General features: G+C 61.9%; 53 protein-coding genes (1 of these 53 running past the window's edge). 36 read left to right on the forward strand and 17 right to left on the reverse strand.

The window, feature by feature from the left end:
* The 5 genes from pepA to WCL58_RS10455 all read left to right on the forward strand — a co-directional run.
* Positions 1-1210: the 3' portion of a leucyl aminopeptidase gene (gene pepA / locus WCL58_RS10435; protein WP_033636874.1), read on the forward strand. The gene continues 302 nt to the left of window position 1, outside the view; only the last 1210 of its 1512 coding nucleotides appear in the window; the start codon falls outside the window, past its left edge; the stop codon is at positions 1208-1210.
* A 232-nt stretch (positions 1211-1442) separates the two neighbouring features.
* A complete protein-coding gene (locus tag WCL58_RS10440; protein ID WP_336851095.1) occupies positions 1443-1892 on the forward strand; it encodes a DNA polymerase III subunit chi in 450 nt (149 codons plus the stop codon).
* 12 nt (positions 1893-1904) lie between these two features.
* Positions 1905-4781 (forward strand): valine--tRNA ligase, encoded by a 2877-nt coding sequence (locus WCL58_RS10445; protein WP_336851097.1) that lies wholly within the window; start codon positions 1905-1907, stop codon positions 4779-4781.
* 200 nt (positions 4782-4981) lie between these two features.
* Positions 4982-5485: a GNAT family N-acetyltransferase gene (locus WCL58_RS10450; protein ID WP_336851099.1), complete on the forward strand. Its 504-nt coding sequence runs from the start codon at positions 4982-4984 to the stop codon at positions 5483-5485.
* Between the two features lie 227 nt (positions 5486-5712).
* On the forward strand, positions 5713-7320 hold the full coding sequence (locus WCL58_RS10455; RefSeq protein ID WP_336851100.1) for a GMC family oxidoreductase: 1608 nt from the start codon (positions 5713-5715) through the stop codon (positions 7318-7320).
* Positions 7321-7335: 15 nt separating this feature from the next.
* Here the strand turns inward: WCL58_RS10455 and miaE are convergent, their stop codons facing one another.
* Both miaE and rraB read right to left on the reverse strand, forming a co-directional pair.
* Positions 7336-8100 carry a tRNA isopentenyl-2-thiomethyl-A-37 hydroxylase MiaE gene (gene miaE, locus WCL58_RS10460; RefSeq protein WP_015376459.1) on the reverse strand — a complete coding sequence of 255 codons (765 nt, stop codon included), beginning with the start codon at positions 8098-8100 and terminating at the stop codon, positions 7336-7338.
* A gap of 52 nt (positions 8101-8152) precedes the next feature.
* The gene (gene rraB / locus WCL58_RS10465) at positions 8153-8578 is read right to left on the reverse strand and encodes a ribonuclease E inhibitor RraB (RefSeq protein ID WP_025305115.1); all 426 of its coding nucleotides are present in this window, start codon (positions 8576-8578) and stop codon (positions 8153-8155) included.
* Between the two features lie 162 nt (positions 8579-8740).
* Between rraB and argF the strand changes: the two genes are divergently transcribed.
* The 5 genes from argF (at position 8741) to ridA (ending at position 13781) form a co-directional block, all read left to right on the forward strand.
* Complete coding sequence (gene argF / locus WCL58_RS10470; RefSeq protein ID WP_048321256.1) at positions 8741-9760, forward strand: ornithine carbamoyltransferase; 1020 nt, start codon at positions 8741-8743, stop codon at positions 9758-9760.
* Between the two features lie 195 nt (positions 9761-9955).
* Positions 9956-11524 carry an ABC transporter substrate-binding protein gene (locus WCL58_RS10475; RefSeq protein ID WP_336851101.1) on the forward strand — a complete coding sequence of 523 codons (1569 nt, stop codon included), beginning with the start codon at positions 9956-9958 and terminating at the stop codon, positions 11522-11524.
* 298 nt (positions 11525-11822) lie between these two features.
* Positions 11823-12758, forward strand: a complete 936-nt coding sequence (gene pyrB, locus WCL58_RS10480; RefSeq protein WP_102985531.1) for an aspartate carbamoyltransferase — start codon at positions 11823-11825, stop codon at positions 12756-12758.
* A gap of 12 nt (positions 12759-12770) precedes the next feature.
* Complete coding sequence (gene pyrI, locus WCL58_RS10485) at positions 12771-13235, forward strand: aspartate carbamoyltransferase regulatory subunit (RefSeq protein WP_038879023.1); 465 nt, start codon at positions 12771-12773, stop codon at positions 13233-13235.
* Between the two features lie 159 nt (positions 13236-13394).
* The gene (gene ridA / locus WCL58_RS10490; RefSeq protein WP_004933379.1) at positions 13395-13781 is read left to right on the forward strand and encodes a 2-iminobutanoate/2-iminopropanoate deaminase; all 387 of its coding nucleotides are present in this window, start codon (positions 13395-13397) and stop codon (positions 13779-13781) included.
* A 47-nt stretch (positions 13782-13828) separates the two neighbouring features.
* Here the strand turns inward: ridA and WCL58_RS10495 are convergent, their stop codons facing one another.
* From WCL58_RS10495 to mgtA, 4 genes are all read right to left on the reverse strand, one after another.
* Entirely contained in the window at positions 13829-14095 is a 267-nt protein-coding gene (locus WCL58_RS10495; protein ID WP_084826923.1) for a hypothetical protein, read from the reverse strand.
* 62 nt (positions 14096-14157) lie between these two features.
* The gene (locus WCL58_RS10500) at positions 14158-14736 is read right to left on the reverse strand and encodes a hypothetical protein (protein WP_336851104.1); all 579 of its coding nucleotides are present in this window, start codon (positions 14734-14736) and stop codon (positions 14158-14160) included.
* Positions 14737-14876: 140 nt separating this feature from the next.
* Positions 14877-17270 (reverse strand): beta-N-acetylhexosaminidase, encoded by a 2394-nt coding sequence (locus tag WCL58_RS10505; protein WP_336851106.1) that lies wholly within the window; start codon positions 17268-17270, stop codon positions 14877-14879.
* A 211-nt stretch (positions 17271-17481) separates the two neighbouring features.
* Entirely contained in the window at positions 17482-20190 is a 2709-nt protein-coding gene (mgtA, locus tag WCL58_RS10510; protein WP_336851108.1) for a magnesium-translocating P-type ATPase, read from the reverse strand.
* A gap of 422 nt (positions 20191-20612) precedes the next feature.
* Here mgtA and treR point away from each other — a divergent pair, with 422 nt between their 5' ends.
* From treR to treC, 3 genes are all read left to right on the forward strand, one after another.
* Positions 20613-21560 (forward strand): trehalose operon repressor TreR, encoded by a 948-nt coding sequence (gene treR / locus WCL58_RS10515; RefSeq protein WP_038879034.1) that lies wholly within the window; start codon positions 20613-20615, stop codon positions 21558-21560.
* Positions 21561-21697: 137 nt separating this feature from the next.
* The gene (gene treB / locus WCL58_RS10520; RefSeq protein WP_336851109.1) at positions 21698-23113 is read left to right on the forward strand and encodes a PTS trehalose transporter subunit IIBC; all 1416 of its coding nucleotides are present in this window, start codon (positions 21698-21700) and stop codon (positions 23111-23113) included.
* A 67-nt stretch (positions 23114-23180) separates the two neighbouring features.
* A complete protein-coding gene (gene treC / locus WCL58_RS10525) occupies positions 23181-24845 on the forward strand; it encodes an alpha,alpha-phosphotrehalase (RefSeq protein ID WP_336851111.1) in 1665 nt (554 codons plus the stop codon).
* A gap of 28 nt (positions 24846-24873) precedes the next feature.
* Here treC and WCL58_RS10530 read toward each other — a convergent pair whose 3' ends face one another.
* The gene (locus tag WCL58_RS10530; RefSeq protein ID WP_033652976.1) at positions 24874-25398 is read right to left on the reverse strand and encodes an NAD(P)H-dependent oxidoreductase; all 525 of its coding nucleotides are present in this window, start codon (positions 25396-25398) and stop codon (positions 24874-24876) included.
* A 106-nt stretch (positions 25399-25504) separates the two neighbouring features.
* Between WCL58_RS10530 and WCL58_RS10535 the strand changes: the two genes are divergently transcribed.
* From WCL58_RS10535 to nrdG, 3 genes are all read left to right on the forward strand, one after another.
* Positions 25505-26419 carry a LysR family transcriptional regulator gene (locus tag WCL58_RS10535; protein ID WP_336851113.1) on the forward strand — a complete coding sequence of 305 codons (915 nt, stop codon included), beginning with the start codon at positions 25505-25507 and terminating at the stop codon, positions 26417-26419.
* A gap of 244 nt (positions 26420-26663) precedes the next feature.
* The gene (nrdD, locus tag WCL58_RS10540) at positions 26664-28802 is read left to right on the forward strand and encodes an anaerobic ribonucleoside-triphosphate reductase (protein WP_004933403.1); all 2139 of its coding nucleotides are present in this window, start codon (positions 26664-26666) and stop codon (positions 28800-28802) included.
* 168 nt (positions 28803-28970) lie between these two features.
* Complete coding sequence (gene nrdG, locus WCL58_RS10545; protein WP_308353239.1) at positions 28971-29435, forward strand: anaerobic ribonucleoside-triphosphate reductase-activating protein; 465 nt, start codon at positions 28971-28973, stop codon at positions 29433-29435.
* A 180-nt stretch (positions 29436-29615) separates the two neighbouring features.
* Here the strand turns inward: nrdG and WCL58_RS10550 are convergent, their stop codons facing one another.
* From WCL58_RS10550 to WCL58_RS10560, 3 genes are all read right to left on the reverse strand, one after another.
* The gene (locus WCL58_RS10550; protein ID WP_336851117.1) at positions 29616-30617 is read right to left on the reverse strand and encodes a hypothetical protein; all 1002 of its coding nucleotides are present in this window, start codon (positions 30615-30617) and stop codon (positions 29616-29618) included.
* A 184-nt stretch (positions 30618-30801) separates the two neighbouring features.
* A complete protein-coding gene (locus WCL58_RS10555; protein ID WP_336851118.1) occupies positions 30802-30999 on the reverse strand; it encodes a hypothetical protein in 198 nt (65 codons plus the stop codon).
* A gap of 45 nt (positions 31000-31044) precedes the next feature.
* Positions 31045-32100 (reverse strand): permease, encoded by a 1056-nt coding sequence (locus WCL58_RS10560; RefSeq protein ID WP_336851119.1) that lies wholly within the window; start codon positions 32098-32100, stop codon positions 31045-31047.
* 227 nt (positions 32101-32327) lie between these two features.
* Between WCL58_RS10560 and phnF the strand changes: the two genes are divergently transcribed.
* From phnF to phnP, 11 genes are read left to right on the forward strand one after another with little or no spacing between them, the layout of a single operon-like run.
* Complete coding sequence (gene phnF / locus WCL58_RS10565; protein WP_336851120.1) at positions 32328-33056, forward strand: phosphonate metabolism transcriptional regulator PhnF; 729 nt, start codon at positions 32328-32330, stop codon at positions 33054-33056.
* A complete protein-coding gene (gene phnG, locus WCL58_RS10570; protein WP_016929298.1) occupies positions 33057-33500 on the forward strand; it encodes a phosphonate C-P lyase system protein PhnG in 444 nt (147 codons plus the stop codon). It begins immediately after the preceding gene.
* A 3-nt stretch (positions 33501-33503) separates the two neighbouring features.
* Positions 33504-34085 carry a phosphonate C-P lyase system protein PhnH gene (phnH, locus tag WCL58_RS10575; protein WP_336851122.1) on the forward strand — a complete coding sequence of 194 codons (582 nt, stop codon included), beginning with the start codon at positions 33504-33506 and terminating at the stop codon, positions 34083-34085.
* Positions 34085-35170, forward strand: a complete 1086-nt coding sequence (locus WCL58_RS10580; RefSeq protein ID WP_336851124.1) for a carbon-phosphorus lyase complex subunit PhnI — start codon at positions 34085-34087, stop codon at positions 35168-35170. The genes phnH and WCL58_RS10580 overlap by 1 nt, the downstream gene beginning before the upstream one ends.
* A complete protein-coding gene (locus tag WCL58_RS10585; protein WP_016929301.1) occupies positions 35163-36023 on the forward strand; it encodes an alpha-D-ribose 1-methylphosphonate 5-phosphate C-P-lyase PhnJ in 861 nt (286 codons plus the stop codon). The genes WCL58_RS10580 and WCL58_RS10585 overlap by 8 nt, the downstream gene beginning before the upstream one ends.
* Positions 36023-36811, forward strand: coding sequence for a phosphonate C-P lyase system protein PhnK (gene phnK, locus WCL58_RS10590; RefSeq protein WP_033636845.1), 789 nt, complete (start codon positions 36023-36025; stop codon positions 36809-36811). Before WCL58_RS10585 ends, phnK begins: the two co-directional genes overlap by 1 nt.
* Before the next feature lie 16 nt (positions 36812-36827).
* Entirely contained in the window at positions 36828-37532 is a 705-nt protein-coding gene (gene phnL / locus WCL58_RS10595) for a phosphonate C-P lyase system protein PhnL (protein WP_063991586.1), read from the forward strand.
* Entirely contained in the window at positions 37532-38668 is a 1137-nt protein-coding gene (phnM, locus tag WCL58_RS10600) for an alpha-D-ribose 1-methylphosphonate 5-triphosphate diphosphatase (protein WP_089186778.1), read from the forward strand. The genes phnL and phnM overlap by 1 nt, the downstream gene beginning before the upstream one ends.
* Positions 38668-39237 carry a ribose 1,5-bisphosphokinase gene (gene phnN, locus WCL58_RS10605; RefSeq protein ID WP_070913679.1) on the forward strand — a complete coding sequence of 190 codons (570 nt, stop codon included), beginning with the start codon at positions 38668-38670 and terminating at the stop codon, positions 39235-39237. Before phnM ends, phnN begins: the two co-directional genes overlap by 1 nt.
* Positions 39234-39836 carry a DapH/DapD/GlmU-related protein gene (locus tag WCL58_RS10610; RefSeq protein ID WP_147823170.1) on the forward strand — a complete coding sequence of 201 codons (603 nt, stop codon included), beginning with the start codon at positions 39234-39236 and terminating at the stop codon, positions 39834-39836. The genes phnN and WCL58_RS10610 overlap by 4 nt, the downstream gene beginning before the upstream one ends.
* A gap of 12 nt (positions 39837-39848) precedes the next feature.
* The gene (gene phnP, locus WCL58_RS10615) at positions 39849-40631 is read left to right on the forward strand and encodes a phosphonate metabolism protein PhnP (protein WP_336851127.1); all 783 of its coding nucleotides are present in this window, start codon (positions 39849-39851) and stop codon (positions 40629-40631) included.
* Here phnP and WCL58_RS10620 read toward each other — a convergent pair.
* Together WCL58_RS10620 and WCL58_RS10625 are read right to left on the reverse strand one after the other, a co-directional pair.
* The gene (locus WCL58_RS10620) at positions 40588-41220 is read right to left on the reverse strand and encodes an NAD(P)H-binding protein (protein ID WP_049198715.1); all 633 of its coding nucleotides are present in this window, start codon (positions 41218-41220) and stop codon (positions 40588-40590) included. The genes phnP and WCL58_RS10620 overlap by 44 nt on opposite strands.
* Positions 41221-41250: 30 nt before the next feature.
* The gene (locus WCL58_RS10625; RefSeq protein WP_048321242.1) at positions 41251-41691 is read right to left on the reverse strand and encodes a YhbP family protein; all 441 of its coding nucleotides are present in this window, start codon (positions 41689-41691) and stop codon (positions 41251-41253) included.
* 433 nt (positions 41692-42124) lie between these two features.
* Here WCL58_RS10625 and speFL point away from each other — a divergent pair, with 433 nt between their 5' ends.
* The 4 genes from speFL to WCL58_RS10645 all read left to right on the forward strand — a co-directional run bounded on the left by speFL (position 42125) and on the right by WCL58_RS10645 (position 46436).
* Positions 42125-42229, forward strand: coding sequence for a leader peptide SpeFL (gene speFL, locus WCL58_RS10630; protein ID WP_004933443.1), 105 nt, complete (start codon positions 42125-42127; stop codon positions 42227-42229).
* Between the two features lie 273 nt (positions 42230-42502).
* Positions 42503-44665: an ornithine decarboxylase SpeF gene (gene speF, locus WCL58_RS10635; protein ID WP_336851129.1), complete on the forward strand. Its 2163-nt coding sequence runs from the start codon at positions 42503-42505 to the stop codon at positions 44663-44665.
* Between the two features lie 62 nt (positions 44666-44727).
* Positions 44728-46044, forward strand: coding sequence for a putrescine-ornithine antiporter (gene potE / locus WCL58_RS10640; protein WP_028127578.1), 1317 nt, complete (start codon positions 44728-44730; stop codon positions 46042-46044).
* 86 nt (positions 46045-46130) lie between these two features.
* Positions 46131-46436 (forward strand): GIY-YIG nuclease family protein, encoded by a 306-nt coding sequence (locus WCL58_RS10645; protein WP_180548047.1) that lies wholly within the window; start codon positions 46131-46133, stop codon positions 46434-46436.
* On the opposite strand, the gene WCL58_RS10650 is transcribed toward WCL58_RS10645, so the two are convergent.
* A complete protein-coding gene (locus tag WCL58_RS10650) occupies positions 46423-46926 on the reverse strand; it encodes a GNAT family N-acetyltransferase (protein WP_049201571.1) in 504 nt (167 codons plus the stop codon). The genes WCL58_RS10645 and WCL58_RS10650 overlap by 14 nt on opposite strands.
* The gene (ubiT, locus tag WCL58_RS10655) at positions 46920-47441 is read right to left on the reverse strand and encodes a ubiquinone anaerobic biosynthesis accessory factor UbiT (RefSeq protein ID WP_039567957.1); all 522 of its coding nucleotides are present in this window, start codon (positions 47439-47441) and stop codon (positions 46920-46922) included. Before ubiT ends, WCL58_RS10650 begins: the two co-directional genes overlap by 7 nt.
* Before the next feature lie 258 nt (positions 47442-47699).
* On the opposite strand from ubiT, the gene ubiU reads away from it, so the two are divergent.
* From ubiU to WCL58_RS10675, 4 genes are all read left to right on the forward strand, one after another.
* Positions 47700-48695, forward strand: a complete 996-nt coding sequence (gene ubiU, locus WCL58_RS10660; RefSeq protein ID WP_048321239.1) for a ubiquinone anaerobic biosynthesis protein UbiU — start codon at positions 47700-47702, stop codon at positions 48693-48695.
* A gap of 11 nt (positions 48696-48706) precedes the next feature.
* Complete coding sequence (locus WCL58_RS10665) at positions 48707-49585, forward strand: U32 family peptidase (protein WP_336851131.1); 879 nt, start codon at positions 48707-48709, stop codon at positions 49583-49585.
* Positions 49586-49795: 210 nt separating this feature from the next.
* Positions 49796-51061, forward strand: a complete 1266-nt coding sequence (locus tag WCL58_RS10670) for a M24 family metallopeptidase (protein WP_336851133.1) — start codon at positions 49796-49798, stop codon at positions 51059-51061.
* Between the two features lie 18 nt (positions 51062-51079).
* Positions 51080-51715, forward strand: coding sequence for a CerR family C-terminal domain-containing protein (locus WCL58_RS10675; protein ID WP_038879112.1), 636 nt, complete (start codon positions 51080-51082; stop codon positions 51713-51715).
* A 15-nt stretch (positions 51716-51730) separates the two neighbouring features.
* Here WCL58_RS10675 and WCL58_RS10680 read toward each other — a convergent pair whose 3' ends face one another.
* The 3 genes from WCL58_RS10680 to WCL58_RS10690 are packed head-to-tail and all read right to left on the reverse strand — an operon-like array spanning position 51731 to position 54974.
* Positions 51731-52870 (reverse strand): ABC transporter permease, encoded by a 1140-nt coding sequence (locus WCL58_RS10680; RefSeq protein WP_336851134.1) that lies wholly within the window; start codon positions 52868-52870, stop codon positions 51731-51733.
* Positions 52867-54021, reverse strand: a complete 1155-nt coding sequence (locus WCL58_RS10685) for an ABC transporter permease (protein WP_336851135.1) — start codon at positions 54019-54021, stop codon at positions 52867-52869. Before WCL58_RS10685 ends, WCL58_RS10680 begins: the two co-directional genes overlap by 4 nt.
* Positions 54003-54974: an HlyD family secretion protein gene (locus WCL58_RS10690; protein WP_060440881.1), complete on the reverse strand. Its 972-nt coding sequence runs from the start codon at positions 54972-54974 to the stop codon at positions 54003-54005. The genes WCL58_RS10685 and WCL58_RS10690 overlap by 19 nt, the downstream gene beginning before the upstream one ends.
* A gap of 230 nt (positions 54975-55204) precedes the next feature.
* Between WCL58_RS10690 and WCL58_RS10695 the strand changes: the two genes are divergently transcribed.
* Positions 55205-56218, forward strand: coding sequence for a luciferase-like monooxygenase (locus WCL58_RS10695; RefSeq protein ID WP_193158591.1), 1014 nt, complete (start codon positions 55205-55207; stop codon positions 56216-56218).
* The last annotated feature ends 14 nt before the right edge of the window (positions 56219-56232 follow it).

Genomic DNA, 56232 nt, shown 5'->3' on the forward strand with positions numbered 1-56232 from the left:
CGACACCGGCTCGATGGAAGCGGTCTGCTTCCTGACCGAACTGCACGTGAAAGGCCGCAATACCTACTGGAAAGTGCGTCAGGCGGTAGAAACCGCCAAAGAGACGCTCTACACCTTCGATCAGCTGAAAAGCAACAAGGTGGAGCCGCGTCGTCCGCTGCGCAAAATGGTGTTCAACGTACCGACCCGCCGTGAGCTCACCAGCGGCGAGCGCGCTATCCAGCACGGCCTGGCGGTGGCTTCCGGCATCAAGGCGGCCAAAGATCTCGGCAACATGCCGCCGAACATCTGTAACGCCGGCTACCTGGCCTCGCAGGCCCGCCAGCTGGCGGACGCCTTCAGCACCCACATCACCACCCGCGTCATCGGCGAACAGCAGATGAAAGAGCTGGGCATGAACGCCTATCTGGCGGTCGGCGCCGGTTCGCAGAACGAATCATTGATGTCGGTGATGGAATATAAGGGCAACCCAAATCCGGACGCTAAGCCGATCGTGCTGGTAGGCAAAGGGCTGACCTTCGACTCCGGCGGCATCTCGATCAAACCGGCCGACGGCATGGACGAGATGAAATACGACATGTGTGGCGCGGCGACCGTGTACGGCGTGATGCGCGTAGTGGCGGAGCTGAACCTGCCGCTGAACGTGATCGGCGTGCTGGCCGGCTGTGAAAACATGCCGGGCGGCCGTGCTTACCGTCCGGGCGACGTGCTGACCACCATGTCCGGCCAGACCGTCGAGGTACTCAACACCGACGCCGAAGGCCGTCTGGTGCTGTGCGATACCCTGACCTACGTCGAGCGCTTCGAGCCGGAGCTGGTGATCGACATCGCCACCCTGACCGGCGCCTGCGTGATCGCCTTGGGCCACCACATCACCGGCCTGATGTCGAACCACAATCCGCTGGCGCACGAGCTGCTGGGCGCTTCCGAGCAGGCCGGCGACCGCGCCTGGCGCCTGCCGATGGCCGACGAGTACTACGAGCAGCTGGACTCCAACTTCGCCGACATGGCGAACATCGGTGGCCGCCCTGGCGGCGCCATCACCGCCGCCTGCTTCCTGTCGCGCTTCACCCGCAAGTACACCTGGGCGCACCTGGATATCGCCGGCACCGCCTGGCGTTCCGGTAAAGCCAAGGGCGCGACCGGCCGCCCGGTGGCGCTGCTGTCTCAGTTCCTGCTCAACCGTGCAGGCCTGAACGGCGACGATTAAATACCCTTCATCTTTCAAGCTGCAGCGTTGTTGGCCGCATTCGTTCACCCCAGTCACTGACTTGATGTCAGCTCCTGGGGATGAACGAACTTGCCGCCTAGCTGCAACTTGAAATCTATTGGGTATATAATCCTCTCAGCAGCGAAGGGGTAGAGTTATCTGCTCCGTTCCCTAAAAGGGCGCAACCTACATGTTGTGCCCTGTTTTTTTTATCGGCAGCGGTGGATCCTTAATGAAACAGGCGACGTTTTATTTGCTCGACAACGCGGAACCGTCTGGTGCGCTCAGCGCCCATGAGGCCGTGGCCTGCGCCGTTGCCGCCAGCAGCTTCCGCGCCGGCAAGCGGGTGCTGATCGCCTGCGAGAGCCAGGAGCAGGCCCAGCGGCTGGACGAAGCGCTGTGGCAGCGCGAGCCGCATGAATTCGTGCCGCACAACCTGGCCGGCGAAGGGCCGCACTACGGCGCGCCGGTGGAACTGTGCTGGCCCGGCAAGCGCGGCAACGCCCCGCGCGATCTGCTGATTGCCCTGCTGCCGCAGTTTGCCGATTTTGCTACCGCTTTCCATGAAGTGGTAGACTTCGTTCCTTACGAAGACACTCTGAAACAGTTGGCGCGCGACCGTTACAAGGCCTATCGCAGCGTCGGCTTCCATTTGAACACGGCTACGCCGCCAACTCACTGAATACGATAAAGAATGGAAAAGACAAACAGTCAGCTCGACACCGCATACGACCCAAAACAGATCGAACAGAAGCTGTACGATCATTGGGAGAATCAGGGTTACTTCAAGCCGAACGGCGACACCAGCCAGGAAAGCTTCTGCATCATGATCCCGCCGCCGAACGTCACCGGCAGCCTGCACATGGGCCACGCGTTCCAGCAGACCATCATGGACACCATGATTCGCTATCAGCGCATGCAGGGTAAAAACACCCTGTGGCAGGCGGGCACCGACCACGCCGGCATCGCCACCCAGATGGTGGTGGAGCGCAAGATCGCCGCGGAAGAAGGCAAAACCCGCCACGACTACGGCCGTGACGCGTTCATCGACAAAATCTGGCAGTGGAAGGCGGAGTCCGGCGGCACCATCACCCGCCAGATGCGCCGTCTGGGCAACTCCGTGGACTGGGAGCGCGAGCGCTTCACCATGGACGAAGGCCTGTCGAACGCGGTGCGCGAAGTGTTTGTCCGTCTGCACAAAGAAGACCTGATCTACCGCGGCAAGCGCCTGGTGAACTGGGATCCGAAGCTGCGCACCGCCATCTCCGATCTGGAAGTGGAAAACCGCGAATCCAAAGGCTCCATGTGGCACCTGCGCTACCCGCTGGCCGACGGCGCGAAAACTGCCGAGGGCAAAGACTATCTGGTGGTCGCCACCACCCGTCCGGAAACCGTGCTGGGCGATACCGGCGTGGCGGTCAACCCGGAAGACCCACGCTATAAAGACCTGATCGGCAAAGAGATCATTCTGCCGCTGGTCGACCGCCGCATCCGCATCGTCGGCGACGAACACGCCGATATGGAAAAAGGCACCGGCTGCGTGAAGATCACCCCGGCGCACGATTTCAACGACTACGAAGTCGGCAAACGCCACGGCCTGCCGATGATCAACATTCTGACCTTCGACGGCGACATCCGCCAGGAAGCGGAAGTGTTCAACACCCTGGGCGAAGTCTGCACCGAATACTGCAACGAGATCCCGGCCGAGTTCCGCGGCCTGGAGCGCTTCGCGGCGCGTAAAGCGGTGGTTGCCGCCTTCGATCAGTTGGGCCTGCTGGACGAGATCAAACCGCACGACCTGACGGTGCCTTACGGCGACCGCGGCGGCGTGGTGATCGAGCCGATGCTGACCGACCAATGGTACGTGCGCACCGCGCCGCTGGCCAAAGTGGCGGTGGAAGCGGTCGAACAGGGCCAAATCGAGTTCGTACCGAAGCAGTACGAAAACATGTACTTCAGCTGGATGCGCGACATTCAGGACTGGTGCATCTCGCGTCAGCTGTGGTGGGGCCACCGCATCCCGGCCTGGTATGACGTGAACGGCAAAGTCTACGTGGGCCGCAGCGAAGAAGAAGTGCGCAGCGAGAACAACCTGGGCGCCGACGTGGTGCTGACCCAGGACGAAGACGTGCTGGACACCTGGTTCTCGTCCGGCCTGTGGACCTTCTCTACCCTGGGCTGGCCGGAGCAGACCGACGCGCTGAAAACCTTCCACCCGACCAGCGTGATGGTCAGCGGCTTCGACATCATCTTCTTCTGGATCGCGCGCATGATCATGCTGACCATGCACTTCATCAAGGATGAAAACGGCAAGCCGCAGGTGCCGTTCAAGACCGTCTACATGACCGGTCTGATCCGCGACGACGAAGGCCAGAAGATGTCCAAGTCGAAAGGCAACGTGATCGATCCGCTGGACATGGTCGACGGCATCTCGCTGGAAGATCTGCTGGAAAAACGCACCGGCAACATGATGCAGCCGCAGCTGGCGGAGAAAATCCGCAAGCGCACCGAGAAGCAGTTCCCGAACGGCATCGAGCCGCACGGCACCGACGCCCTGCGCTTCACCCTGGCGGCGCTGGCCTCGACCGGCCGCGACATCAACTGGGACATGAAGCGCCTGGAAGGCTACCGCAACTTCTGTAACAAGCTGTGGAACGCCAGCCGCTTCGTGCTGATGAACACCGAAGCGCACGACTGCGGCTTCAACGGCGGCGAGAAGGTGCTGTCGCTGGCGGATCGCTGGATCCTGGCCGAATTCAACCGCACGGTGAAAGCCTACCGCGAAGCGCTGGACACCTACCGCTTCGATCTGGCGGCCAACATCCTGTACGAATTCACCTGGAACCAGTTCTGCGACTGGTATCTGGAGCTGACCAAGCCGGTGGTGAGCAACGGCAGCGAAGCGGAACAGCGCGGCACCCGCCACACGCTGATCACCGTGCTGGAAGCGCTGCTGCGCCTGGCGCACCCGATCATTCCGTTCATCACCGAAACCATCTGGCAGCGCGTGAAGCCGCTGACCGGCACGACCGCAGACACCATCATGCTGCAGCCGTTCCCGGCCTACGACGCCGCGCTGGAAGACGAGCAGGCGCTGAACGATCTGGAGTGGATCAAGCAAACCATCATCGCCGTGCGCAACATCCGCGCCGAGATGAACATCGCGCCAAGCAAAGCGCTCGACGTGCTGCTGCGCAACTGCAGCGCCGACGCCCAGCGCCGCGTGCAGGAGAACCAAAGCTTTATCGCCCGTCTGGCGCGTCTGGAATCCATCGCGCTGCTGCCGGCCGGTGATAAAGGCCCGGTCTCCGTCACCAAGCTGGTGGACGGCGCCGAGCTGCTGATCCCGATGGCCGGTTTCATCGACAAGGACGCCGAGATCGCGCGCCTGGCGAAAGAGATGGGCAAGTTGGATGCGGAAATCGCTTCGATCGAAGGCAAGCTGGCGAACGAAGGCTTCGTGGCGCGCGCGCCGGAAGCGGTAGTCGCCAAAGAGCGCGATCGTCTGGCGGCCTGCAAAGAAGGCAAAGTGAAGCTGCAGGAACAGCAGGCGACCATCGCCGCGCTGTAATCCACCGGCTCACGCCAACGCCTGAAAAACAGCGGGGTCTTCCCCGCTGTTTTTTTATCGCCGTTGCATCCGGGCCGGGTTAGATGTTATTACAAGATATTACTGCTGCAGGGACGCCGCCGGGAAATAACCCCCGGCGCGTTTCGTGCTGCGATAAAAACGAAAAACGAACGTGGTCTCTTTCAATGGCGAGTGTAAACATGACAACAGCAACCCCGGCGCGCCTGCTGGTGCGCCCCATCACGGCGGAAGACAATCCCACCATTGCTCACGTCATTCGCGAAGTCTCCGCCGAGCACGGCCTGACGGCGGATAAAGGCTATACCGTCTCCGATCCCAATCTGGACGCCCTGTATCAGCTCTACAGCCTGCCGCGCAGCGCTTACTGGGTGATCGAGGTGGACGGCCAGGTCGCCGGCGGCGGCGGCATCGCGCCGCTGCAGGGCGGCGCAGACGATATTTGCGAATTGCAGAAGATGTATTTCCTGCCGGTGTTGCGCGGCAAGGGATTGGCGAAACGCCTGGCGCTGCAGGCGCTGGATTTCGCCCGCCAGCACGGCTTCCGCTGTTGTTACCTCGAGACCACCGCCAGCCTGACGCAGGCCGTCGCGCTGTACGAACACCTGGGCTTCGAACACATCGACCATGCGATGGGCGCCACCGGCCACGTCGATTGCGAAGTTACCATGCTGAAAACGCTGTAATCGCCCCCCGCCCTCTCTATCATGGCGCAGCTTGCTGCGCCATTTTATTAATATCGCAATCAATCAGTAAAACTCGCTATAACGCCGTTTTTCAAGCAGATAAACTGACGTTAAAAACCACGATGTAAATTTAATGTGAAGTTCGTTAATAAATTAACGATCTCAAATTGACCGTTTTTCCCCCCGCGTTACTCTGCCAGTATCCCAATCGCGCACGGAGAGCTGTCATGTCGGAAAACACCTTTGATTACATCATCGTCGGCGCCGGTTCCGCCGGCTGCGTGCTGGCGGCGCAGCTGATCCGCCGCACCCAGGCGCGGGTGCTGCTGCTGGAAGCCGGCGGCGACGACAATAACCTGTTCATCAAGATGCCGGCCGGGGTGGCCAAGATCATCGCCAAAAAGAGCTGGCCCTACGAGACAGAGCCGGAACCGCACGCCAACAACCGCCGCATGCAGATCGCACAGGGCAAGGTGCTGGGCGGCAGCAGCTCGGTCAACGGCATGATCTACCTGCGCGGCCAGCCGCAGGACTACGACGACTGGGCCAACCGTTACGGCTGCACCGGCTGGAGCTACCGTGAGGTGCTGCCCTACTTCAAACGCGCCGAGGCCAACGAAAGCCTGTCGGACGACTACCACGGCACCGACGGGCTGCTGCCGGTCAGCGAAAACCGCTACCGCCACCCGCTCAGCATGGCGTTTATCCGCGCCGGCCAGGAGCTGAACCTGCCCTATCGCAACGACTTCAACGGCGACAGCCAGCACGGCGTCGGTTTCTACCAAACCACCACCCACAACGGCGAACGCGCCAGCACCGCCCGCACCTACCTGAAGGCGGTGCGTGACGAACGACGGCTGGTGGTGAAACTGAACGCCCTGGCGCACCGGCTGACCTTCGAGGGCAACGTCGCCACCGGCGTGGTCTACAGCCAGAACGGCGGCGCGGAAGTCACCGCGCGCGCCACCAAAGAGGTGATCGTCAGCGCCGGCGCGGTCGGTTCGCCGAAGCTGCTGATGCTCTCCGGCATCGGCCCGCGCGACCACCTGCAACAGCTGGGCATCGAGGTGCGGGCGGATCTGCCGGTGGGTAAAAACTTCCACGACCACCTGCACATGTCGATCAACGTCAGCACCCGCGAGCCGATCAGCCTGTTCGGCGCCGATCGCGGCCTGCAGGCGCTGAGCCACGGCGCGCAATGGCTGGCGTTTCGCAGCGGCGTGCTCTCGTCCAACGTGCTGGAAGGCGCCGCCTTCACCGACAGCCAGGGCGACGGCCGACCGGACGTGCAAATCCACTTCCTGCCGCTGCTGGACAGCTGGGACGACGTGCCCGGCGAGCCGCTGCCGAACATTCACGGCTTCACGCTCAAGGTCGGCTACCTGCAGCCGAAGGCGCGCGGCGAAGTGCAGCTGCGCAGCAGCAACCCGCGCGATCCGGTCAAGCTGCACGCCAACTACCTCGGCCACCCGGACGATCTGGCCGGCAGCGTGCGCGCGGTGAAGTTCGGCCTGGATTTCCTGCAAACCGCGGCGCTGAAGCCGCTGATCAAAGATCTGCTGATGCCGCAGCCGGAATGGACGCGCGACGAAGCGCAGCTGGAAGAGTTCGTACGCAACTTCTGCAAGACGGTGTATCACCCGGTGGGCAGCTGCCGCATGGGGCCGTCGCCGCAGGACGCGGTGACCGATCCGCAGCTGCGGGTGCACGGTTTTGAACGGCTGCGGGTGATCGACTGCTCGGTGATGCCGCAGCTCACCAGCGGCAACACCAATGCGCCGACCATCATGCTGGCGGAAAAGGCGGTGGATCTGTTGCTGGGCGCGCCGCAGTAGGGGCGCGCCTCAACCTCAGGCGGCGGCGGGCACGCCGCTGTGGAAGCGCAGTTCGCTGTCCGGCGACAGGATCAGCTCAGCTTCGAGACGGCCGAAATGCGCCACCCGTTCGCTGATGTCGCCGCCGGCGATCTGTTCCGCCAGCGTCAGGTAGTCCTGATAGTGACGCGCTTCGGATCGCAGCAGCGAGACGTAAAAGCGGTTCAGCTCGTCGTCCAGGTGCGGCGCCAGTTTGGCGAAGCGTTCGCAGGATCGCGCTTCGATGTAGGCGCCGCAGATCAGTTTGTCGATCAGCGTCGCCGGATCGTGGGTGCGGATCTCGCGGATCATGCCCTTGGCGTAGCGGCTGGCGGTGATCTTGCGATACGGGATCCCGCGCGCCTGCATGATCTCCAGCACCTGCGAGAAGTGATGCAGCTCTTCCTTGATTAACAGCACCATGCGATCCGCCAGATCCTGGCCGTAGGCCGAGCCGTTTTTCGGCAAGATCTTGCGGGTGAACTGGCCCTGGCGGAACAGCGTGTCCGGCGCGCCCTGCGCCTCGTGCAGAAACGCCTCGTAAGGGCGCAGCAGCGCCAACAGCGCGTCGCCGCTCTCTTTGTCCGCCACGTAGCGGCGGATCAGCCACATGCCGGTCTGCGCGGCTTTCAGCTCGCACACCAGGTGGTCGGTCAGCAACAGCTGCAGGTTTTCCGGACGGCGCGCGGCGTCGATCCAGGCGTCGGGCGTTTCACAGTGCAGGAAGCTTAAAATCGGGGCTAACAGGGATTGGTATGTCATGGCGTTTATCAGGGGCCGGCGAGAACCGGCCCATGTGAATAAGCGGGGTTAATCAGTGGCGTTTGCCGTCGTCGTCTTCGTCGATGTAGTCGCCGTCTTCGTCATCCTCACCGTCTTCACCGTTCGGATCTTCGAAGTAGGTACCCCAGCCGTCGTAATTGACGCCGCAGCGTTCCGCCAGCGCCACCAGTTGCTCGACCTGAGCGTCGATCAGCTCGGCGTTCAGGCCGACTTCGCTGATCACGTCGCAGCACATCACCATCGAGCCGTCTTCCACTTCCAGCTCTTCGGCGTCGGTCACTTCGTAGCCCAGTTTGAAGGCTTCAACGGCGGCCTGCTCCAGAACCTCAAATTTCTCGGCGGACAGATGGTGCTCGATGGTGTAGAGCGCGTCCGGATCGCTGCCGTCTTCCAGCAGTTCTTCGATGATCAGGCGGGTCTCTTCACGTTGTTCTTCCAGCAATTCGCGGTTTGCCATGCCTATATCCTCAAGTCAAATGGCCTTCATTCCTTCTATTTTCACACACCGCCGACATTGCTTCCACGATAAACGTGAAAGATTTCCTCGCCGGGGTTGAAATTGAATATTCATACATATAAAGTGAATTTTAATTCAATTACACAATCAGGGAATCGGACTATGAGCACCGGCAATGCGTTCTACCAACGTCACTTTCTGAGGTTAATGGATTTCACCCCCGCCGAGCTGCAGGCGCTGCTGCGGCTTTCGGCCGATCTGAAGCAGGCCAAGAAGCAGGGGCAGGAACAGCGCCGGCTGCAGGGCAAAAACATTGCGCTCATCTTCGAAAAAGACTCGACCCGCACGCGATGCTCTTTCGAAGTTGCCGCATTCGATCAAGGCGCCCAGGTCACTTACCTCGGCCCGAGCGGCAGCCAGATCGGCCATAAAGAGTCGATGAAAGACACCGCCCGGGTGCTGGGCCGCCTGTACGACGGTATTCAGTATCGCGGCTACGGCCAGGCGCTGGTGGAAACCCTGGCAGAATACGCCGGCGTGCCGGTGTGGAACGGCCTGACCGACGAGTTCCACCCCACCCAACTGCTGGCGGATCTGCTCACCGTGCAGGAACACCTGCCGGGCAAGGCGCTGAGCGAAGTGAAACTGGCGTACATCGGCGACGCGCGCAACAACATGGGCAACACGCTGCTGGAAGCCGCCGCGCTGGCGGGCATGGATCTGCGGCTGGTGGCGCCGAAGGCCTGCTGGCCGCAGCCGGAGCTGGTGGCCGAATGCCAGGCGCTGGCGCAGCAAACCGGCGCGAAACTCACCCTGACCGAAGATATCGCCGAAGGGGTGCAAGACGCCGACTTCCTCTACACCGACGTGTGGGTGTCGATGGGCGAACCAAAAGAGACCTGGCAGGAGCGTATCGCGCTGCTGCGGCCGTATCAGGTCAACATGGCGATGCTGAAGCTGACCGGCAACCCGAACGTGAAGTTCCTGCACTGCCTGCCGGCGTTCCACGACGATCAAACCACGCTCGGCAAGCAGATGGCGCAGCAGTACGATCTGCACGGCGGCATGGAAGTGACCGACGAAGTGTTCGAATCGGCGCACAGCGTGGTGTTCGATCAGGCGGAAAACCGGCTGCACACCATCAAAGCGGTGCTGGTCGCCACGCTGAGCGAAACCCTCTGACAGTCCTCCCCTCCGCCCTGGCGCCCCCGGCCAGGGCGGCTAATATATTCCAGGAATATCAAATAGCGGATTGACCTTTGCCCGCCGCGGGCAAAGGTTCTACCGTGACAGGCCGACGGCACCCGCGCCGTAAAAACCAACGATAACAAACCGTTCTCAGCGCCGCCTGGCGGCGCCTTCAGGGGATACACACCGATGAAAGCCAAACTCTTGCCGCTGTTCCTGCTCGCCGCCCTGCCCGCCGCCGCGTTAGCCGCCACGCCGCCGAATACGCTGGTGGTGGTGCAATCGCTGGATGACATCGTCAGCCTCGATCCGGCGGAAGCCAACGAACTCTCCAGCATCCAGACGGTGCCCAGCCTGTATCAACGATTGGTGCAGGCGGATCGCGACGATCCGGCCAAGGTGGCACCGGTGCTGGCGGAAAGCTGGCAGAGCGATGCGGCGGCCAAAACGCTGACGGTGAAACTGCGGCCGCAGGCGGCGTTCGCCTCCGGCAACCCGCTGACCGCCGACGACGTGATCTTCTCCTACAGCCGCGCGGTCAAGATGAACAAATCGCCGGCGTTCATCCTCAACGTGCTTGGCTGGCAGCCGGACAACATCGACGCGCAGTTGAAAAAGATCGACGAACATACCGTGCAGCTGCGCTGGACGGCGGACGTCAGCCCGGCGGTGGTGCTGAATATCCTCTCGACGCCGATCGCCTCGATCGTCGACAGCAAGGCGGCGCTGGCCAACGTTAAAGACGGCGACTTCGGCAACGCCTGGCTGAAAATGCACTCCGCCGGCAGCGGCCCGTTCAAGATGCGCGTCTATCAGCCGCATCAGGCGATCGTGCTGGATGCCAACCCCACCACGCCGGGCGACAAGCCGCAGCTGAAAAATATCATCATTAAAAACGTGCCGGATCCGGCCACCCGCCGCCTGCTGATCCAGCAGGGCGACGCCGATATCGCCCGCGAACTGGGCGCCGATCAGACCGACACGCTGAAAAACCAGCCGGGCGTCAAGGTGCTGGAGATCCCGTCCGCCGAGCAAAACTACCTGGTGTTCAACACCGGCAACGGCGCCAATCCGCTGCTGAACAACCCGGCCTTCTGGGAAGCGGCGCGCTACCTGGTGGATTATCAGGGCATCACGAAGGATCTGCTGAAGGGCCAATACTTCGTGCACCAGAACTTCCTGCCGGTCGGGCTGCCGGGCGCGCTGGAGACCAACCCGTTCCGCTACGATCCGGCCAAGGCGAAAGCCATCCTGGCCAAAGCGGGCATCACCCACGCCGCCTTTACGCTGGACGTAGAGAACAAGCCGCCGTTCATCACCATCGCGCAGGCGCTGCAGGGCAGCTTCGCCGCCGCCGGCGTGAAGGTAGAGCTGCTGCCGGCGGCGGGCAGCCAGGTTTACTCCCGCGTGCGCGCCAGGCAGCATCAGGCGGCGATCCGCCTGTGGATCCCGGATTACTTCGACGCCCACTCCAACGCCAGCGCCTTCGCCTATAACGACGGCAAAAGCAGCACGGTAGCCGGACTGAACGGCTGGCAGATCCCGCAGTTGAACCAGCAGACGCTGGCGGCGCTGGCCGAAGCCGATCCGGCCAAGCGCCGCGCGCTGTACACCGCCATGCAGCAGGAGCTGCAGCGCAGTTCGCCTTACGTGTTTATCGATCAGGCCAAAACCGAAGTGGTGCTGCGCGACAACGTCAAAGGCTACCAGCAGGGGCTGAACGCCGACATGGTCTACTACGATCGCGTCAGCAAATAGCCGGCGGGCGGCCATCGCCGGCCAATCGATTGCGGGGCGGCAAAAAACGGCGTTTTAGCGCTTGCAGTGGCGAAAAGCACGAGTATAATGCGCCACAATTTGCCAGGAGAAAGCATGAAAAACGACGTTTGTTTTGTTAGCCACAATCGACAAAACCGACTGCCTATCGGCGGCCAGCTGCCGTTGTTTCTCCTGTTGCTAAACCGATCGTTTCAAGCCCCTCATTGAGGGGCTTTTTTTTGCCTTGAGAATATCCCAAAGTCCCGCGCCACGGGCACGCGTCGAGGAGGAGTGAAAAATGGCCAACCCGCTGTATCACAAACACATCATCTCTATTAACGATCTCAGCCGCGAGGATCTGGAGCTGGTGCTGCGCACCGCCGCCGGTCTGAAAGCCAACCCGCAGCCGGAACTGTTGAAACACAAGGTGATCGCCAGCTGCTTCTTCGAAGCCTCGACCCGTACCCGCCTGTCGTTCGAAACCTCGATGCACCGCCTCGGCGCCTCGGTGGTGGGCTTCGCCGACGGCAGCAACACCTCGCTCGGCAAGAAAGGCGAAACCCTGGCCGACACCATCTCGGTGATCAGCACCTACGTGGACGCTATCGTGATGCGTCATCCGCAGGAAGGCGCGGCGCGCATGGCCGCTGAATTCTCCGGCAACGTACCGGTGCTCAACGCCGGCGACGGCGCCAACCAGCACCCGACCCAGACCCTGCTGGATCTGTTCACCATCCAGGAAACCCAGGGGCGCCTGAGCAACCTCAGCATCGCCATGGTCGGCGACCTGAAGTACGGCCGCACCGTGCACTCGCTCACCCAGGCGCTGGCCAAGTTCGAAGGCAACCGCTTCTACTTCATCGCCCCGGACGCGCTGGCGATGCCGGCCTACATCCTGAAAATGCTGGAAGAGAAAGGCATCGAGTACAGCCTGCACAGCAGCATTGAAGAAGTGGTGCCGGAGCTGGATATTCTCTACATGACCCGGGTACAGAAAGAGCGCCTCGATCCGTCCGAGTACGCCAACGTGAAGGCGCAGTTCGTGCTGCGCGCCGCGGATCTGGCCGACGCGCGCGCCAACCTCAAGGTGCTGCACCCGCTGCCGCGCATCGACGAGATCGCCACCGACGTGGATAAAACGCCGTACGCTTACTACTTCCAGCAGGCGGGCAACGGCATCTTCGCCCGCCAGGCGCTGCTGGCGCTGGTGCTTAACGCAGATTTGGCTCTTTAAGGGGGAACCGCCATGACTCACGACAATAAACTGCAGGTCGAAGCGATCAAATGCGGCACGGTGATCGACCACATTCCGGCGCAGATCGGGTTCAAACTGCTGACGCTGTTCAAGCTGACCGCCACCGACCAGCGCATCACCATCGGCCTGAACCTGCCCTCCAACGAGCTGGGCCGCAAAGATCTGATCAAGATCGAGAACACCTTCCTGACCGAGCAGCAGGCCAACCAGCTGGCGATGTACGCGCCGAAGGCCACGGTAAACCGCATCGATAACTATGAAGTGGTGCGCAAACTGACCCTCAGCCTGCCGGATCACATCGACGGCGTGCTGACCTGCCCGAACAGCAACTGCATCAGCCGCAGCGAGCCGGTGGCGTCGAGCTTCAGCGTGAAGCCGCGCGACGGCGAAGTGCACCTGAAGTGCCGCTACTGCGAGAAAGAGTTCGAGCATCAGGTGGTGCTGCAGGCCGACTAATCCCGGCATCGGCGCCGGGAGATGGCGCTGTTATTCTCCCGGTGACGCCCTATAATGGGTCCTCTGAAAATAACTCTACCCACGTTGCTACCCACCGAATTTTACGCTGCGGCCGACCGCGCGGCGGCGTAAAAGACAACGGGTCTATCAGGAGAAAACATGTCACGTAACATCAGCACTGAACTCGCCCCGGCAGCCATTGGTCCTTACGTGCAGGGCGTTGATCTGGGCAGCATGATCATCACTTCCGGCCAGATCCCGGTCGATCCGAAAACCGGCGCCGTTGCCGACGACGTGGCCGCTCAGGCGCGCCAGTCGCTGGAAAACGTCAAAGCGATCGTCGAAGCCGCCGGCCTGATCGTTGCCGACATCGTGAAAACCACCGTGTTCGTGAAAGACCTGAACGACTTCGCCACCGTCAACGCTGCGTACGAAGCCTTCTTCACCGAGCACAGCGCGCCGTTCCCGGCCCGCTCTTGCGTGGAAGTGGCGCGTCTGCCAAAAGACGTGAAGATCGAAATCGAAGCCATCGCCGTGCGTCGTTAATCGACGCTCACGCGAATCACGGCCAGTGCAGACTGGCCGTTTTTACATTACTTGAATGCTGGGCGCCGACGGACACAACCCAAAGTTTCAGCAGCCGGAGAGGATGAAGCGTTAACCTGTTTAACCGCCTGTTTTAAAACGGCGATAACCTCTTCTCGCGAAGCCGTAATCGGTTTGCCGCGAGGCGTTATGCGGTCAATCTGTTCAGATGTATAGGTGTTCACTGCATCTACACCTTCCATGCCGAATTTATACACCTTCAGCTCATAAGAGGCAGGTTTTGTTACCTGACGTTTTGTTGACTTTATCACCATGCGAACCTCCTGTGACCCTACCGGCATTTCGCCATTATTGCGCAAATTTCACCCACCTTCAATTATGAGGCCGGCGGCGAAAAACCTTCCTGGAACCTCAGGAAAAGCGCCTCAGCGTCTCGATAAAGTATCTGTTTGAGCCCCCCGGTGAGGTCGACAAAATGATGATGATTTATATAATAATCAGCCAACTCCGTATTAATCGGCGATATTAAGCGCAAACCTGCGCATGCCGTATCCACCATAAAGAGCACGGCGACATAGAGCGCAAAACGTAGCGTATTGCCATCAAGGCTCGAGTCTCTAATACGAAAATTCTGCAGCATCTCAATATTTAACATCGCCAGATGCTCGCCTGCAGCCGGACAAAACCGGCAGAGACAGGCGCCGGCCGGCCGGTCATCGATGCCCTGTATCTTAAAGCTAAACATAAAGCCGTCAGGATCGCCCAACGCGGCGCCATTCAACTCCCAGGGAATACGGCGCTCTTCGGGTTGTTGGCGAGCTAACGCAACGCACCACTCAAAATCTTCAGCATTCATCATTTGCACCCGGACACCATACCCGGCCTCAGCAAAGAGGTCATTGGTTGCAGCCAGTGCGCCTTCTCCAATCAATCGGACATTAAAAACATGCGGCATTATCAATCCCTTGAATGCGTAAACCGTATTGAATGAACAAATCGGGCTGGATTTTACAACCAGCCCGTCGTTTCTGCTCTTTCAACCACATCGCAATGTCGAGATATGGAATACGCCCCGCAGTTTCTTCGCCCCCCTCCTTACGGCGCCGTTTGCATCCCACGCAGCAGCGCCTCCAGCGGGTACACCGCCGCAATCACCACTTCGTCACGCGTCTGCGCCGCCGCATCCAGTTGGCGCTGCGCTTGCTCGGCCTCGGCCCGGCTCAGCGGTTTGCCCTGCTGATGGCGATCCAGCAGCGTTAAGCCCAGCGTGGCCAAGGCGCCAACGTCCTGCGCCATCGGCGCCAGATCGCGCAGCGTGCGGTTGCCCGCGATCGCCGTCTGCAATGCAGCGCCGTTCGCCTGCCAGCGCTGCAGCCGTTCGCGCAGCGCCTGCGCCGCCGCCTTATCGCGCTTATCCTTCAACAAGGCCGCAACCTGGGCATGCATGTCGCGCACTGCGCCGCTCTCCGGCGGTAGCGCATCGGCAAAGCGGTTCAGCGGCTCGAACTGGTGATAGTTGCCGGCCTGGAACTTCAGGTGCTGGCGGGTGTAATACTGCGCCGGCTCCACCGCCTCGGCCAGGATCTGCAGCGGCAGGATCTGCACGCTGTTGCTCAGCCGGGTGAATTCGCGCGCCGTTTCCGCGTGCTGCTGCAGGCCGACCGACACCACCGACCAGGCGTCGATCGCCGCCAGCCGCCGGTACATGTTGCTTTCGTCGGTGACGTCCTGCGCCGACCACAGCCGCTCCGCCACCGCGAAGGCCCGCGGCCACAGCTTAAGATCGAGAAGCGGCGCACGCACGTTTTCCGCCCACAGCGCCGCTTCGCCGCCGAGAATGTTGGCCTGCCCCTTCTCGTCCGGCACCACCGGCATCTTGCCCGCCGGCACCGCCGCCAGCTTGTCGCCGCGGGTGGGGTAACGCACGTTGCCGACCAGCGTATAGCCGCTGAGCTTGTCCTGCTGCAGCGTGAACACCGGCCACGTGTCGCCCATCCAGGTATCGACGCGGAACGTCACCTGCTGCGGCGTACGCCAGACGATGTCGTGCACCGCGCGGCGCGACTTGCCATTGAAATCGATAAAGCCGCGCCAGCCCTGCTTGCCCTCAATCAGCGTGAAGCTGCCCTCCACCGCGCTACCCTTCAGGCGCGGCATGCTGAAGCGCCAGCTTTGCGCCTGCTCGCCGGGCTGCACCGCCGTCTCGACCCCCAGCGGCTGCGGCAGAATTTCATTGCGGTAGTGATAGGCGGTGCTTTGCGGCTGATCGAGATAGAAACCGGTGGAGAGAATGCCCTGATAGCCGTCCTGGGCGCTGGCACCCAGCGAGTCTTGCCCCTGCCAGGATTGAATGACGATCGAACGCGGCAGCGACGGGTGGTAGATCTCGTCCCAGCCGACCATCTGCCGCTGGTGCTTCCCGAGGATCTTTTCCAGCTTCTGGTTGAAGTAGGCCTGCAGCGCATGGGTATCCGCCAGCCCGTTCTTCTGCATAAACGCCTGAATCGACGGCGACGCCCGCCACTGGCTGGCGTCCACCTCATCGCCGCCGATGTGCAGATAAGGATCGGAGAAGATCGCCGCCAGCTCGCCGACGATCGTGTCGACAAACTGATACACCTCGTCGCGGGTCGGATCGAGCGTCGGCTTATGCACGCCCCACTCGCGCTCCATGCGATACGGCCCCGGCGCGCTCATCAGCTCGGGATAGGCCACCGCAATGCTGGAGGCGTGCCCCGGCATGTCGATCTCCGGCACCACGCGAATGCCGCGCGCCGTGGCATAAGCCACCACCTGCCGCATCTGCTCGCGGGTGTAGAACTGGCCGTCGCTGGCCTGCTGTTGCAGTTTGGGATAATGCTCGGAGGCAAAGCGCCAGCCCTGATCGTCGGTCAGGTGCCAGTGGAACACGTTAAGCTTGGCCGCCGCCATGCCGTCGAGCTGGCGGAGAATGTCCGGCAGCGGCAGGAAATGGCGCGCCGAATCCAACAAGACGCCGCGCCACGGGAAGCGCGGCACATCGCGGATATCCACCAGCGGCAGGAAGGTGTTTTGCCCGTCGGTCTGCAGCAGCTGCAGCAGGGTTTCCATGCCGCGCAGCGCGCCGAAGCGGGTGTTGGCGGTCAGCGTGGCGCCCTGCGGCGTGACCGCCAGCCGGTAACTTTCGTCGCTGCCCGGCAGCGGCTGCGCCGCCACCCGGTCCTTGATCACCACCTTGATCGCCGCGCCGTTCGCTTCTTCCATCGGCGCCAGCGTCCAGCCGGTCTGCAGTTCGATGCGCTGGCGCCAGCGCGGCAGCGCATCGCCCAAGTCGTCACCCTGGACGCTTAACGACAACTGGCGATCCAAAATCAGCTTGCCCGCCGGTTGCGTCACTTCCACCTGCTGCGGCCAGGGCATCAGAGGCAGATCGCCGGCCGGCTGCGCCAGCGCGCCGCAAGAAAACCATAGCGATGAAGCCAGTAGCGTATAACGGAAAGGTCTGTGCATCGGAAATTCCTCAGAGGAAAAAAACAAAATATCCCCAATGAATTTCAAGCCACCGCTAGGCGATAAACAACAACGCGGTGGCTTGAAAGGCGCAGGGGAAAACAGCCAACGCTGTAGATAAAGACTCAGCACAGAACAGATGTCCAACCGTTACGGTGAAAAAGCGGACGGGATCACAGTTGCCCCCTCCCGGCCGGAGGGGGCGAGCGGGTTATTGCCAGCCGTAGCGGCGCACGAACCAGCCTTTCACGCACTGGGTCAGCACCATGTAACCGGCGAGGATCAGCACCAGCCACGGGAAGTAGGCGAGCGGCAGCGCCTGCAGCTGCAGGAAGCCGGCCAGCGGCGAGAACACCAGGCCGATGCCGGTGGCGATCACCGCCAGCGTCATGATGCACAGCGGCCAGGATGGGCGGCTCTGGATAAACGGAATTTTGCGCGTGCGGATCATGTGCACGATCAGCGTTTGCGACAGCAGCCCTTCAACGAACCAGCCGGACTGGAACAGCGTCTGCATTTCCGGCGTATTGGCCTTGAACACCCACCACATCAGGCTGAAGGTCAGCACGTCGAAGATCGAGCTGATCGGCCCGAAGAACACCATAAACCGCCCCAGATCGGCGGAGTTCCAGCGCTGCGGCTGGGTGATCTGATCGTCGTCGACGTTATCGAACGGGATGGCGATCTGCGAGATGTCGTACATCAGGTTCTGAATCAACAGGTGCAGCGGCAACATCGGCAGGAACGGCAGGAAGGCGCTGGCGATCAACACGCTGAACACGTTACCGAAGTTGGAGCTGGCGGTCATCTTGATGTATTTCAGCATGTTGGCGAAGGTACGGCGCCCTTCGATCACCCCCTGCTCCAGCACCATCAGGCTTTTTTCCAGCAGGATGATGTCCGCCGCTTCCTTGGCGATGTCCACCGCCGAATCGACGGAGATGCCGATATCGGCCGCGCGCAGCGCCGGCGCGTCGTTGATGCCGTCGCCCATAAAGCCCACCACGTGCCCCTGGCGGCGCAGCAGTTTGACGATGCGCTCCTTGTGCAGCGGCGTCAGCTTGGCGAACACCGTGGTGCGCGCCGCCGCCTGCGCCAGCTGTTCGTCGTCCATCTGCTCGATCTCGCTGCCGCGCAGCAGGTGCTCGGCCGCCAGCCCGACGTCCCGGCACACTTTGGCGGCCACCAGCTCGTTGTCGCCGGTGAGGATCTTCACCGTGACGCCGTTCTGTTTCAGCGCCGCCAGCGCCGGTGCGGTGCTCTCCTTCGGCGGATCGAGGAAGGCGACGTAGCCTTCGAGGATCAGATCCGACTCGTCCGCCACGCCGTATTCATGGGTTTGCGCCGGCAGGATCTTGTTGGCCACCGCCACCACCCGCAGCCCCTGCTGGTTGAGATCGTCGGTGATGCGGCGAATGCGCGTCAGCAGCGCCTCGCTCAGCGGGATCACCTCGTCTTCGTGGCGCACGTGGCTGCAAATCGCCAGCATCTCTTCCAGCGCGCCCTTGCACACCAGCTCGTGATACTCGTTGTCTTTCGCCACCACCACCGACATGCGACGGCGCACAAAGTCGAACGGGATCTCATCCACCTTGCGATAGTGCTGCAGCGCTTCCGGCTGCTGATTTTGCTCCGCGCAGCTCAGCACCGCCACGTCGAGCAGGTTTTTCAACCCGGTCTGGTAGAAGCTGTTCAGCCAGGCGTAGCGCAGCACCCGCTCGCTGCTGGCGCCGAACACGTCGGTATGGCGCTCCAGTACGATCTTGTCTTGGGTCAGGGTGCCGGTCTTGTCGGTGCACAGAATATCCATGGCACCGAAGTTCTGGATGGCGTCCAGGCGTTTGACGATCACCTTCTGGCGCGACAGTTTCACCGCCCCTTTGGCCAGCGTCGAGGTGACGATCATCGGCAGCATTTCCGGCGTCAGCCCGACCGCCACCGACAGCGCGAACAGCGCCGCTTCCCACCAGTCGCCCTTGGTGTAGCCGTTGATCAGCAGCACGATCGGCGTCATCACCAGCATAAAGCGGATCAGCAGCCAGCTGACCTTGCTGATGCCGCTCTGGAAGGCGTTCGGCTGCTCATCCTGGCTGGTGACGCGCTGCGCCAGCTGGCCGAAATAGGTGTTGCCGCCGGTGCCGATCACCATCGCCAGCGCGGTGCCGCTGACCACGTTGGTGCCCATGAAGCACAGGTTCTGGCAGTCGAGCGGATCGGCCGCCAACGCCTGCGGCGCCGCGGATTTTTCCACCGGCAGCGATTCACCGGTCAGCGCCGCCTGGCTGATGAACAGATCCTTGGCCGACAGCACGCGCAGATCCGCCGGGATCATGTCGCCGGCCGCCAGCTTGATGATATCGCCCGGCACCAGCTGCGCGATCGGCAGCTCTACGTGCTCGCTCCTGCCGGTGAGCGCATCGCTGCGGATCACCGTGGCGGTGTTGCTCACCATGGCCTTCAGCGCGTCGGCCGCCCGGTTGGAGCGCGCCTCCTGGATGAAGTTCAGCAGCGTGGAGATCAGCACCATCAGCGCGATCACCAAGGCGCCGGTCAGATCCTCGGTGGCATAAGAAATCATGCCGAGCGCGGTCAGCAGCAGGTTGAACGGGTTGCGGTAACAGTGCCAGAGGTGCTGCCACCAGGCCTCTTTCTGCTGATCGTCGATGACGTTCTCGCCGCAGCGCTGGCGCACCTGTTCCGCCTCATGGGCGGTGATGCCTTCCGGGTGGCTGTGGAAACGCTCAAAGAGTTGCATCGTCTCTGCGGCGGCGCATTCCAGCCGCTGCTGCGCCAGGCCGGCCGGCATATCGCGCGCAGCGCCGCCGACGCTGTCCAGCAGGCTGTCGCGCCGCACCAAACGGCGCGGGAGGCCACGGGCGAACAGGCCCAGCAGCTGACGGGGGAGTTTTTTCAGTTTCATGGTCGCACCTCGTCGCCCGGTGCCTCACGGCAGCGGGTAAACGGGGATCGTCATCGGCCGGGCGGATGGCGGGCACGCCAAAAAGCCTCTGCCAATGCAGATCCTTATTCTTTTTTTCAGCAGCAGGAGCGAACGACGAAGCGCGCGCCACCGGTTACCGTGATGTACTTCACCGGTAAAACAGCAGCGCCAGGCGGAGAGGTTTTACCGGAGAACCGAGTGAGTGTCTAAAGCAGTCGGGTCGGGGTCCATATGGGGTATAACCTCCGGTAAAGGGAAAAACAGAGCGGCAGGAGCGGCCGTTCATCGCAATGTCACAATCCCGTTTTGCATCAAGATCCGCGTCGGAAAATGAGCTATGCTGACGGGCATTCATTATTGGCCGTCAATTTACGCCTTACAACCTAAACGACAAGTAAACCATGCAAAACCGGCTGACCATCAAGGACATCGCACGCCTGAGCGGCGTAGGCAAATCCACCGTCTCACGCGTGCTGAACAATGAAGGCAGCGTGAGCCCGCAAACCCGCGAACGGGTGGAAGCGGTGATCCGTCAGCAGGGGTTTACCCCCTCCAAGTCGGCGCGCGCCATGCGCGGCCAGAGCGACAAGGTGGTGGGCATCATCGTTTCCCGTCTCGATTCGCCGTCGGAAAACCAGGCGGTGCGCACCATGCTGCCGCTGCTGTATCAGCAGGGCTTCGACCCGATCGTGATGGAGAGCCAGTTCGAAACCCGCCTGGTGCAGGAGCACCTGCACGTGCTGCGCCAGCGCAACGTCGACGGCGTGATCCTGTTCGGCTTCACCGGCCTGACCGCGGCGATGCTCAAACCGTGGCAGGAAAAAATGGTGGTGATGGTGCGTGAATACGACGGCTTCTCGTCCGTCTGCTACGACGACGCCGGCGCGGTGAACCTGCTGATGGATCGCCTGCACCGGCAAGGGCACCGGCATATCGGCTATCTGGGGGTGCAGCTCAGCGACGCCACCACCGGCCAGCGCCGCTATCAGGCCTACCTCGACGCCTGTGAACGCCTCAAGCTCACGCCGCGCGCCACGCTGGGCGAGCTGAGCTACCAGAGCGGTTTCCAGCACGCCGCCGAGGTGATCGACTCGCACACCAGCGCGCTGATCTGCGCCTCCGACAGCATCGCCCTGGGGGCGATCAAATACCTGCAGCAGCAGCCGGCGCACGCCATTCAGGTGTGCGCCATCGGCAACACCCCGCTGCTCAGCTTCCTGTTCCCCGATACCCTGTCGGTCGAGTTCGGCTACGGCAGCGCCGGCCTGCTGGCGGCGCAGCAGCTGCTGGCGCAGCTCAGCGGCGAACAGGGGATCCGCCGCCTGGTGGTGCCCAGCAAACTTTCCTGACGATCTGCTTAGAAGTTGACCATTTTTTGTCATTTTGTGATCCTCGCCCCAAACCGGGAACGTTCCCATTTCATTCAAAAAGCCGAGTGGCTAAGCTTTTATCATTACTCAGTCAACACCTCTGCAGGTATCCCATAATGAGCAAAGTAAAACAGCAGGATATTGATCGCCTGATTGTTTTGGTCGGCGGCCGCGAGAATATCGCCACCGTCAGCCATTGCATTACCCGGTTGCGTTTCGTCCTCAATGACCCCAGCAAGGCCAGCCCCAAAGAAATCGAAGAGCTGCCGATGGTCAAAGGCTGCTTCACCAACGCCGGGCAGTTCCAGGTGGTGATCGGCACCGACGTCGGCGACTACTATCAGGCGCTGATCGCCAGCACCGGCGTCAACGAGGCCGACAAGGAACAGGCCAAGGTCGCCGCGCGCCAGAACATGACCTGGACCGAGCGCACCATCTCCCACTTCGCCGAGATCTTCTTCCCGCTGCTGCCGGCGCTGATCAGCGGCGGTCTGATCCTCGGCTTCCGCAACGTGATCGGCGACATCCCGATGTCCGACGGCCAAACGCTGGCGCAGATGCACCCGGCGTGGAAAACCATTTACGACTTCCTGTGGCTGCTCGGTGAAGCGATCTTCATGTTCCTGCCGGTGGCCATCTGCTGGTCGACGGTGAAAAAGATGGGCGGCACGCCGGTGCTCGGCATCGTGCTGGGCGTCACCCTGGTGTCGCCGCAGCTGATGAACTCCTACCTGCTCGGCCAGCAAACGCCGGAAGTGTGGAACTTCGGCTGGTTCGTGATCCAGAAAGTCGGCTATCAGGCGCAGGTGATCCCGTCGATCCTGGCGGGCATGGCGCTGGGCTGGATCGAAACCCGGCTGAAAAAGATCGTCCCCGACTATCTCTATCTGGTGGTGGTGCCGGTAGTTTCGCTGCTGCTGGCGGTGTTCCTGGCGCACGCGCTGATCGGGCCGTTCGGCCGCATGATCGGCGACGGCGTCGCCTGGGCGGTGAAAGCGGTGATGACCGGCAGCTTCGCCCCGGTGGGCGCCGCGCTGTTCGGCTTCCTGTATGCACCGCTGGTGATCACCGGCGTGCACCAGACCACGCTGGCCATCGACATGCAGATGATCCAGAGCATGGGCGGCACCCCGGTATGGCCGCTGATTGCGCTGTCCAACATCGCGCAGGCCTCGGCGGTGCTCGGCATCATCATCATCAGCCGCAAGGCCAACGAGCGTGAAATCTCGGTGCCGGCGGCGATCTCCGCCTATCTCGGCGTGACCGAACCGGCGATGTACGGCATCAACCTCAAATACCGCTTCCCGATGCTGTGCGCGATGATCGGCTCCGCGATCGCAGGCCTGATCTGCGGCCTGGACGGCGTGATGGCCAACGGCATCGGCGTCGGCGGCCTGCCGGGCATCCTGTCTATCAAACCGCAGTTCTGGCTGATTTACTCGCTGGCGATTCTGGTGGCGATCGTCATCCCGCTGGTGCTGACCATCATGGTCTACAAGCGCAAGGCCGCCCGCGGCGAGCTGCCGGTTTAATTGACGCAAAATGAATGTAGGGGCCTGCTTACGCAGGCCCGTTGTCACGATTCAAAGGTATTGATCTATGAGCAACCCAACCCCCTGGTGGCAGAACGGCGTCATCTATCAAATTTATCCGAAGAGTTTTCAGGACAGCACCGGCAACGGCTACGGCGATTTGGCCGGCGTGACCCGGCGGCTGGACTATCTGCAGGAGCTGGGCGTCGACGCCATCTGGCTGACGCCGGTCTACGTATCGCCGCAGGTGGACAACGGCTATGACGTGGCGGACTACTGCGCCATCGATCCGGCTTACGGCACCATGGCGGACTTCGAGCAGCTGGTCGCCGCCGCCCACCGGCGCGGCATCCGCATAGTGATGGACATGGTGTTCAACCACACCTCGACCGAGCATCCGTGGTTCAAGGCCGCGCAGGATCGCCACAGCCCGTATCGCCAGTTTTACGTCTGGCGCGACGGCGAGGGGGAGATACCGCCGAACAACTGGCGCTCCAAATTCGGCGGCAATGCCTGGCAGTGGCACGCCGACAGCGGCCAGTACTACCTGCACCTGTTCGCTACCGAGCAGGCGGATCTCAACTGGGAACACCCGCCGGTGCGCGAAGAGCTGAAGAAAGTGTGTCAGTTCTGGGCGGACAAAGGCGTCGACGGCCTGCGCCTCGACGTGATCAACCTGGTGTCCAAGCAGCAGGATTTCCCGTCCGACAGCCAGGGCGACGGCCGCCGCTTCTACACCGACGGCCCGCGCATTCACGAGTTCCTGCAGGAGATGAGCCGCGATGTGTTTCAGCCGCGCGGCCTGATGACGGTGGGCGAGATGTCTTCCACCACGCTTGAGCATTGCCAGCAGTACGCGGCGCAGAGCGGCGAAGAGCTGTCGATGACCTTCAACTTCCACCACCTGAAGGTAGACTACGCCGGCGGCGAAAAATGGACGCGGGCGGCGCCGGATTACGTGGAGTTAAAGCAGATCTTCCGCCACTGGCAGCAAGGGATGCATAACCGCGCCTGGAACGCACTGTTCTGGTGTAACCACGATCAGCCGCGCATCGTGTCGCGCTTCGGCGATGAAGGCGCACTGCGGGTGCCGGCCGCCAAAATGCTGGCGATGGTGCTGCACGGCATGCAGGGCACGCCTTATATCTATCAGGGTGAAGAGATCGGCATGACTAACCCCGGCTTCCGCGCCATCGAGCAGTACCGCGACGTGGAAAGCCTGAACATGTACGCCGAGCTGAGCGCCCAGGACCGCGGCGACGCCGAACTGCTGGCGATCCTGGCGGACAAATCGCGCGACAACGGCCGCACGCCGATGCAGTGGAGCGCCGCCCCGCACGCCGGTTTCACCACCGGCACGCCGTGGATCGGCTGCGCCGAGAACTACCCGCAGATCAACGCCGACGCGGCGCTGGCCGATCTCGACTCGGTGTTTTACGCCTACCGCCAGCTGATCATCCTGCGCAAGCAGTATCCGCTGCTGACCCACGGCGACTATCAGGATCTGGCGCCGGATCACCCGGCGCTGTGGTGCTATCAGCGCAGCTGGAACGGCCAGCGCCTGCTGGTGGTGGCCAACCTGAGCCGCGAGCCGCTGGCCTGGGCGGCGGAAGGCGTGGAAGCCTCCGCCCAGTGGCGCCCGCTGATGAGCAACTACAGCGACTCGGCGGATCAGCCGCAGGCGCTGACGCTGCGGCCGTTCGAAGCGGTGTGGTGGCTGCTCGAAGACTGACCCCGCAGGGCGCGGCGAACGCTGCGCCCTACAATGTCCCCATCAGCGCCACCACCCCGGCGGCCGCTTGCGCCAACTGCTCATCGCTCATGTCGCTCACGCCCTGCACCAGGTGCGGCGGCAGATAATCCATGCCGGTCAGGTTAGCCAGCGCGTGGAACGGCAGCAGCAGATCCTGCACCGGATAGCGGTTGTAGCCTGCCGGCGTGTAGGCCTGCGCGTTGCCGCCGGTGCTCACCACCAATTGCAGCGGCTTGCCATGCAGTTTGGTGCCCTCGCTGCCGTAGGCGAAACCATAAGTTAATACCGCGTCCTGCCATTCGCGCAGGATCGCCGGCGAGCTGTACCAGAAAAACGGGAACATCATCACCACCGCATCGTGGCTTTCCAGCAGCTCCTGTTCGCGCGCCACGTCGATGCGGTAATCCGGGTAAGCGCGGATCAGTTCGTGCACGGTCACGTTAGGCAGCGGGCGCACGGCCTCGATCAGCGCCTGGTTGATGCGCGACTCGTCGGGGGTGCGGTGGGCGGTTAACACTAAAATGCGTGACATAAAGGATTCCTTGAACGTAAAGAAGATGAGGCATTTTTCCATTTCTGCCGCTTCGGGTGTAGGCTGTTCAAGGTCACTTCAATTTCAACCGAAAGTATCAACCACTATGTCGCTGCCCTTTGACGTGCACCGCCTGCTGCCGGCCTTCCTCGCCGCCGCGCAGGCGCAAAATTTCTCCGCCGCCGCCCGCCAGCTGGGCGTCACGCCGGCGGCGGTCAGCAAAAATATCCGCGCGCTGGAAGAGAAGCTGGCGCTGCGGCTGTTTCAGCGCAATACCCACAACGTGCTGCTGACCGACGAGGGCAAAGCGCTGCTGGCGCAGGTGGCGCCGCTGTGGCAGGCGTTGGCGGCGACGCTGGAAAGCGCCGGCGGCGAGCGGCAGGCGCCGGCCGGGTTGGTGCGCGTCACGATGATCCCCGGCTTCGGCCGCCAGATGCTGATGCCGTTGATCCCGCAATTTCTGGCGCGCTACCCGCAGATCGATCTCGATCTGTCGCTGGACGCCCGGGTGGTGAATCTGGTGGGCGAAGGCTTCGACGTCGGCATCGGCAGCCGGGTCGATCCCGACAGCCGGCTGGTGGCGCGCCCGCTCTACCCGATGCATATGGCGCTGGCGGCGTCGCCCGACTATCTGGCGCGGCGCGGTGAACCGCAAACGCCGCACGACCTGCTGCGGCACGACTGCCTGCTGCACCGCAACCCCAGCAACGGCCGCCACGTCAAATGGCAGCTGCGCCATCAGGGCGAAACGCTGGCGCTGGATCTGAACGGCCGATTGGTGGTGAGCCGCCCGGAAATGTTGCTGGATGCGGCGCTGGCCGGGCTGGGCATCGTCAACCTGGCGCGCTGGTACCTCGAAAAGCACTTTGAGCAGGGCACGCTGCGGCCGGTGCTGGCGGAGTGCTGGCCGCGCCCGGTGCAGCTGTGGCTCTATTACGCCTCGGCGGATCTGCCGCCGCGGGTGCGCGTCTGGGTCGACTTTCTGCTGGCGCATTTTCGCGATCGGCCAGTGAGCGATTGACGTCTGTTCAGCTTGCACACGCTCTTCCGTTTTCCTTGTTCTACATCAAAAGAATCTCGCCAATATCTATATATAGTGCATTAAGAATTGCGAACACCTATATATAGTAGTTATCCACAAAATCATCCACACGCCGCCACAGCCCTTGCGCGCTGCGGCTTTGCCCTGTGGATAAGCGAAATTTGACGGTTGCTCGCCACGCCAGGCGGGTATGAACGCTCCCTCGGGGAACAAGGAGTACAACGTGAAACCAGTAGTGATTAAGCGGGACGGTTGCCAGGTACCTTTTGACGAAGCGCGCATCGCGCAAGCCATCGAGCGCGCCGCGCTGGCGGTGGGCGTGGTCGACGCCGACTACTGCGCCACCGTCGCCCGCGTGGTCGCTCAGCGCATGGAGCAGCAGCCGCGCGTCGATATCCACGAGATCCAGCAGGCGGTGGAAAACCAGCTGATGGCCGGCGAATACAAGCAGCTGGCGCGCGCCTATATCGAATACCGCCACGATCGCGACGTGGCGCGCGAGCTGCGCGGCCGCCTGAACCAGGAAATTCGCGGCCTGGTCGAGCAGAGCAACCGCGCGCTGCTGAACGAAAACGCCAACAAGGACAGCAAGGTGATCCCCACCCAGCGCGACCTGCTGGCGGGCATCGTCGCCAAACACTACGCCAAGCAGCACATCCTGCCGCGCGACGTGGTGCTGGCCCATGAACGCGGCGAAATTCACTATCACGATCTCGACTACTCGCCGTTCTTCCCGATGTTCAACTGCATGCTGATCGATCTGAAAGGCATGCTGACCAACGGCTTCAAGATGGGCAACGCCGAAATCGAGCCGCCGAAGTCGATCTCCACCGCCACCGCCGTGACCGCGCAGATCATCGCCCAGGTCGCCAGCCATATTTATGGCGGCACCACCATCAACCGCATCGATGAAATCCTGGCGCCGTTCGTCGACGAGAGCTTCCGCAAACACCTGCAGGTGGCGGAAGAATGGCAGATCCCGGACGCCAAAGGCTATGCCATGGCGCGCACCGAGAAAGAGTGTTACGACGCCTTCCAGTCGCTGGAGTACGAGGTCAACACCCTGCACACCGCCAACGGCCAGACGCCGTTCGTCACCTTCGGCTTCGGCCTTGGCACCAGCTGGGAGTCGCGCCTGATCCAGCGCTCGATCCTGAAAAACCGCATCGCCGGGCTGGGCAAAAACCGCAAGACCGCCGTGTTCCCCAAGCTGGTGTTCGCCATCCGCGACGGTCTCAACCACCAGTACGGCGATCCGAACTACGACATCAAGCAGCTGGCGCTGGAGTGCGCCAGCAAGCGCATGTACCCGGATATCCTCAACTACGATCAGGTGGTGAAGGTGACCGGCTCGTTCAAAACGCCGATGGGCTGCCGCAGCTTCCTCGGCACCTACGAGCAGGACGGCGAGCTGGTGCACGACGGCCGCAACAACATCGGCGTCATCAGCCTCAACCTGCCGCGCATCGCGCTGGAGGCGATGGGCGATGAGTCGCGCTTCTGGGCGCTGCTGGATCAGCGCCTGCAGCTGGCGAAAAAGGCCCTGATGACGCGCATCGCCCGGCTGGAAGGCATCAAAGCGCGGGTGGCGCCAATCTTGTACATGGAAGGCGCCTGCGGCGTGCGGCTCAAGGCCGACGACAACATCGCCGATATCTTCAAAAACGGCCGCGCTTCAATTTCGCTGGGCTATATCGGCCTGCACGAGACCATCAACGCGCTGTTCGGCGGCGAAAATCACGTGTATGACGACGAGGCGCTGCGCGCCAAAGCGGTGGCGATCGTCGCACGGCTGCGCGCCGCCGTCGATGCCTGGAAAGACGAGACCGGCTACGGCTTCAGCCTCTACAGCACGCCGAGCGAGAACCTGTGCGATCGCTTCTGCCGGCTGGACACCGCCGATTTCGGCGTGGTGCCGGGCGTCACCGATAAGGGCTATTACACCAACAGCTTCCACCTTGACGTGGAGAAGAAGGTCAATCCGTACGACAAGCTGGACTTCGAAGCGCCCTACCCGCCGTTGGCCAGCGGCGGCTTCATCTGCTACGGCGAATACCCGAACCTGCAGCATAACCTGAAGGCGCTGGAAGACGTGTGGGACTACAGCTACAGCCGGGTGCCTTACTACGGCACCAACACGCCGATCGACGAGTGCTACGAATGCGGCTTCACCGGTGAATTCTCCTGCACCAGCAAAGGCTTCACCTGCCCGAAATGCGGCAACCACGACTCGGCCAAGGTCTCGGTCACCCGCCGGGTGTGCGGCTATCTCGGCAGCCCCGATGCCCGGCCGTTCAACGCCGGCAAGCAGGAAGAGGTGAAACGCCGGGTGAAACACCTCGGCAACGGGCAGCTCGGCTGAGAAACGCCGTGCAACCCAGGTACAAGCCTGTTCATCAGGCGTGATTGTCGCAGCCAGTTTGCCTTCGGGCAGTGCGCACCAACCGCAGCGTACACGCAGTACGTGAGGATTGGCAGCACTGCCCGGAGGCAAAATGGCCAGTAAAATAGCCTGATGGGCAGGCCTCACATGAATTATCACCAGTATTACCCAATCGACGTCGTCAACGGCCCCGGCACCCGCTGCACGCTGTTTGTCGCCGGCTGCGTGCACCAGTGCCCCGGCTGCTACAACAAAAGCACCTGGCGGCTCAACTCCGGCCAGCCGTTTACCCCGGCGCTGGAAGACCGCATCATCACCGATCTGAACGATTCGCGCGTGCCGCGCCAGGGGCTGTCGCTCTCCGGCGGCGATCCGCTGCATCCGGCCAACGTGCCGAGCATCCTAAAGCTGGTGAAACGGGTGCGCGCCGAGTGCCCCGGCAAGGATATCTGGCTGTGGACCGGCTACCGGCTGGCGGAGCTGGACGCGCAGCAAATGCAGGTGGTGGACAGGATCAACGTGTTGATCGACGGCAAGTTCGTGCAGGATTTGAAAGACCCGGCGCTGATTTGGCGCGGCAGCAGCAACCAGGTGGTGCATAGGTTGCGTTGAGTTAACAGAACATATTTCAACATGTGTTAGCTCTAGCTTGACTTCGCGCAGCTAGGGCACAGAGCCAATCTGACAGGCGGATCTGTGCCAAAAGCAGACGTTATTAACACTGTGGTGCGTTAATAATGTAGGGTAGAACAGCTCCCAGAGCTTTATACAAAAATAAAAGAGTTATTATTTCTATTCAACCTCAACTTTTTCGACAACAAAGCCATCTTTGCGGAAAAAATCCAAAACTCGTTCAATGTTGCCTATACCCCATTGATTGGATATGACTATTATTTCACCTGACTCGAGCTCAATAAGATCATCGTCATTCATATGGTATCTATTCTTTCTCTCATCACTAATACATTCAGCTAAAGCTATCGTACGATTTTTTATGACTCCAAATAATTTTTCCCTCAGTTCATCGAAGTTAGCAGGATTATTCTTCTCTATCCAATCAGTAAAGATCTCCAAAGCAAGATTCCTTTTATTTAGGACAAGTCCTTTGTATCTATAACTTGAGTAATCCTTTTCTGATTTTTTAGAGTTGGCAATCTGCTCTATACGCTTCTCTCTAAATCTAACTTGGTATTCGTTCAACTCGGGGACCGGTATTATCTGTTCAGCATTAATTAGAACCTCACCTTTAAAATTATAAGGTGTAATTTTCACGCAGCTAATATCAACACCTTTATCTCTTAACCAAATCGCCGTAGTAGTAAGTTCCTTACTAAATCCAGCCGATGCCAATATAACTTTTATATCTTTACCAAAGTCGACAAGCTCCGTATCTTGAAGCTCAACAAAGTCTAGTATTTTTTCTTTAGCATCAATATCAATATTATTTTTAGAAAGGTAGTCCTGATAATACTCACATGCTTTAGAAAAACTCATAGTAGATATCATCGCCGCATATCTTAATGCTTGGAGTTCCATATGAGCACCAAACTCATCACGTTTTAATTCTATTACTACAAGGTTTGCCTGTTTATCAATAGCTAATATATCAATCCTTCTCCGACTATCTTCCCAATCAGAAAATTCTTCGGCGATGACAAGACAATCGGGTGCCAATATGGTGATGTTATTTTTAATTGCCGCCTGCAAATCATAACGTTCTTGCAACCCCTCAATAGAAAACGAGGTTCTCTCTAAAGGTGTCAATATTTTGTTGGAAATGTTATATAATGCCACAAAAACTCCTTTTTAACCTAACTGAATATCACTAAATAAACCGTCAAATATCACCTCTTCTTATTAAGAAGATACCTCTAGTGTGACTTGTGCACCAATGAGAAATTCACGTATTCTCCCCGCTCAAAGCCGCCTGGCAATTCTATCTGTAGACGCTGCTAGCCCAACCCTGAACGAATCCCTCTCAACACCCCCACCGATAGCGCGCCGTGATTTTCGCTTTAAATAGAGCCATTCGTTTTTCTACCTCCGAATGGCTGAGATAAACCGCGGTGCCGTTTCTTAAACGTTCAAAGGCGGCATCTACCCTCTCACGCAACGCTTGCTCCAGCAGCATCGCCTCTACATCCATTTCAGGTTTATTCCGCTGTTCCATTTCCATCTCCTCCCTTGAGACAGCATCAGGCCACACATCAGCAACGGCAAGTTACACCAACCCCATCCCCACCACGCCGGTCAGTACGCCGCACAGCGCCACCAGCGCCGCCGTCAGGCACAGCGCCCGGGCGGAGAAGGCCTTGTTGAGCATCAGCAGCGAAGGCAGGCTGACCGCCGGCAGGGTCATCAGCAGCGCCAGCGCCGGGCCTGCGCCCATGCCCGCCAGCATCATGGTCTGCACGATCGGGATCTCCGCCGCGGTGGGGATAACGAACAGGCAGCCGACGATCGCCAGCGCGATGATCCACAGCAGGCTATTGTCGACGGCGCCGTCGGCGTGCGGGAACAGCCAGACCCGCGCTGCGCCCAGCGCCAGCACCGCCAGCACGTAGATCGGGATGGTCGACCAAAACAGCGCCCACAGCGCTTTGCCCCAGCGGGCGAGGAACGGCCGCTCATCGCTCTGCGCCGTCATCACCGGCGGCTGCGGCGTGGCGGGCTGCGGGTCGTTGGCGGTCACGCGCTGCACCAGCCAGGCGATGCCCAGCACCATCACCACGCCCGCCACCAGGCGGATAGCGGCGAACGGCCAACCGAGCACAAACCCCATGAATACCAGCGTCGCCGGGTTCAATACCGGGTTGGCGAGCCAAAAGGCCAGCGCGGCGCCGCTGGATACCGACTGGCGGCGCATGCCGGCGGCAACCGGCGCGGCGCAGCAGGTGCACATCATGCCCGGCAGCGCGATCAGCGCCCCCAGCACGGTGCCGGAAAAACGCCGGTGGCCGAGCGTGCGCGCCAGCCAGTCGCGCGGGATCAGCACCTGCACCAGCGAACCTAACAACACCCCGAGCAGCGCCGCCTTCCATACCGCGGTGAAGTAGACCAACGCGTACTGCCAGGCCGCCAGCCAGGGGCTCGCGGCGCCGTCAGCCAGGATCGATTTGCCGATCGAGTGGCTGTCCGCCGCCACGAAGGCCTTGCCGTAGTAAGGCTGCCATTTGACGTAGTAGAGGCCGACGGCCACCACCAGCAGAAACAGGATCGGTTTCCACAGCGGCCAGGCGCGTGGGGCGTGTTCAGGGGCGTTCAGAGGTTGCGGCATGGTAGCGGCCAGAGTCAGTCAACAAAGGCGCCAGCATAGCGCGCCGCCGCCGCCCGTGCACGCCCGGGCTGTCCTAAATAGTTCATCTGTTCGCCACCGACGCGTAACGCGATTGTCATCTGTGCCCGGCACCATGATGCCGACGTGAAGACCACAGGGTAGACGCCCGATGAAACGCACCGCTTACGCCTTCATCGCACAGCCATCGGTATGACGAGGTTTTTATTATGATGGAGTTATCTAGACATCCGACCACTTACCCCACCCGCTATCAGCAGATCGCCGCGCAGCTGGAACAGGAGCTGCGCACGCAGTACCGCTGCGGCGACTACCTGCCTTCGGAACAGCAACTGGCCGAGCGTTATCAGGTCAATCGCCACACCCTGCGCCGCGCGGTGGATCAGCTGGTAGAGCGCGGCTGGCTGCAGCGCCGCCACGGCGTCGGCATTCTGGTGCTGATGCGGCCTTACGACTACCCACTGCACGCCAATACCCGCTTCAGCCAGAACCTGTTCGAGCAGGGCAGCCACCCCACCAGTGAGCGCTTACTCGCTGTCTTGCGCCCGTGCAATGGGCATGTCGCCAGCGCGCTCTCGCGTGAAGAAGGCGAAATGGTGATCCACCTGCGCACCCTGCGCCGGGTCAACGGTGTGCCGATGAGCGTGATCGACCATTATCTGCCCGATCTGGACTGGTGGCCGGCGCTGCAGCAGTTCCACAGCGGTTCGCTGCACCAGTTTATCGAACAGCACCTCCAGCAGCAGCTGACCCGCCGCCAGACGCGCATCAGCGCGCGCCGCGCGCAGGCCAAAGAGAGCCGGCTGCTGGAGATCGCCACCCACGCGCCGCTGCTGTGCGTGCGCACCCTTAACGTCCGCAGCGGCGGCGAAGACGTGGCGGAATACTCCGTCAGCCTGGCCCGCGCCGACATGATTGAACTGACGATGGAGCACTGAATGCACGCCTTAGAGTCGAGACAACGCTGGATGTCGGTGCTGGCGCACAGCCGGCCCGAGCAGCTGCGCAGCCACTGGCAGGCGCTGAACCTCAGCCCGGGTTACCGCAGCATCCGCGCGCCGGAGATCGGCCTGGCCCAGCTGCAGGGGCGCATGGGAGCCACCGGCCGCCGCTTCGTGCTGGGGGACATGACGGTCACCCGCGCGGTGGTGCAGCTGGACAACGGCGGCTACGGCTACAGCTATATCGCCGGGCGCGACAAGGCGCACGCCGAGCTGTGCGCGCTGGCCGATGCGCTGCTGCAACAGCCGGAACACGGCGAACGCCTGCAACAACAGCTGATCGCGCCGCTGGCCGCGCTGCAGCACGAACAGCGCCAGCTGCGCGCCCGGGCCATCGCCGCCAGCCGGGTGGACTTCTTTACGCTGGTGCGAGGGGATTAAGCCATGAGTTTATTGACCGGCTTTGAGCAACCGATAGACCAATCGCAGCACGCTTTCCGTTTGATTCTTAAAGCCTTGAGCGAACCGGGCCACCGTGTGACGCTGCCGGCCGGCCCGGCCTGGGCGCCGCTGAACGCCGCCAGCACCGCCGCGCTGCTGACGCTGGCCGATCAGGAAACGCCGCTGCAGCTGTGCGCGGCGCTTAAAAGTGAGCAAGTGCTAACAAACATTCGTTTTCACAGCGGTGCGCCGCTGGCCACCACGGCGCAGGAGGTCTGTTTTGCCCTGTTCGATGAGCAGCTGCAGGCCGCCGATCTGCAGGCGTTGCCGCACGGCACGGAAATCTCGCCGGAGTTCGGCGCCACGGTCATCGTGCAGCTCAGCGAGCTGGAGAACGGCGCCGCGCTGCGCCTGACCGGCCCCGGCATCGAGAGCCAACGCCTGATTGCGCCACGCCTGCCGCCGGCGCTGCTGGATTATTTGGTCAACCGCCCGCAGCGCTTCCCGCTGGGGCTGGATATCTTGCTGACCTGCGGCGATCGCCTGCTGGCGATCCCGCGGACCACCCGCGTGGAGGTGTGCTGATGTACGTAGCGGTAAAAGGGGGCGAAAAAGCCATTGAGGCCGCCCATCAGCTGCAGGAACAGCTGCGGCGCGGCGACGACGCGCTGCTGGCGATCGGCGCGGAACAAATCGAACAGCAGCTGGGGCTGGCGGTGGATCGGGTGATGACCGAAGGCGGCATCTACGATCGCGAGCTGGCGGCGCTGGCCATCAAACAGGCCAGCGGCGATCTGGTGGAGGCGATCTTCCTGCTGCGCGCCTATCGCACCACCCTGCCGCGCCTGGCGGTCAGCGAGCCGCTGGCCAGCGAAAACATGCGGCTGGAGCGGCGCATCTCGGCGGTTTACAAGGACTTGCCCGGCGGGCAGGTGCTGGGGCCGACCTACGACTACACCCACCGGCTGCTGGACTTCGCGCTGCTGGCGGAAGGCGAGGCGCCGCGCGCGCCGCAGGCCGACGAACCACTGCCGGACAACTGCAGCCACGTGTTCGATCTATTGTGTCGCCAGCAGCTGGCGCGGGAGGAACAGGACGACGGCAGCGCGCCGGACGACATCACCCGCAACCCGCCGGTCTACCCCTGCTCGCGCTCAGCGCGCCTGCAGCAGCTGGTGCGCGGCGACGAAGGTTTTCTGCTGGCGCTCGGCTACGCCACCCAGCGCGGCTACGGCCGCAACCACCCGTTCGCCGGCGAGATCCGCACCGGCCACGTTTCGGTGGAGATCGTGCCTGAAGAGCTCGGTTTCGCCATCGACATCGGCGAAATCCTGCTGACCGAGTGCGAAATGGTCAACGGCTTCGTCGATCCAAAGGACCACCCGCCGCACTTCACCCGCGGTTACGGCCTGGTGTTCGGCCGCGCCGAACGCAAGGCGATGGCGATGGCGCTGGTAGATCGCGCATTGCAGAGCCCCGACTACGGCGAAGGCGTCGCCGGTCCGGCGCAGGACGAAGAGTTCGTGCTGGCCCACGCCGACAACGTCGAGGCCGCCGGGTTCGTCTCCCATCTCAAGCTGCCGCACTACGTCGACTTCCAGGCCGAACTGGAGCTGCTCAAGCGGCTGCGACAGGAATACAGCGAGCGTCAGGAGGCCCGCAATGAGTGAAGTATTGACCGGCTATAACCTCGGCTATCTGGACGAGCAGACCAAGCGCATGATCCGCCGCGCCATCCTGAAGGCGGTGGCGATCCCCGGCTATCAGGTGCCGTTCGGCGGCCGCGAGATGCCGATGCCCTACGGCTGGGGCACCGGCGGCATTCAGCTCACCGCCAGCGTCATCGGCCGCGCCGACGTGCTGAAGGTGATCGACCAGGGCGCCGACGACACCACCAACGCGGTGTCGATCCGCCGCTTCTTCCAGCGCGTCGCCGGGGTGGCCACCACCGAACGCACGCCGGAGGCCACGCTGATCCAGACCCGTCACCGCATTCCGGAAACCGCGCTGCGCGAAGACCAGATCCTGATCTATCAGGTGCCGATCCCGGAGCCGCTGCGCTTTATCGAACCGCGCGAAACCGAGACCCGCAAGATGCACGCACTGGAGGAGTACGGCGTGATGCAGGTGAAGCTGTATGAAGACATCGCGCGCTACGGCCATATCGCCACCACCTACGCCTACCCGGTGAAGGTCAACGATCGCTACGTGATGGATCCGTCGCCGATCCCGAAATTCGACAACCCGAAAATGCACATGATGCCGGCGCTGCAGCTGTTCGGCGCCGGGCGCGAGAAACGCATCTACGCCCTGCCGCCGTTCACCAAGGTGGAGAGCCTGGACTTCGACGACCATCCGTTCAGCGTGCAGCAGTGGGACGAACCCTGCGCGCTGTGCGGCTCGCGCCACAGCTATCTGGACGAAGTGGTGCTCGACGATCGGGGCAACCGCATGTTCGTCTGTTCGGACACCGACTACTGCCGGCAGCAGCTGGCGCAATCTTCGCAAGAGGCGCAGCACTGATGACTTCCACCCCTTTGAGCACCACCCCGCTGCTGTCGGTGAACCGGCTCACCCACCTGTACGCCCCCGGCAAGGGTTTCAGCGACGTGTCGTTCGACATCTACCCCGGTGAAGTGCTGGGCATCGTCGGCGAATCCGGCTCCGGCAAAACCACGCTGCTGAAATCGATCTCGGCGCGGCTGGCGCCGCAGCGCGGGCAGATCCTTTACCGCCCGCAGGCGGGCCAGGAGCACGACCTGTACGCCATGGCGGAGAGCGATCGCCGCCGCCTGCTGCGCACCGACTGGGGCGTGGTGCACCAGCACCCGCTCGACGGGCTGCGGCCGCAGGTCTCCGCCGGCGGCAACATCGGCGAGCGGCTGATGGCCATCGGCCAGCGCCACTATGGCGACATTCGCCGCCAGGCCGGCCAGTGGCTGGAAGACGTCGAAATCCCGCTGTCGCGCCTCGACGATCTGCCGACCACCTTCTCCGGCGGCATGCAGCAGCGGCTGCAGATCGCCCGCAATCTGGTCACCCACCCCAAGCTGGTGTTTATGGATGAGCCGACCGGCGGGCTGGACGTGTCGGTGCAGGCGCGCCTGCTCGATCTGCTGCGTAACCTGGTGGTGGAAATGCAGCTGGCGGCGGTGATCGTCACCCACGATCTCGGCGTGGCGCGGCTGCTGGCCCACCGCCTGCTGGTGATGAAACAGGGCGAAGTGGTGGAGAGCGGCCTTACCGACCGGGTGCTGGACGATCCGCACCATCCTTATACCCAGCTGCTGGTTTCTTCGGTGCTGTCGTAACCCAAGGCGATAACAGATGACTATGCAAATCCGAGTTGAACATCTCAGTAAAACCTTTGTGCTGCACCAGCAGTACGGCACCCGCCTGCCGGTGCTGCACGACGCCAACCTGACGGTCCACGGCGGCGAATGCGTGGTGCTGCACGGCCACTCCGGCAGCGGCAAATCCACCCTGCTGCGCTCGCTGTACGCCAACTACCTGCCGGACAGCGGCCATATCTGGATCAACCACCAGGGCGACTGGCTGGACATGGTCAGCGCCGATGCGCGCCAAATTCTGGCGGTGCGCCGCCATACGCTGGGCTGGGTCAGCCAGTTCCTGCGGGTGATCCCGCGCATCAGCGCGCTGGAGGTGGTGATGCAGCCGCTGCTGGAACAGGGCGTCGAGCGCGCCGAGTGCCGCGAACGCGCCGAAGCGCTGCTCACGGCGCTCAACGTGCCGCAGCGCCTGTGGCCGCTGGCGCCGTCCACCTTCTCCGGCGGCGAGCAGCAGCGGGTGAACATCGCGCGCGGCTTTATCGTCGATTACCCCATTCTGTTGCTGGACGAACCGACCGCCTCGCTCGACAGCCGCAACAGCGCGGCGGTGGTGCAGCTTATCGAACGCGCCAAGGCGCGCGGCGCGGCGATCGTCGGCATTTTTCACGATGAAGGCGTCCGCCAACAGGTCGCCGACCGGCTTTATGACATGCAGGCGCCGCAGGCGCTGGAGGCCCTCTGATGATCGTCAATAACGTTAAGCTGGTGCTGGATGACCAGGTGGTACAAGGCTCGCTGGAGGTGCAGGACGGCGTGATCCGCAGCTTCGCCGACGGCCCGAGCCGGCTGCCGCAGGCGCTGGACGGCGACGGCGGCTGGCTGCTGCCGGGGCTGATCGAACTGCATACCGACAACCTGGACAAGTTCTTTACCCCGCGCCCGAACGTTGACTGGCCGGCCCATTCGGCGATGAGCAGCCACGACGCGCTGATGGTGGCCAACGGCATCACCACGGTACTGGACGCGGTGGCGATCGGCGACGTGCGCGATGGCGGCCACCGGCTGGAAAACCTGCAGAAGATGATCGACGCGGTGATCCACAGCCAGCGCGCCGGGGTGAACCGCGCCGAGCACCGGCTGCACCTGCGCTGCGAGCTGCCGCACGAGAGCACGCTGCCGCTGTTCGAACAGCTGATGGACAAGCCGGGCGTGTCGCTGGTGTCGCTGATGGACCATTCGCCGGGCCAGCGCCAGTTCGCCTCACGCGAAAAATACCGCGAATACTATCAGGGCAAATACCACCTCAACGACCAGCAGATGAGCGAGTACGAGGAGGAGCAGGTCGCCCTGTCCGCCCGCTGGGCCGCGCCAAACCGCGAGGCGATCGCCGCCCACTGCCGCGCGCGCCGCATCTCGCTGGCCAGCCATGACGACGCCACCGCCGCGCACGTTGCCGAGTCCTGCGCGCTGGGCAGCGCCATTGCCGAGTTCCCCACCACCGAAGCGGCCGCCCGCGCCTCGCACCAGCAGGGCCTGCAGGTGCTGATGGGCGCGCCGAACATCGTGCGCGGCGGTTCCCACTCCGGCAACGTAGCGGCACACCACCTGGCGGCGCTGGGGGTGCTGGATATTCTCTCTTCCGATTATTACCCGGCCAGCCTGTTGGACGCGGCGTTTCGCCTCGCGGCGGACGAACGCAACGCTTACGACCTGCCCCAGGCGGTGCGCATGATCACCCGCAACCCGGCGCGGGCGCTGGATCTGCAGGATCGCGGCACCCTCGCCGAAGGGCTGCGGGCGGATCTGGTGCTGGCGCGGCCGCACGGCGAGCACGTTTACGTGCAGAACGTGTGGCGCCAGGGCAGGCAGGTGTTCTGATGGCGCGGCTCATCTATCTGATGGGGCCTTCCGGCGCAGGCAAGGACAGCCTGCTGGCCGCGCTGCGGGCCGACGCCGACCGCGCGCCGCTGGTGGCGCACCGTTACATCACCCGGCCGGCGGACGCCGGCTGCGAGAATCATATCGCGCTGAGCGAACCGGAATTTCTGCGCCGCCGCGCCAAGGGGCTGTTCGCGCTCGACTGGCAGGCGCATCAGCAGCACTACGCGTTCGGGATCGAAGTGGATCTTTGGCTGCTGCAGGGGATCGACGTGGCGGTCAACGGTTCGCGCGCCCACCTGCCGCAGGCGCAGCAGCGCTATGGTGCGCAGCTGCTGCCGGTGTGCCTGCAGGTCAGCACCGGGATCCTGCGCCGGCGCCTGCAGGATCGCGGGCGAGAAAGCGCCGAACAGATCGAGCAGCGGCTGGCGCGGGCGGCAGAATATCAGCAGAGTCTGCCCGCCGGCTGCCGGGTGCTGCACAACGATGGCCCACTCGACGACACCCTGGCGGCGCTGCTGGCGCTGCTGCCCACCCCTACCCGACAAGCTCAGGACGCGACGCCATGAACGACTTTGCCCAGCCGAAAATCGGCGACAACGTGACCCTTAACCGCACCCGGCTCGGCCAATATGTGCATCTGGCCGACGATGCGATCCTGGAAGAGGTGGACATGGGGGACTACTCCTACACCGCCGGGCACAACCAGATCTTTTACGCCACCATCGGCAAGTTCGTCTCCATCGCCTCCTATGCGCGCATCAATCCCGGCAACCACCCGACCTACCAGCGCATCGCGCAGCACCACTTTACCTACCGCGCCTCTGAATACGGGCTGGGGGAAGACGACGCGGCGTTCTTCGACTGGCGGCGCGAGCACCACGTCACCGTTGGCCACGACGTGTGGATCGGCCATAACGCCATCCTGATGCCGGGAGTCAGCGTCGGCAACGGCGCGGTGATCGGCAGCGCGGCGGTGGTCACCAAGGACGTGGAGCCCTACAGCATCGTCGCCGGCGTGGCGGCCAAGAAGATCGGCATGCGCTTTGACGACGCGCTGATAGAACGCATCGAACGCAGCCAGTGGTGGCACTGGGATCACGCTACGCTGCAGGCGCGGCTGGCGGATTTTCGCGACATCAACCGCTTTGCGCAGAAGTATCTTTAACGGAGGGGAGCGATGCAACTGACCTTTCTCGGCACCAGCGGCGCGCAGCAGGTGCCGGTGTTCGGCTGCGACTGCCCGATCTGCCAACGGGCGCGGCGCGAGCCGGCATTTCGGCGGCGAGCGTGCAGCGCCATGCTTAACTATCAGGGGGAAACGACCTTATTGGATGCGGGATTGCCGGCTTTGGAGCGGCAATTTTCGGCGGGGCAAATTCAACGTTTTTTACTGACACATTACCACATGGATCACGTTCAGGGGTTATTTCCTTTGCGTTGGGGGTGCGGAAATTCCATTCCGGTATATGGCCCGCCGGATGAACAGGGCTGCGACGACCTGTTCAAACACCCGGGCATTCTGGCGTTTCAGCCGCCGCTGGCGCCCTTTGCCACCGTCGAGCTGGGCGGCATGCGCATCACCCCGCTGCCGCTGCAACACTCCAAACTGACCCACGGCTATCTGATCCAGGCGGCGGGCGCTTCGCTGGCCTACCTGACCGACACCGTCGGCCTGCCGCCGGCCACCGCCGACTATCTGCAAAACGTGGCGCTGGATCTGCTGGTGCTCGATTGCAGCCTGCCGCCTCAGCCGCAGGCGCCGCGCAACCACAATGACCTGACCCGCGCGCAGGAGACGCAGCGGTTGCTGCAGCCCAAACGCACGCTGCTGACGCACATCAGCCATCATCTCGATCGGTGGCTGCTGGACAACGAACTGCCCGCCGGGCTGGAGCTGGCGTTCGATCACCTCAGCGTCAACCTCGGTAGCAGTGCAGCCGATCCGACTCCAGCACCCTGACCCCTTCGCCCGGCGTAAACGCCTGCTGCAGCAGCGTTTGCGCCACGTCTTTGGCGGAAACGGCGCGCCATTTGCCGGGCAGCAGCCTGAACAGCGGCAGCGTGAGGCGCTCCATCAGGCGCGGCGCAGGGCGATCCCCCACCAGCATGGAAGGCCGCACCAGCGTCAGGCGCGGCCAGTGCTGTTCGCGCAGCGCCTGCTCCATCTCGCCTTTGGTGCGGTTATACAGGAAGGTGGAATCCGCGTTGGCGCCCAGCGCGCTCACCACCAGACAGTGCTGCGCCCCCAAGCGGCGGCCGGTCAGCGCGCTCTCCACCACCAGTTGATAATCGACGTAGCGGAAGGCATCGGCGCTGCCCGCCGCCCGGCGGGTGGTGCCCAGGCAGCAGAACACCAGATCGACCGGCTGCTGCAGGCTACTCAGCAGCTCGAACAGCGCATCGCCGACCGGGTTGGTCAGCTTGCCGTGCGGCGGCAGCGGCGTGCGCGTCGGCGCCACGATGGCCGTTATCTGCGGATCGCTTTGCAACCGCTGCAGCAACTCGCGCCCCACCAGCCCGGTTGCGCCGACTAACAGTGCTCGCGCCATGCAATCTCCCGTTGTAATCAATACGTCGACTTAAAGTATAGACCGCGCCCAATGCAGCTTCTTGCCGAAGCCGAGGGTGTTGTCGGTCATCTTCACCTCGTGCAGATCCAGCCGCCAAACCGCGGCCTTCATCGCCCTGGCGATCGGGAAGCGCTTGCAGTAACGCGCGCGCGCCGCCTCGGCTTCTTCGCCGCTCAGCAGCACCGCCTCGGCGCGATACTGCACGCCGCGGATCAGCGCGATGCTTTTCGGCTTCGGCGCGATGGTGCCGACCACCCGGCCGTTGTTCAGCATCAGCCCGCCGTGGCGGGTGTGCGGTTCGGTCATCAGCCACAGCGCCATCGTCGCGGCGTCGAACACGTAAAAACAGTTGGCGCACCACATGTCGAGACCGTCGCCGGCGCACAGCGTCAAGACGTGTTGTTTGCCGATGAAATCCGCAATCTGCTGCCGTTGTTCTGGGGTATTCAAGGTTACTCGCCTCCCTGTTCACTCACTTCATCTTACCCTGCGTTGTTGAGGCGAGTCACAAATAACGATAATCATCAAAAACTAAAAATGAATATAAAAACACAATAAATGCATTTTTATTAATTTAAGCCCAAAGCGGATTTATAACATAAAAAATACAAGACGGATTTATTTGATCGTTATGCAACCGGTTAATCGCGCGATTTTATTTTTCCTATCCTGACGGCATGCAAAATTAGCGCACCGCCCCGGTACCGATTAGCAATTCGTTTACATGCCTGTTAGCCCGCCTGAACGCTGTTTATGCAACCCACTGCATAACAGGTGAATAGTTATTTATAAACACCGGCATTTATGTGACTTTCATCACGATTTCTAGCCCGCCTTGCGTTAAAATAGCGCCATCTTTTCACTCAGCAAGGTGGATTAGAAAATGGAAAACAATAACCGAAAAATGGCGCATATCAGGCGCACAACCCATATTATGATGATGGCTCATCGCAGCTGCTTTAGCTTCGCATTCTTCAACTACAGATAACCCTCCCCCTCGCTCTTACGCCGTTGATAAGAGTGTCATTGCGTTTTTATTTATTCTCCGCACGCCGGTGATAATATCGCTTTCTCGCTAACCGGGAAGGACACGCAATTCATTCTTAATTTCGGACAAGCGCATCCAAGCTAAATAAAACAGCGAACACAGTTAATGCCTTTCGGCATCGCTGGGTTCTCGCACACCTTTATTTTCGTGAAGGCGTTAACGGCAAATGGAATTATTTGCCGGCGGACTGCCTTTGCCTGAAGAATGAGAAAAATGAAAAAATTAAAAATTGCCGCCAACACCCAAACCCTCGGCTGCTTTGAAACTGAACGCGACATCGTCGATGTGCATCACAGCGATTTCAATGACGTCGCCGCCATCGTGCTGTCGGTAGACGACGTCACGCAAGGTATGTTGGCGCGCATCGAAGAGCACGGCCTGAACATTCCGCTGTTCGTCGCCGTGTGCTGCGAAGAAGAGCTGGATAACACCGTATTGCCGGCGCTGCACGGCGTGTTTGAGCTGTGCGGCAAGAATACCCAGTTCTACGGCAAACAGCTGGAGGCCGCCGCCGCCAAATATGAGAGCGAGCTGCTGCCACCGTTCTTCAACACGCTGACGCAATACGTAGAAATGGGCAACGCCACCTTCGCCTGCCCCGGCCACCAGGGCGGCGAGTTCTTCCGCAAACACCCGGCGGGCCGCCAGTTCTTCGACTTCTACGGCGAAACGCTTTTCCGCTCCGACATGTGCAACGCCGACGTCAAACTGGGCGATCTGTTGATCCACGAAGGCGCGCCTTGCGCCGCGCAGCAACACGCCGCCAAGGTGTTCAACGCCGACAAGACCTACTTCGTGCTCAACGGCACCTCGGCCTCGAACAAGGTGGCGACCAACGCCCTGCTGACGCGCGGCGATCTGGTGCTGTTCGACCGCAACAACCATAAATCCAACCACCACGGCGCGTTGATCCAGGCCGGCGCTACGCCGGTTTATCTGGAAACCGCCCGTAACCCGTTCGGCTTTATTGGCGGTATCGACGCGCACTGCTTCGACGAACGCTACCTGCGCCAACAGATCCGCGAAGTGGCGCCGGAACGCGCCAACGAAGCCCGCCCGTTCCGCCTGGCGATCATCCAGCTCGGCACCTACGACGGCACCATCTACAACGCCCGCCAGGTGGTCGACAAGATTGGCCACCTGTGCGATTACATCCTGTTCGACTCCGCCTGGGTAGGCTATGAGCAGTTCATTCCGATGATGAAAGACTGCTCGCCGCTGCTGCTGGAGCTGAACGAAAACGATCCCGGCATCATCGTCACCCAGTCGGTGCACAAACAGCAGGCCGGTTTCTCGCAGACCTCGCAGATCCACAAAAAAGATAAGCACATCAAGGGCCAGAACCGCTACTGCAACCACAAGCGCTTCAACAACGCCTTTATGCTGCATGCCTCCACCAGCCCGTTCTATCCGCTGTTCGCCGCGCTGGACGTCAATGCCAAGATGCACGAGGGCAAAAGCGGCCAGCGCCTGTGGCAGGAGTGCGTGCGCGTGGGGATCGAAGCGCGCAAAATGCTGCTGGATACCTGCACGATGATCAAACCGTTCGTGCCGGATCAGATCGACGGCAAACCGTGGCAGGCCTATGACACCGCGGCGATGGCCAACGATCTGCGCTTCTTCAACTTCGTGCCCGGCGAGAAATGGCACGCCTTTGAGGGCTATGCCGAATCGCAGTACTTCGTCGATCCGTGCAAACTGCTGCTCACCACGCCGGGCATCGATACCGCCACCGGCAGCTACAGCGAATTCGGCATCCCGGCGACCATTCTGGCCAACTACCTGCGCGAAAACGGCATCGTGCCGGAAAAATGCGATCTCAACTCGATCCTGTTCCTGCTGACGCCGGCGGAAGACATCGCCAAGATGCAGCATCTGGTGGCCCTGATCGCCCGCTTCGAGAAGCACATCGAGCAGAACTCCCTGCTCAGCGAGGTGCTGCCTGCGGTCTATAAAAACCACCAGCAACGCTACAAAAACTACACCATCCGCCAGCTGTGCCAGGAAATGCACGACCTTTACGTCAGCTACGACGTTAAAGAGCTGCAAAAAGAGATGTTCCGCAAAAGTTATTTCCCGCGCGTGGTGATGAATCCGCAGGACGCCAATACCGAGTTCGTGCGCGGCAATGTGGAATTGGTCTCGCTGGCTAAAGCCGAGGGCCGCATCGCCGCCGAAGGCGCCCTGCCTTACCCGCCGGGCGTGCTGTGCGTGGTACCCGGTGAAATTTGGGGCGGCGCCGCGCAGCGTTATTTCCTGGCATTGGAAGAAGGCATCAACTTATTGCCAGGATTCGCGCCGGAATTGCAGGGCGTTTATATCCAACAGGATGAGGACGGCTGGAACCGCGCTTATGGCTACGTCATGAAAAATTAATCACCTTACGGGGCGGCGATTATTTTCGCCGCCCGGATCGCATCCTAAAAGAGAAAATGATCATGAGTAAGTCCAATAATAAAATGGGGGTCGTGCAATTAACGATCCTGACCGCCGTGAATATGATGGGTTCCGGCATAATTATGCTGCCGACCAAGCTGGCCGAAGTGGGCACGATTTCGATCGTTTCCTGGCTGGTGACCGCCGTCGGCTCGATGGCACTGGCCTACGCGTTCGCCAAATGCGGCATGTTCAGCCGTAAATCCGGCGGCATGGGCGGCTACGCCGAATACGCCTTCGGCAAATCAGGCAACTTTATGGCGAACTACACCTACGGCGTTTCGCTGCTGATCGCCAACATCGCCATCGCCATTTCCGCCGTCGGCTACGGCACCGAGCTGTTTGGCGCTACGCTCAGCCCGCTCGGGATCTGTATCGCCACCATCGGCGTGCTGTGGCTGGCGACCGTCGCCAACTTCGGCGGTGCGCGCATCACCGGCAAAATCAGCGGCATCACCGTCTGGGGCGTGATCATTCCGGTGGTGGGCATCTCGGTCATCGGCTGGTACTGGTTCAGCGGCAGCGCCTACGTCGCCGCCTGGAACCCACATCAGGTGCCGACCTTCGAAGCCATCGGCGCCTCGATCTCAATGACCCTGTGGGCGTTCCTGGGGCTGGAATCCGCCTGTGCCAACACCGACGTGGTGGAAAACCCGGAGCGCAACGTGCCGATCGCCGTACTGGGCGGCACCCTCAGCGCGGCGGTGATCTATATCGTTTCGACCAACGTGATCGCCGGCATCGTGCCGAACATGGATCTGGCCAACTCCACCGCCCCGTTCGGGCTGGCGTTCTCGCACATGTTCAACCCAACGGTCGGCAAGATCATCATGGCGTTGATGGTCATGTCCTGCGTCGGCTCGCTGCTCGGCTGGCAGTTCACCATCGCTCAGGTGTTCAAATCCTCCGCCGACAGCGGCTTCTTCCCGAAAATCTTCTCCAAGCTGAGCAAGGCCGACGCGCCGGTTAAAGGCATGCTGACCATCGTCGTCATCCAGAGCGGCCTGTCGCTGATGACCATCAGCCCGTCGCTGAACAAGCAGTTCAACGTGCTGGTGAACCTGGCGGTGGTGACCAACATCATCCCTTACATCCTGTCGATGGCGGCGCTGGTCATTATTCAGAAAGTGGCGAAGGTGCCGGACAACAAGGCGCGCATCGCCAATATCATCGCAGGTATCGGCGCGCTGTACAGCTTCTATGCGCTCTACAGCTCCGGTGAAGAAGCGATGATGTGGGGCGCCATCGCCACCTTCCTCGGCTGGACGCTGTACGGCATCGTCTCGCCGCGCTTCGAGCTGGCGGGAAAAAAGGGGTAAAGCGGTAAGGCACCGGCGGCCGGGGATGGGATTGTGATGGCGAACATGCCATTATACGCCGACCCTGGCCACCGAAACGGCGTACGATGACCGACACTTCCCCCACTCTCTGGCACCTCTACATGCTGCGTCTACCGAGCGGCATGCTGTATACCGGCATCACCACCGACGTGGCGCGCCGCCTGGCGCAGCATCAGGCCGGCAAAGGCGCCAAGGCGCTGCGCGGCAAAGGGGAATTAACGCTGGCGTTTCACTGCCAGGTGGGGGATCGCTCAACGGCGCTGAAGCTGGAATACCGCGTCAAACAGCTGAGCAAAATACAAAAAGAGCGGCTGGTGAATCACCCGCCGCTGTCGTTGGAGTATCTATTGCCGATCGTTAAAAGCGATTAAACGGCGCAGAAAAAGCCACTTCGCCGCTGACGCCATTCAGGGCATCTTCCGCCAGCGGATACACCTGAAACGCGCTTTCCGTGTCCGGCCAGCGGCAGTGCAGGCCATAGGCGGCGGCCGGTTTAAAGCCGAAGCGGCCGTAGTAGGCCGGCTCGCCCAGCACCACCACCGCAGCGTAGCTGAATTCGTTCAGCGAATCCAAGCCTTCGTACACCAGCTTTTCAGCCAGCCCCTGGCGGCGCAGGCTTTCGTCTACCGCCAGCGGCGCCAGCGCCACCCATTGGCGGTCTTCGCCGGCCACGTCCACCGGGCTGAACGCGGCGTAACCCACTACCCCGCCTTCGTCGTCAGTGGCGACCACGCCCAGCGTCAGCAGGCCGTCTTCGCGCAGCTGCTGCACCAGATCGGCTTCGTCATCGCGGCCAAAGGCGCGGCGCAGCAAGGCATCGATGCCCGCCGCGTCTACCGGGATCTCTACGCGGATCAGCATGATACCGCCACACGGGAAGCCGACGCCGTGCCCTCCTGCAACCCTGCTTCGACAAAATCAGCCAACTGCAACAGCCCCATGCGCAGCGGCGCGGGCATGCTTTCCAGCTCGATGGCGTCCATCAAATTTTTCACATACAGGCCCAATTCGGTATCCCCTTCAATCTGCAGCCGACGCTGAAAGAACAGCGTATCCGGATCTTGCTTGCGCGCCGCGATCAGGATCAGATCGTTGGCGTCGCCGCTGAAGCTGACGTCCGCCTCGGCGTGCTGGCTGACCACCAGTTTGTCGTTTTCTACCGTCATAAACCATTGTAGCGCCAGATCGCGAACTTCGATCTTCAACCAGCGCGATTCGAGAAATTCCAGATCGCCATCCGCCAACGCCTGGCGGAACTGCCAGCTCAGCACCTGTTGCAGCAGCTGGCGCTGCAGGGCGAACGGCGTGAATTTCAGCGGGATGCGCAGCAGCGACGGCCCCTGGCGCACAAGGCGTGCTCGTAGTTGTTCCAACACGGTCATCCACTCCTTTCAATACGGACTACCGCTATTTTGCCACACTGGCACGCGGCTTCAGCGGTCTATATCAACAAATAGTGCATTTCACCGCCATGTTTATCAATACGCCATAAGCTGCCTCAAATCAAAACCTGTGTGCGCCCCTTTGCCTAAAATGGCCTCCCCGATTCGCGTTTGCCGGCGGAACACCGCCGTCGGCAACCTTTAAAGACAGCGTGCGCCCGGCCGGGCGCACGGCTAAGCCAGGATAAATCTATGGAGCTGCTTTGTCCCGCCGGCAACCTGCCGGCCCTGAAGGCCGCGGTGGATAACGGTGCCGACGCCGTTTACATCGGTCTGAAAGACGATACCAACGCGCGCCACTTCGCCGGCCTCAACTTCACCGAGAAAAAGCTGCAGGAAGCGGTCGATTACGTGCATCGCCACGGCCGCAAGCTGCATATCGCCATCAACACCTTCGCCCATCCCGACGGCTACGCCCGCTGGCAGCGCGCGGTGGATATGGCGGCCCAGCTGGGCGCCGACGCACTGATTCTGGCGGATTTGGCGATGCTGGAATACGCCGCCCAGCGCTACCCGCAGCTGGAGCGCCATGTTTCGGTGCAGGCCTCCGCCACCAACGAAGAGGCGATCCGTTTCTACCAGCGCAACTTCGACGTGGGCCGGGTGGTGCTGCCGCGCGTGCTGTCGATGCATCAGGTGAAACAGCTGGCGCGCACCAGCCCGGTGCCGCTGGAAGTGTTTGCCTTCGGCAGCCTGTGCATCATGGCCGAGGGGCGCTGCTATCTCTCTTCCTACCTGACCGGCGAGTCGCCGAACACCGTCGGCGCCTGTTCACCGGCGCGCTTCGTGCGCTGGCAGCAAACCCCGCAGGGCATGGAGTCGCGCCTGAACGACGTGCTGATCGACCGCTATCAGGATCATGAAAACGCCGGTTACCCGACGCTGTGCAAGGGCCGCTATCTGGTGGACGACGTGCGCTACCACGCGCTGGAAGAGCCCACCAGCCTCAATACGCTGGAGCTGCTGCCGGAGCTGCTGGCCGCCAACATCGCCTCGGTGAAGATCGAAGGCCGCCAGCGCAGCCCGGCTTACGTCAGCCAGGTGGCGCGCGTCTGGCGCCAGGCGATCGACCGCTGCCAGGCCGATCCGGCCGCCTACCGCGCCGACGCCGCCTGGATGGAGACGCTGGGCGCGATGTCCGAGGGCACCCAGACCACGCTGGGCGCCTATCACCGCAAATGGCAGTAGCCGGAGGAAACATGAAATACGCACTGGGGCCGGTACTCTACTACTGGCCGAAAAACGACATCGCGGCGTTCTATCAACAGGCGGCGGAGAGCAGCGCCGACATCATTTACCTCGGCGAGAGCGTCTGCACCAAGCGGCGCGAGATGAAGGTCGGCGATTGGCTGGCGCTGGCGCGCGAGATCGCCCGCAGCGGCAAGCAGGTGGTGATCTCCACGCTGGCGCTGCTGCAGGCGCCGTCCGAGTTGAATGAGCTGAAACGCTATGTGGAGAACGGCGAGTTCCTGTTTGAAGCCAACGATCTAGGCGCGGTGAACATGGCGGCGGAACGCGGTCTGCCGTTCGTCGCCGGCCATGCGCTGAACTGCTACAACGCCTATACCCTGCGCCTGCTGCGCCGCCAGGGCATGATGCGCTGGTGCATGCCGGTCGAACTTTCACGCGATTGGCTGGCCAACCTGCTGACGCAGTGCGACGAGCTGGGCTTCCGCCACGATTTCGAGGTGGAGGTGCTGAGCTACGGCCACCTGCCGCTGGCCTATTCGGCGCGCTGCTTCACCGCCCGCTCGGAGAACCGCGGCAAGGACGAGTGCGAAACCTGCTGCATCAAGTATCCGCAGGGCCGCATGATGCGCTCGCAGGAACAGCAGCAGGTGTTCGTGCTCAACGGCATCCAGACCATGAGCGGCTACTGCTACAACCTCGGCAACGAGCTGCCGAGCATGCAGGGGCTGGTGGACATCGTGCGGCTGTCGCCGCAGGGCGCCGAGACGCTGGCGCAAATCGATGCCTTCCGCGCCAACGAACGCGGCGAGCAGCCGCTGGCCTTGACCGACCATGCCGACTGCAACGGCTACTGGCGCCGCGTGGCGGGGCTGGAGTTGGTGTCTTAGCGAGGTAAGCGCCGGCGGCGCTCTGTCGCCGGTATCGGTTTACGCTGCACGTTTTCTCCTGTTTTATCTGCAACATGGCTCACCTGGCCGCCTTCAATCCCACACATTACGCACCGTTATCTGTCTTGTTCACTGTGAATCCTTGATTAATTCATTTGAATGAATTAATTTTTTGGGTGACATTCCATAAATGAGATGAGGAGTAACGAGATGCTGACACGCCCTGAACCGTTATCTCTGGCCGAGCGCGACCGCCGCTGGCAGCTGGCGCGGGACATTATGCAGACGGAAGACCTTGCGGCCCTGATCGTATACGGCGACCGAGAAGCCGCCGCCCCAGCCGGTTTCGCACCAGATTGCTACTTCACCAACGACCGTCCCGGTTCGATCGTCGTTTTCGTCGGCGATGAATCGCCGCGCATCTACACCTTCGCTTCGATGATGGTAGCCGACCACCTGCAGGCCTCGTTGCGCGGCGATCTGCAATGGATCGGCGCGGAACAGCTGTTCGTCGGTAAAACCGGTCGCGATGTCGGCGCCTGGCTGGCCGAGCGCCGTTTAGCGGGAACCCGCATCGGCATCATCGGGCTGGAACCCTATCCCCCCTTCTACTTCGACGGCGCCATGCCCGCTCGCACGCTGCAGGGGTTGACGGAGGCGCTCCCAACGGCCAATTGGATACCGGTCTACCGCGAATTCTTCCGGCGCGCCTCGGTAAAAAGCGAGGAGGAATTGCGGCTGGTGCGCTATGCCGCACACATCGGCGAAACCATGAGCGAAACATTGCGTGCCACCGCCAGACCCGGCGTTTCCGAAGCCGATCTGGTGGCAGCGGTGACGGCAACCTGCTTCTCAATGGGCGGTTATACAGCAGAGCTGCTGTTGGGATCCGGCCCCGAATACGTCGGTTGGGGGCCACCTGCCTGGCAATATCGCGCCCAGGCGCCACGGGTTCTGCAAGAAGGCGATTTGGTGCTGTCGGAGATCTTCGCCCTATACGGTATGATGGAAACCCAGCATCAGGCCGCTATCGCCATCGGCGAGGTACACCCCGATATTCTGCACGCTGCGGCGATCGCCAGAGCGAGTTATGAGGCGGGATTGGGCGCGCTACGAACGGGTAACACCTTCGGCGATGTAGTCGACGCCATGGAGCAACCGTTGCTGGCCGCCGGCGGCTGGCACGTGCATCCGCTGATCCATAGCCTTAATCCCTATGGCCCGGTCGGTTTCGGCACCGCGCCCGGCATCGAGTCTCTCCCCGAAGCCGCCCGCTATGCGCAGCTCAGGCGTTTGCCTACCGTGGGGCGTGAACTGCCGCTGCAAGCAGGCATGTGCTTCGCTTTCGAACCCAACTGTGCTTTCGGTAGGCATATGGCCAACATCGGCGGTACGGTATTGGTCGGTGAAACAGGCGGCGTGGCACTGAATGAGAACTCAACCCGGCTGATGTTCGCAGGCGGCTCACATCGATAATCAGGAGACAATGTTTCAATGCAGAATCAGGACAGGCTCAATGAGCGTACCCGCGAAACCCAGGAACGTCTTATCCGGGCAGGCTTGAGCCTGTTCAGCAAACATGGACTCGAAGGCGTGCGCACCCGCCAACTGGCCGAAGCGGCGGGGGTGAATCAGTCCGCCATTCCCTATCATTTTGGCGGCAAGGAGGGCGTCTATCTGGCAGTGCTGGAACATGTAGCCGGTAGCATTGTCGCCCATTTAGCCTTGCCGCGCCGCCTGCTCGCCGGGCAAACGCCGGCGGAAGCATTACGGACATTGATGCAAGATTTCGTCACCGCCTTGCTGGGCTCGGAAACCTCTGCGGCAAGCAGCCTGTTGTTGGCGCGAGAACAGCTCCAGCCCAGTGCCGATTTCGATGCCCTGCATACCTGTTTATTCTCACCGCTGCATCACACCGTGAGCGAGCTGGTCACGGCGATCCGCAGCGACCAACCTGACCTGAAAGAGAATATCCTGCGCGCGCACGCTGTTCTCGGCCAGGCGTTGTCCTTCGCCGTCGCGCGCGAGGCGCTATTGCGAAGGCTGGGAGAAAACGCGCTGTCGCCACAGGAGATCGCGCAGATCGCCACTCTGGTTGGCACGATGTCAGTCGCCGCCGCGCAAGGCTGAACGCGGCGGCGTTAGTTACGCCCGCCGCTTCCTGAACATCCCGCGCAGCGCCACGCTGTTGCGCAAGAAGCCGACGCCAAAGCCCAACAGGGTGTAGACCACGCCGAGCACCAACATCATGACGACGTCTCCCCACACTTCGTTCAGCGACAGCCCCATCTGGTTGACGCCGGCGATCGCCTTGGTGCCCCAGGTGGAGGGAATGCTGTACGAGATGGCGCGCACCCAGGCCGGCATCGACTGCAGCGGCCAGATGGTGCCGGACAGGTAGAAGATCGGCGTGGTGATGAACGCCAGCGTCAGGTAGATCATCTCGACGCTGCGCAGGCACTCGGTCACCAGCTTGCCCAGCCCCAGTACCGCCAGCAGGAACGGGAAGGTCAGCAGCAGCAGTTCGGCGATGTTCGCCGTCTGCCTGTAGCCCAATACCCACGGCCACAGCACGAACAGCACGATAGACAGGAACAGCCAGATCGGCAGCAGCGCCGTCAGCCCACCGAGGTGCGCCGCCAGCGGCGCCTTGCCGCCGGGCATGCTCTTCATGGCGATGTTGACGCGGATACAGGCGATCAGCAGCGAGTGCTGCAGCAGCATCACCAGCAGGCCCGGGAAGATGATCGCCGCGAAGCTGATGCCGGGGTTAAACACGTCCAGCGTTTGCCCCAGTATCGGCGTCAGCAGTATCTGCGCCTGCCGTTCGCTGAAGCCGCTGCGCAGCAGCAGCCCGTTGTTGTACTCCGTCAGCAGCTGCTGGTAGGCCGCCACCACGTCCTGTTGGATCTGGCCGTTGGCCAGGCGGTTGGTGGCATCGCCGTACACCGGCACCACGATGTTCTGCCCGCTGAGGATCTTCTTCTCCAGATCCACCGGCATGATGATCACCGCAAACAGCTTGCGCCAGCCGAGATCGCGCTGCGCCTGTTCCAGGCTGTCGTAGGTTTCGATCGCGATCTTGGAGGTGGCATCCAGCTGGCGGATCAGCTTCCGGCTGGCGGTGCTGTGATCCTGATCGACCACCCCCACCGGCAGATCCCACACCGTGCGGTTGGCGTACACCATGCTCATGATGCACAGCGACAGGATCAGCATCAGCCATACCGGCCGCTCCAGCATGCCGAGCAGCACCTTAACGAAGGTTTGCCAATAGAGCTTCATCCGGCGTTCCCCTCTTTTTCCAGCCGCGCCGGCAGGCGATTGCGCACCAGCAGCGCGGCCACCAGCGGGTAGACCGCCAGCAGCGCACACACGCTGAAGATGGCGCTGGCGTGCACCTGCCGCAGGAACACGTCGAACATCGCGTACAGCGCGTGGGTCAGCGGTTCGATGTTGGAAATGATGCGCGCCGGCAGCGGCATCGACAGCTCAGGCACCGCCATGCCGGAGAAGGTCATCGCGATACTGACCAAAATACCGATCAGGCTGTAGGCGGTGATGGTGCTGCCGGTAAAGGTGTACAGCAGCAGGCCGATGCTCTGCGCCGCCATCACGTAAAACAGGCCGATCATCAGCATAAACAGCGGGTTGCCGCTGACGCGGGCGTCAAAGATGCCCACCAGCGCCGCGATCTCCACCATCAGCAGGGTGGTGAAACACAGCGTGTAAGGCGCCAGCTTGCCGAGCAGCGCCAGGCTGAACGGCTTGGCCTGCAGCAGCGATTTGCTGCGCGCCAGCACGTAGATCATGCAGGTCACCACAAACAGCTGCAGCAGGTGAATGGTGGCGGCAAACTGCTGATAATAGATATAGCTGCCGCTGGCGTTGAACAGGCTGCCGTAAGAGAGCGTTACGTCCGCCAGCGGCGGCAGCGATTTGCCCATCTCGGTGGCGATGATGCTGCGGGTGCTGGCGTTGATTTCGTTCATCAGGCCGCCGAAGTCCTGGGTGGAGTACAGCCCGGCGCCGTAGAACAGCGCGTTGTAATACATCACCACGCTCGGCTGCTTGCCCGACAGCGCGTTGGCCTCAAAGTCCGGCGGGATGTACAGCAACGCGTAATCTTGCGCGCTGCGCAGGCGGTTCAGCGACTCCGGCAGCCCGCCGCCGTAGGCCTCGACGTGGGCGTGCGACCCGGCGTCCAACCGCCGCGTCAGCGACTTGGACAGCGGGCTGTGATCGCTGTCCACTACCGAGACCGGCAGATCGAGCAGCGTGCCTTCGGAGAAGTTGCTGCTGATCAGCCCAAACAGGATCAGCGGAAAGATCCAGCTCAGCCAGTGCACCACCGGGCTGCAAAAGGCGACGCGACACTCTTTGTCGAACGCGTGACTGAAGCAGCGCCAGCCGGCCCTTACTCTTTCCATTGCCATAAGGTGCTCATCCCCGGACGCAGGCCGTCCACCGGCTGTGACGGATACAGGCGCACTTCGAAGGTTTTCAGGTCGAAGTCGCCGGTGGCGCGGGTGGCGCGTTTGGTGGCGTAATCCCCCAGCGGCGCGATGTAGCGCACCTCGGTGTCGATCATTTTGTCCTTCAGCGCCGGCACCCGCAGCTTGACCTTGTCGCCTTTGCGCACGTGGGCCAGGATGTCTTCGCGCAGGTTAAACACGAAGTAGGCGTCCGGCACCCGGATCAGCGTCACCAGCGGGCTGCCGGCGTTCAGCAATTCGCCCACTTCGGCCGGGATCGGCCCCACTTCGCCGTCTACCGGCGCTTTCACCTGCAGATCGTCGCTCTGCGCCTGGATCTGCAGCAGGTTCTCTTCCGCCGCCCGCAGCGCCGCCGCGTATTGTTGCCGCAGCTCGACGCGGTCGCCGTTGATACCTTCGTCCAGGTTGGCCTTGGCCGCCTGCACCTGCTGGAAGGCGGTATCGCGCGACCGGCGCGAAGCGTCCAGCTCGGACTTCGAGATATAGCCCTTGCCGGACACGCTCAGGTTGCGGTTGTAGTCGTTTTGCGCGTTGCGGTACTGCGCCTCGGCCTGCGCCAGATTAGCGCGCAGGTTGCGGATGCTCTCTTCACGGGTGCCGTGCAGCGACTGATCGAGCTGCGCCTTGGCTTCGTCGCGCGTCGCCTGCGCGGAACGCAGCTGCGCCATCAGTTCGGGGCTGTCGAGCTGAATAATCAGCTGGCCGCTTTTCACGTCGTCGCCGCGTTCGATCAGGCGTTCAACCACCCGGCCTTTCGCTTTGGAAGCGACGATCACTTCGGGGGCGTCCACTTCACCCTGCAGTAACAGATCCTGATTATGCGCGCGGAACAGGATCGCCAATGCGATCGCCACCATCATCAGCAACAGGGTAAACAGCGTCTTTTTTTTCATTATATCGGCTCCCGGAACGGTAAGCGGCGGGCGGGGATCATCATTTCCATATCTCAAATTGCTCCAAAAAACACCATTGCTCTCATGAGGATATCACAAGCACATATCTCCTCTTTTATAACTATAAATTGGATTATGCTTTTAACACTAAAAAGCATCATTTTCGGCTTTTTGGTATGCAGACTCCTGCAATCGCCCTTTAAGCGATCCACTCTCTGATGGACGATGTCATGACTGAAAACACTGCCGTACCGCTGTCGGTACTGGATTTATCGCCAATCCCGCAAGGGGCCAAAGCGCGCGACGCTTTCCACTGTTCGCTGGATCTGGCACAGCACGCCGAACGCTGGGGTTACCGGCGCTACTGGCTGGCCGAGCACCACAACATGACCGGCATCGGCAGCGCCGCCACCTCGGTGCTGCTGGGCTATCTGGCCGCCGGCACCCAGAGCATTCGCCTCGGCTCCGGAGGCGTGATGCTGCCGAACCATGCGCCGCTGGTGATCGCCGAGCAGTTCGGCACGCTGGAGTCGCTCTACCCCGGCCGCATCGATCTGGGGCTGGGCCGCGCGCCCGGCACCGATCAGCGCACCATGATGGCGCTGCGCCGCCACCTGTCCGGCGATGTGGATACCTTCCCGCGCGACGTGCAGGAGCTGCAAAACTATTTCTGCGATGCGCAGCCCGGCCAGCCGGTGCAGGCGGTGCCGGGCCAGGGGCTGCACGTGCCGCTCTGGCTGCTCGGCTCCAGCCTCTACAGCGCGCAGCTGGCGGCGCAGCTTGGCCTGCCGTTCGCCTTCGCCTCGCACTTCGCCCCGGATATGCTGTTCCAGGCGCTGCAGCTGTACCGCGAGAACTTCAAACCGTCCAAACAGCTGGTGCAGCCGCACGCCATGGTGTGCGTCAACGTGATCGCCGCCGACAGCGATAGCGATGCGCGCTTCCTGTTCAGCTCGATGCAGCAACAGTTCATCAACCTGCGCCGCGGATCGCCCGGCCCGCTGCCGCCGCCGGTGGATAACATCCACGCGCTGTGGACCGCCGGTGAGCAATACGGCGTCGAGCAGGCGCTGCGGATGTCGATCGTCGGCGATGAAAAAACCGTGCGCCATGGGCTGCAAACGCTGCTGCGTGAAACCGATGCCGACGAGATCATGGTCAACGGCCAGATCTTCGATCATCAGGCGCGGCTGCGTTCGTTCGAGATTGTTGCCGGAGTGAAAGGCGACGTCGTGAAGGGATAAAACGCGAAAAGGCG

The sequence above is a fragment of the Serratia sp. TMDUHS_CL genome, assembly GCF_037137105.1.
GTDB lineage: Bacteria > Pseudomonadota > Gammaproteobacteria > Enterobacterales > Enterobacteriaceae > Serratia > Serratia nevei.

Bases quoted from the DNA above. Each gene is read 5' to 3' on its own strand.
- WCL58_RS10440 (WP_336851095.1), top strand. From the start codon at position 1,443: ATGAAACAGGCGACGTTTTATTTGCTCGACAACGCGGAACCGTCTGGT.
- WCL58_RS10445 (WP_336851097.1), top strand. From the start codon at position 1,905: ATGGAAAAGACAAACAGTCAGCTCGACACCGCATACGACCCAAAACAG.
- WCL58_RS10450 (WP_336851099.1), top strand. From the start codon at position 4,982: ATGACAACAGCAACCCCGGCGCGCCTGCTGGTGCGCCCCATCACGGCG.
- WCL58_RS10455 (WP_336851100.1), top strand. From the start codon at position 5,713: ATGTCGGAAAACACCTTTGATTACATCATCGTCGGCGCCGGTTCCGCC.
- miaE (WP_015376459.1), bottom strand. From the start codon at position 8,100: ATGACATACCAATCCCTGTTAGCCCCGATTTTAAGCTTCCTGCACTGT.
- rraB (WP_025305115.1), bottom strand. From the start codon at position 8,578: ATGGCAAACCGCGAATTGCTGGAAGAACAACGTGAAGAGACCCGCCTG.
- argF (WP_048321256.1), top strand. From the start codon at position 8,741: ATGAGCACCGGCAATGCGTTCTACCAACGTCACTTTCTGAGGTTAATG.
- WCL58_RS10475 (WP_336851101.1), top strand. From the start codon at position 9,956: ATGAAAGCCAAACTCTTGCCGCTGTTCCTGCTCGCCGCCCTGCCCGCC.
- pyrB (WP_102985531.1), top strand. From the start codon at position 11,823: ATGGCCAACCCGCTGTATCACAAACACATCATCTCTATTAACGATCTC.
- pyrI (WP_038879023.1), top strand. From the start codon at position 12,771: ATGACTCACGACAATAAACTGCAGGTCGAAGCGATCAAATGCGGCACG.
- ridA (WP_004933379.1), top strand. From the start codon at position 13,395: ATGTCACGTAACATCAGCACTGAACTCGCCCCGGCAGCCATTGGTCCT.
- WCL58_RS10495 (WP_084826923.1), bottom strand. From the start codon at position 14,095: ATGGTGATAAAGTCAACAAAACGTCAGGTAACAAAACCTGCCTCTTAT.
- WCL58_RS10500 (WP_336851104.1), bottom strand. From the start codon at position 14,736: ATGCCGCATGTTTTTAATGTCCGATTGATTGGAGAAGGCGCACTGGCT.
- WCL58_RS10505 (WP_336851106.1), bottom strand. From the start codon at position 17,270: ATGCACAGACCTTTCCGTTATACGCTACTGGCTTCATCGCTATGGTTT.
- mgtA (WP_336851108.1), bottom strand. From the start codon at position 20,190: ATGAAACTGAAAAAACTCCCCCGTCAGCTGCTGGGCCTGTTCGCCCGT.
- treR (WP_038879034.1), top strand. From the start codon at position 20,613: ATGCAAAACCGGCTGACCATCAAGGACATCGCACGCCTGAGCGGCGTA.
- treB (WP_336851109.1), top strand. From the start codon at position 21,698: ATGAGCAAAGTAAAACAGCAGGATATTGATCGCCTGATTGTTTTGGTC.
- treC (WP_336851111.1), top strand. From the start codon at position 23,181: ATGAGCAACCCAACCCCCTGGTGGCAGAACGGCGTCATCTATCAAATT.
- WCL58_RS10530 (WP_033652976.1), bottom strand. From the start codon at position 25,398: ATGTCACGCATTTTAGTGTTAACCGCCCACCGCACCCCCGACGAGTCG.
- WCL58_RS10535 (WP_336851113.1), top strand. From the start codon at position 25,505: ATGTCGCTGCCCTTTGACGTGCACCGCCTGCTGCCGGCCTTCCTCGCC.
- nrdG (WP_308353239.1), top strand. From the start codon at position 28,971: ATGAATTATCACCAGTATTACCCAATCGACGTCGTCAACGGCCCCGGC.
- WCL58_RS10555 (WP_336851118.1), bottom strand. From the start codon at position 30,999: ATGGAAATGGAACAGCGGAATAAACCTGAAATGGATGTAGAGGCGATG.
- WCL58_RS10560 (WP_336851119.1), bottom strand. From the start codon at position 32,100: ATGCCGCAACCTCTGAACGCCCCTGAACACGCCCCACGCGCCTGGCCG.
- phnF (WP_336851120.1), top strand. From the start codon at position 32,328: ATGATGGAGTTATCTAGACATCCGACCACTTACCCCACCCGCTATCAG.
- phnG (WP_016929298.1), top strand. From the start codon at position 33,057: ATGCACGCCTTAGAGTCGAGACAACGCTGGATGTCGGTGCTGGCGCAC.
- phnH (WP_336851122.1), top strand. From the start codon at position 33,504: ATGAGTTTATTGACCGGCTTTGAGCAACCGATAGACCAATCGCAGCAC.
- WCL58_RS10580 (WP_336851124.1), top strand. From the start codon at position 34,085: ATGTACGTAGCGGTAAAAGGGGGCGAAAAAGCCATTGAGGCCGCCCAT.
- WCL58_RS10585 (WP_016929301.1), top strand. From the start codon at position 35,163: ATGAGTGAAGTATTGACCGGCTATAACCTCGGCTATCTGGACGAGCAG.
- phnK (WP_033636845.1), top strand. From the start codon at position 36,023: ATGACTTCCACCCCTTTGAGCACCACCCCGCTGCTGTCGGTGAACCGG.
- phnL (WP_063991586.1), top strand. From the start codon at position 36,828: ATGACTATGCAAATCCGAGTTGAACATCTCAGTAAAACCTTTGTGCTG.
- phnM (WP_089186778.1), top strand. From the start codon at position 37,532: ATGATCGTCAATAACGTTAAGCTGGTGCTGGATGACCAGGTGGTACAA.
- phnN (WP_070913679.1), top strand. From the start codon at position 38,668: ATGGCGCGGCTCATCTATCTGATGGGGCCTTCCGGCGCAGGCAAGGAC.
- WCL58_RS10610 (WP_147823170.1), top strand. From the start codon at position 39,234: ATGAACGACTTTGCCCAGCCGAAAATCGGCGACAACGTGACCCTTAAC.
- phnP (WP_336851127.1), top strand. From the start codon at position 39,849: ATGCAACTGACCTTTCTCGGCACCAGCGGCGCGCAGCAGGTGCCGGTG.
- WCL58_RS10620 (WP_049198715.1), bottom strand. From the start codon at position 41,220: ATGGCGCGAGCACTGTTAGTCGGCGCAACCGGGCTGGTGGGGCGCGAG.
- speFL (WP_004933443.1), top strand. From the start codon at position 42,125: ATGGAAAACAATAACCGAAAAATGGCGCATATCAGGCGCACAACCCAT.
- speF (WP_336851129.1), top strand. From the start codon at position 42,503: ATGAAAAAATTAAAAATTGCCGCCAACACCCAAACCCTCGGCTGCTTT.
- potE (WP_028127578.1), top strand. From the start codon at position 44,728: ATGAGTAAGTCCAATAATAAAATGGGGGTCGTGCAATTAACGATCCTG.
- WCL58_RS10645 (WP_180548047.1), top strand. From the start codon at position 46,131: ATGACCGACACTTCCCCCACTCTCTGGCACCTCTACATGCTGCGTCTA.
- WCL58_RS10650 (WP_049201571.1), bottom strand. From the start codon at position 46,926: ATGCTGATCCGCGTAGAGATCCCGGTAGACGCGGCGGGCATCGATGCC.
- ubiU (WP_048321239.1), top strand. From the start codon at position 47,700: ATGGAGCTGCTTTGTCCCGCCGGCAACCTGCCGGCCCTGAAGGCCGCG.
- WCL58_RS10665 (WP_336851131.1), top strand. From the start codon at position 48,707: ATGAAATACGCACTGGGGCCGGTACTCTACTACTGGCCGAAAAACGAC.
- WCL58_RS10670 (WP_336851133.1), top strand. From the start codon at position 49,796: ATGCTGACACGCCCTGAACCGTTATCTCTGGCCGAGCGCGACCGCCGC.
- WCL58_RS10675 (WP_038879112.1), top strand. From the start codon at position 51,080: ATGCAGAATCAGGACAGGCTCAATGAGCGTACCCGCGAAACCCAGGAA.
- WCL58_RS10680 (WP_336851134.1), bottom strand. From the start codon at position 52,870: ATGAAGCTCTATTGGCAAACCTTCGTTAAGGTGCTGCTCGGCATGCTG.
- WCL58_RS10685 (WP_336851135.1), bottom strand. From the start codon at position 54,021: ATGGCAATGGAAAGAGTAAGGGCCGGCTGGCGCTGCTTCAGTCACGCG.
- WCL58_RS10690 (WP_060440881.1), bottom strand. From the start codon at position 54,974: ATGAAAAAAAAGACGCTGTTTACCCTGTTGCTGATGATGGTGGCGATC.
- WCL58_RS10695 (WP_193158591.1), top strand. From the start codon at position 55,205: ATGACTGAAAACACTGCCGTACCGCTGTCGGTACTGGATTTATCGCCA.